Origin of the sequence: Westiellopsis prolifica IICB1, assembly GCF_004323185.1 — a bacterium.
Taxonomy (GTDB): Bacteria; Cyanobacteriota; Cyanobacteriia; order Cyanobacteriales; family Nostocaceae; genus Pelatocladus; species Pelatocladus prolificus_A.
The window spans coordinates 1,419,742-1,477,412 of record NZ_NAPS01000002.1; the positions used below are offsets into that span (position 1 = coordinate 1,419,742).

At 39.9% G+C, this 57,671-nt stretch carries 47 protein-coding genes, 1 tRNA gene and 2 pseudogenes; 34 read left to right on the forward strand and 16 right to left on the reverse strand.

From position 1 onward, the window contains the following. Positions 1 to 136 precede the first annotated feature (136 nt). The 6 genes and pseudogenes from B4U84_RS20445 to B4U84_RS20475 all read right to left on the reverse strand — a co-directional run bounded on the left by B4U84_RS20445 (position 137) and on the right by B4U84_RS20475 (position 6,116). Positions 137 to 1,639 (reverse strand): sensor histidine kinase, encoded by a 1,503-nt coding sequence (locus B4U84_RS20445; protein WP_131120369.1) that lies wholly within the window; start codon positions 1,637 to 1,639, stop codon positions 137 to 139. A gap of 107 nt (positions 1,640 to 1,746) precedes the next feature. Further along, a complete protein-coding gene (locus B4U84_RS20450) occupies positions 1,747 to 2,202 on the reverse strand; it encodes a response regulator (protein WP_017311001.1) in 456 nt (151 codons plus the stop codon). Between the two features lie 252 nt (positions 2,203 to 2,454). Further along, positions 2,455 to 3,153 carry a Crp/Fnr family transcriptional regulator gene (locus B4U84_RS20460; RefSeq protein WP_017311002.1) on the reverse strand — a complete coding sequence of 233 codons (699 nt, stop codon included), beginning with the start codon at positions 3,151 to 3,153 and terminating at the stop codon, positions 2,455 to 2,457. 192 nt (positions 3,154 to 3,345) lie between these two features. Then, on the reverse strand, positions 3,346 to 4,059 hold the full coding sequence (locus B4U84_RS20465; RefSeq protein ID WP_017311003.1) for a Crp/Fnr family transcriptional regulator: 714 nt from the start codon (positions 4,057 to 4,059) through the stop codon (positions 3,346 to 3,348). A 255-nt stretch (positions 4,060 to 4,314) separates the two neighbouring features. After that, a pseudogene (locus B4U84_RS20470) lies at positions 4,315 to 4,764 on the reverse strand (ATP-binding protein); the annotation flags it as partial. Continuing rightward, entirely contained in the window at positions 4,758 to 6,116 is a 1,359-nt protein-coding gene (locus B4U84_RS20475; RefSeq protein WP_242677672.1) for a DUF4118 domain-containing protein, read from the reverse strand. The pseudogene B4U84_RS20470 and the gene B4U84_RS20475, both read right to left, overlap by 7 nt. Before the next feature lie 251 nt (positions 6,117 to 6,367). Here B4U84_RS20475 and B4U84_RS20480 point away from each other — a divergent pair, with 251 nt between their 5' ends. Next, positions 6,368 to 6,973 (forward strand): Uma2 family endonuclease, encoded by a 606-nt coding sequence (locus tag B4U84_RS20480; protein WP_131120373.1) that lies wholly within the window; start codon positions 6,368 to 6,370, stop codon positions 6,971 to 6,973. A 74-nt stretch (positions 6,974 to 7,047) separates the two neighbouring features. Here B4U84_RS20480 and B4U84_RS20485 read toward each other — a convergent pair. After that, a tRNA-Val gene (locus tag B4U84_RS20485) sits at positions 7,048 to 7,120 on the reverse strand. A gap of 93 nt (positions 7,121 to 7,213) precedes the next feature. Between B4U84_RS20485 and B4U84_RS20490 the strand changes: the two genes are divergently transcribed. From B4U84_RS20490 to B4U84_RS20510, 5 genes are all read left to right on the forward strand, one after another. Further along, entirely contained in the window at positions 7,214 to 7,843 is a 630-nt protein-coding gene (locus B4U84_RS20490; protein WP_131120375.1) for a metal-binding protein, read from the forward strand. Then, positions 7,840 to 8,664, forward strand: coding sequence for a nucleoside triphosphate pyrophosphohydrolase (gene mazG, locus B4U84_RS20495; RefSeq protein ID WP_017311007.1), 825 nt, complete (start codon positions 7,840 to 7,842; stop codon positions 8,662 to 8,664). The genes B4U84_RS20490 and mazG overlap by 4 nt, the downstream gene beginning before the upstream one ends. Before the next feature lie 133 nt (positions 8,665 to 8,797). Next, positions 8,798 to 9,235: a QcrA and Rieske domain-containing protein gene (locus tag B4U84_RS20500; protein ID WP_131120377.1), complete on the forward strand. Its 438-nt coding sequence runs from the start codon at positions 8,798 to 8,800 to the stop codon at positions 9,233 to 9,235. A 418-nt stretch (positions 9,236 to 9,653) separates the two neighbouring features. Further along, a complete protein-coding gene (locus B4U84_RS20505; RefSeq protein ID WP_131120379.1) occupies positions 9,654 to 10,964 on the forward strand; it encodes a glutamate-5-semialdehyde dehydrogenase in 1,311 nt (436 codons plus the stop codon). 1,015 nt (positions 10,965 to 11,979) lie between these two features. Next, a complete protein-coding gene (locus tag B4U84_RS20510; protein ID WP_017311010.1) occupies positions 11,980 to 12,138 on the forward strand; it encodes a ribbon-helix-helix domain-containing protein in 159 nt (52 codons plus the stop codon). Positions 12,139 to 12,446: 308 nt separating this feature from the next. Here the strand turns inward: B4U84_RS20510 and B4U84_RS20515 are convergent, their stop codons facing one another. Next, positions 12,447 to 12,632: a hypothetical protein gene (locus tag B4U84_RS20515; protein ID WP_017311011.1), complete on the reverse strand. Its 186-nt coding sequence runs from the start codon at positions 12,630 to 12,632 to the stop codon at positions 12,447 to 12,449. Positions 12,633 to 13,310: 678 nt separating this feature from the next. Between B4U84_RS20515 and B4U84_RS20520 the strand changes: the two genes are divergently transcribed. The 4 genes from B4U84_RS20520 (at position 13,311) to B4U84_RS20535 (ending at position 18,110) form a co-directional block, all read left to right on the forward strand. Then, a complete protein-coding gene (locus B4U84_RS20520; protein WP_131120381.1) occupies positions 13,311 to 15,047 on the forward strand; it encodes a ScyA-related TPP-binding enzyme in 1,737 nt (578 codons plus the stop codon). Positions 15,048 to 15,085: 38 nt separating this feature from the next. Further along, the gene (locus B4U84_RS20525; protein ID WP_131120383.1) at positions 15,086 to 16,225 is read left to right on the forward strand and encodes a 3-oxoacyl-ACP synthase III family protein; all 1,140 of its coding nucleotides are present in this window, start codon (positions 15,086 to 15,088) and stop codon (positions 16,223 to 16,225) included. A 107-nt stretch (positions 16,226 to 16,332) separates the two neighbouring features. Further along, positions 16,333 to 17,334 carry an SGNH/GDSL hydrolase family protein gene (locus B4U84_RS20530; RefSeq protein WP_026081929.1) on the forward strand — a complete coding sequence of 334 codons (1,002 nt, stop codon included), beginning with the start codon at positions 16,333 to 16,335 and terminating at the stop codon, positions 17,332 to 17,334. Positions 17,335 to 17,360: 26 nt separating this feature from the next. Then, positions 17,361 to 18,110: an SDR family oxidoreductase gene (locus B4U84_RS20535; RefSeq protein ID WP_131120385.1), complete on the forward strand. Its 750-nt coding sequence runs from the start codon at positions 17,361 to 17,363 to the stop codon at positions 18,108 to 18,110. Positions 18,111 to 18,176: 66 nt separating this feature from the next. Here B4U84_RS20535 and B4U84_RS20540 read toward each other — a convergent pair whose 3' ends face one another. Further along, entirely contained in the window at positions 18,177 to 21,704 is a 3,528-nt protein-coding gene (locus B4U84_RS20540) for a WD40 domain-containing protein (RefSeq protein ID WP_131120387.1), read from the reverse strand. 434 nt (positions 21,705 to 22,138) lie between these two features. Between B4U84_RS20540 and B4U84_RS20545 the strand changes: the two genes are divergently transcribed. Next, entirely contained in the window at positions 22,139 to 22,900 is a 762-nt protein-coding gene (locus tag B4U84_RS20545) for a thioesterase II family protein (protein ID WP_165490325.1), read from the forward strand. 330 nt (positions 22,901 to 23,230) lie between these two features. On the opposite strand, the gene B4U84_RS20550 is transcribed toward B4U84_RS20545, so the two are convergent. Both B4U84_RS20550 and B4U84_RS20555 read right to left on the reverse strand, forming a co-directional pair. Beyond that, positions 23,231 to 25,147 carry a right-handed parallel beta-helix repeat-containing protein gene (locus tag B4U84_RS20550; RefSeq protein ID WP_131120391.1) on the reverse strand — a complete coding sequence of 639 codons (1,917 nt, stop codon included), beginning with the start codon at positions 25,145 to 25,147 and terminating at the stop codon, positions 23,231 to 23,233. A gap of 479 nt (positions 25,148 to 25,626) precedes the next feature. Then, positions 25,627 to 27,060: a pentapeptide repeat-containing protein gene (locus B4U84_RS20555; protein ID WP_131120394.1), complete on the reverse strand. Its 1,434-nt coding sequence runs from the start codon at positions 27,058 to 27,060 to the stop codon at positions 25,627 to 25,629. 292 nt (positions 27,061 to 27,352) lie between these two features. Between B4U84_RS20555 and B4U84_RS20560 the strand changes: the two are divergent. The 5 genes and pseudogenes from B4U84_RS20560 to B4U84_RS20580 all read left to right on the forward strand — a co-directional run bounded on the left by B4U84_RS20560 (position 27,353) and on the right by B4U84_RS20580 (position 34,271). Further along, positions 27,353 to 28,605, forward strand: a pseudogene (locus B4U84_RS20560) (ISAzo13 family transposase). A gap of 618 nt (positions 28,606 to 29,223) precedes the next feature. After that, on the forward strand, positions 29,224 to 30,429 hold the full coding sequence (locus B4U84_RS20565; RefSeq protein WP_131120398.1) for a slr1591 family oxidoreductase: 1,206 nt from the start codon (positions 29,224 to 29,226) through the stop codon (positions 30,427 to 30,429). 103 nt (positions 30,430 to 30,532) lie between these two features. Further along, entirely contained in the window at positions 30,533 to 31,327 is a 795-nt protein-coding gene (locus B4U84_RS20570; RefSeq protein ID WP_131120400.1) for an alpha/beta fold hydrolase, read from the forward strand. Between the two features lie 526 nt (positions 31,328 to 31,853). After that, positions 31,854 to 33,098 (forward strand): ABC transporter substrate-binding protein, encoded by a 1,245-nt coding sequence (locus B4U84_RS20575; RefSeq protein ID WP_131120402.1) that lies wholly within the window; start codon positions 31,854 to 31,856, stop codon positions 33,096 to 33,098. Between the two features lie 396 nt (positions 33,099 to 33,494). After that, positions 33,495 to 34,271: a DUF5131 family protein gene (locus B4U84_RS20580; RefSeq protein ID WP_131120404.1), complete on the forward strand. Its 777-nt coding sequence runs from the start codon at positions 33,495 to 33,497 to the stop codon at positions 34,269 to 34,271. Here the strand turns inward: B4U84_RS20580 and B4U84_RS20585 are convergent. After that, the gene (locus B4U84_RS20585; protein WP_242677673.1) at positions 34,261 to 34,602 is read right to left on the reverse strand and encodes a hypothetical protein; all 342 of its coding nucleotides are present in this window, start codon (positions 34,600 to 34,602) and stop codon (positions 34,261 to 34,263) included. The two genes, B4U84_RS20580 and B4U84_RS20585, sit on opposite strands and share 11 nt — an antisense overlap. 264 nt (positions 34,603 to 34,866) lie before the next feature. On the opposite strand from B4U84_RS20585, the gene B4U84_RS20590 reads away from it, so the two are divergent. From B4U84_RS20590 to B4U84_RS20615, 5 genes are all read left to right on the forward strand, one after another. Beyond that, positions 34,867 to 35,817, forward strand: coding sequence for a branched-chain amino acid ABC transporter permease (locus B4U84_RS20590; protein WP_131120406.1), 951 nt, complete (start codon positions 34,867 to 34,869; stop codon positions 35,815 to 35,817). A 178-nt stretch (positions 35,818 to 35,995) separates the two neighbouring features. Then, complete coding sequence (locus B4U84_RS20595) at positions 35,996 to 36,457, forward strand: cupin domain-containing protein (RefSeq protein ID WP_131120408.1); 462 nt, start codon at positions 35,996 to 35,998, stop codon at positions 36,455 to 36,457. Between the two features lie 281 nt (positions 36,458 to 36,738). Then, positions 36,739 to 37,692, forward strand: coding sequence for a branched-chain amino acid ABC transporter permease (locus tag B4U84_RS20605; RefSeq protein WP_131120412.1), 954 nt, complete (start codon positions 36,739 to 36,741; stop codon positions 37,690 to 37,692). Between the two features lie 24 nt (positions 37,693 to 37,716). After that, positions 37,717 to 38,487 carry an ABC transporter ATP-binding protein gene (locus tag B4U84_RS20610; RefSeq protein ID WP_131120413.1) on the forward strand — a complete coding sequence of 257 codons (771 nt, stop codon included), beginning with the start codon at positions 37,717 to 37,719 and terminating at the stop codon, positions 38,485 to 38,487. Between the two features lie 234 nt (positions 38,488 to 38,721). Beyond that, positions 38,722 to 39,453, forward strand: a complete 732-nt coding sequence (locus B4U84_RS20615; RefSeq protein ID WP_131120414.1) for an ABC transporter ATP-binding protein — start codon at positions 38,722 to 38,724, stop codon at positions 39,451 to 39,453. A gap of 138 nt (positions 39,454 to 39,591) precedes the next feature. Here the strand turns inward: B4U84_RS20615 and B4U84_RS30730 are convergent, their stop codons facing one another. Then, complete coding sequence (locus B4U84_RS30730) at positions 39,592 to 39,750, reverse strand: hypothetical protein (RefSeq protein ID WP_155950659.1); 159 nt, start codon at positions 39,748 to 39,750, stop codon at positions 39,592 to 39,594. A gap of 403 nt (positions 39,751 to 40,153) precedes the next feature. Here B4U84_RS30730 and B4U84_RS20620 point away from each other — a divergent pair, with 403 nt between their 5' ends. The 6 genes from B4U84_RS20620 to hpsJ-A all read left to right on the forward strand — a co-directional run bounded on the left by B4U84_RS20620 (position 40,154) and on the right by hpsJ-A (position 45,205). Then, positions 40,154 to 40,591 (forward strand): hypothetical protein, encoded by a 438-nt coding sequence (locus B4U84_RS20620; protein ID WP_131120415.1) that lies wholly within the window; start codon positions 40,154 to 40,156, stop codon positions 40,589 to 40,591. A 70-nt stretch (positions 40,592 to 40,661) separates the two neighbouring features. Next, positions 40,662 to 41,189 (forward strand): hypothetical protein, encoded by a 528-nt coding sequence (locus tag B4U84_RS20625; protein WP_131120416.1) that lies wholly within the window; start codon positions 40,662 to 40,664, stop codon positions 41,187 to 41,189. A gap of 914 nt (positions 41,190 to 42,103) precedes the next feature. Then, on the forward strand, positions 42,104 to 42,826 hold the full coding sequence (locus B4U84_RS20630) for a PEP-CTERM sorting domain-containing protein (RefSeq protein WP_131120417.1): 723 nt from the start codon (positions 42,104 to 42,106) through the stop codon (positions 42,824 to 42,826). Positions 42,827 to 42,932: 106 nt separating this feature from the next. Beyond that, a complete protein-coding gene (crtA, locus tag B4U84_RS20635) occupies positions 42,933 to 43,793 on the forward strand; it encodes a cyanoexosortase A (RefSeq protein ID WP_131120418.1) in 861 nt (286 codons plus the stop codon). Further along, the gene (locus tag B4U84_RS20640) at positions 43,759 to 44,457 is read left to right on the forward strand and encodes a cyanoexosortase A system-associated protein (protein ID WP_131120419.1); all 699 of its coding nucleotides are present in this window, start codon (positions 43,759 to 43,761) and stop codon (positions 44,455 to 44,457) included. The genes crtA and B4U84_RS20640 overlap by 35 nt, the downstream gene beginning before the upstream one ends. Positions 44,458 to 44,503: 46 nt before the next feature. Further along, positions 44,504 to 45,205 (forward strand): HpsJ-like protein, cyanoexosortase A-associated, encoded by a 702-nt coding sequence (gene hpsJ-A / locus B4U84_RS20645; protein ID WP_017311035.1) that lies wholly within the window; start codon positions 44,504 to 44,506, stop codon positions 45,203 to 45,205. Positions 45,206 to 45,301: 96 nt separating this feature from the next. On the opposite strand, the gene rpe is transcribed toward hpsJ-A, so the two are convergent. Next, a complete protein-coding gene (rpe, locus tag B4U84_RS20650; protein WP_017311036.1) occupies positions 45,302 to 46,009 on the reverse strand; it encodes a ribulose-phosphate 3-epimerase in 708 nt (235 codons plus the stop codon). Between the two features lie 221 nt (positions 46,010 to 46,230). Between rpe and B4U84_RS20655 the strand changes: the two genes are divergently transcribed. Together B4U84_RS20655 and B4U84_RS20665 are read left to right on the forward strand one after the other, a co-directional pair. Continuing rightward, positions 46,231 to 47,820, forward strand: coding sequence for a S8 family serine peptidase (locus B4U84_RS20655; protein WP_131120420.1), 1,590 nt, complete (start codon positions 46,231 to 46,233; stop codon positions 47,818 to 47,820). A gap of 300 nt (positions 47,821 to 48,120) precedes the next feature. Next, positions 48,121 to 49,437, forward strand: a complete 1,317-nt coding sequence (locus B4U84_RS20665) for a serpin family protein (protein WP_131120421.1) — start codon at positions 48,121 to 48,123, stop codon at positions 49,435 to 49,437. 148 nt (positions 49,438 to 49,585) lie between these two features. Here B4U84_RS20665 and B4U84_RS20670 read toward each other — a convergent pair whose 3' ends face one another. Next, positions 49,586 to 50,797, reverse strand: coding sequence for an AI-2E family transporter (locus B4U84_RS20670; protein ID WP_131120422.1), 1,212 nt, complete (start codon positions 50,795 to 50,797; stop codon positions 49,586 to 49,588). A gap of 706 nt (positions 50,798 to 51,503) precedes the next feature. Here B4U84_RS20670 and B4U84_RS20675 point away from each other — a divergent pair. After that, positions 51,504 to 52,916 (forward strand): LCP family protein, encoded by a 1,413-nt coding sequence (locus B4U84_RS20675; RefSeq protein ID WP_026081932.1) that lies wholly within the window; start codon positions 51,504 to 51,506, stop codon positions 52,914 to 52,916. Between the two features lie 154 nt (positions 52,917 to 53,070). Here the strand turns inward: B4U84_RS20675 and B4U84_RS20680 are convergent, their stop codons facing one another. Continuing rightward, positions 53,071 to 53,991, reverse strand: coding sequence for an alpha/beta fold hydrolase (locus tag B4U84_RS20680; protein ID WP_017311042.1), 921 nt, complete (start codon positions 53,989 to 53,991; stop codon positions 53,071 to 53,073). A 243-nt stretch (positions 53,992 to 54,234) separates the two neighbouring features. Between B4U84_RS20680 and B4U84_RS20685 the strand changes: the two genes are divergently transcribed. The 4 genes from B4U84_RS20685 (at position 54,235) to B4U84_RS20700 (ending at position 57,579) form a co-directional block, all read left to right on the forward strand. Next, the gene (locus B4U84_RS20685) at positions 54,235 to 54,789 is read left to right on the forward strand and encodes a thioredoxin family protein (protein ID WP_044450918.1); all 555 of its coding nucleotides are present in this window, start codon (positions 54,235 to 54,237) and stop codon (positions 54,787 to 54,789) included. A gap of 250 nt (positions 54,790 to 55,039) precedes the next feature. Next, positions 55,040 to 55,768, forward strand: coding sequence for a UMP kinase (pyrH, locus tag B4U84_RS20690; RefSeq protein WP_017311044.1), 729 nt, complete (start codon positions 55,040 to 55,042; stop codon positions 55,766 to 55,768). Beyond that, on the forward strand, positions 55,755 to 56,303 hold the full coding sequence (frr, locus tag B4U84_RS20695; protein ID WP_016861321.1) for a ribosome recycling factor: 549 nt from the start codon (positions 55,755 to 55,757) through the stop codon (positions 56,301 to 56,303). Before pyrH ends, frr begins: the two co-directional genes overlap by 14 nt. Positions 56,304 to 56,460: 157 nt before the next feature. After that, complete coding sequence (locus B4U84_RS20700) at positions 56,461 to 57,579, forward strand: geranylgeranyl reductase family protein (protein WP_131120423.1); 1,119 nt, start codon at positions 56,461 to 56,463, stop codon at positions 57,577 to 57,579. Positions 57,580 to 57,671: the final 92 nt, after the last annotated feature.

Genomic DNA, 57,671 nt, shown 5'->3' on the forward strand with positions numbered 1-57,671 from the left:
AATGGGAATGAGATATGAAAAAATTAATAAAGCCATTGGCGGAATGTGGATAGGAATAGTTAAAGGGGAAATTATTTAACAAGTTTCTTACCACAATCCCCAATCCCCTTTCCCCTTTCCCCGATCCCCCTTATGATTAAATATTTGCTTTCGGTAGAGTAAAGTAAATTTTTGCTCCTTGATTGATGACTCCTTCTGCCCAGACTTTGCCATGATGTCTGTGAATAATCCGCTGGATGTTAGCAAGTCCTATTCCTGTTCCTTCAAATTGTGTTTCGTTGTGAAGACGTTGAAATATACCGAATAAGCGATTCACATATCGCATATCAAATCCCACACCATTATCTTGGATGAAAAAAATAGTTTCTTGCTCATTCTCAATACAGCCAATTGTGATGACTGGTTGGTGACACGGTTGAGTGAACTTAACAGCATTTTCAATCAAGTTTTGCCATACTAGGCGTAACAGAGAGCGATCGCCCCACACATGAGGTAGTTGTTGTAAATACCAAATTATCTGTCTATCAGGAAAAAGCATTTCTGTCTGTTGTTTTGCTTCCCAAACCAGACGGTTCATATCAACGATAGAGTAGTGCATTTCTGCACGTCCGGTGCGGGAGTAAGTCAGCAAATCATCTACTAGTTCCCCTGCTCGGTGAGTTAATTCTAAAATTGCTTGCAGATAGTGCAGGCTTGTTTCATCACTGGTTGTGGTTTCTAAGTGTTCTTTCAATAAATGGACAAATCCATCGATTTGGCGAATAGGCGATCGCAAATCATGGGATACTGAATAAGCAAAAGCTTCCAGTTCACTGTTAATGGCTTCTAGTTCGGCTGTGCGTTCTTGAACTCGACGTTCTAAAGTTTGGTTAAACTGAAGAATTTCTGCTTCTGATTGCTTACGCTGTGTGATATCTTCCACTAAGCCATCTATAAAGGTTTCGCCATCTAACTGATTTAGGGTTTCGTTGAAAAGCACCCAGATTTTTTTCCCGTCGCGACGCTGTAAATGTATCTCCCGTTCCCACTCTTTCCCAAATTGACGCTCGTTAGTCATAAAAGAGTAGAGTTGTTGTTCACAAATAAATGATTGCACCTCCTCTAAGGATGGCAAACCTAAAATATTTAAAAAAGCCGTATTTACATCTAAAATTTTCGCTTTAGGTGTAGCACGAAATACACCTATTCTTAATTGATTCAATAATGACTGTAAGCGTAGTTCGAGCTGGGCTGCTTTACGACTAGTTTGAGATTGTTGCCATACTGAACGTATAGCTTGGGTAAGGCGAGTAAAATGTTTTGTGGATTTGATTACGTAGTCATCTAATCCCGCTTTCATGGCCTCAACTGCAATTTCCTGGGAACCTGTGTTGGTAAACATAATTACAGGACAATTGCGATCGCGAGATTTGACAGCACGCAAAACTTCTAAGCCCGTCGTCCAATTGAGTTGATAATCAGTAATGACTAAATCAAATTTATCTGCTGCTAATGCTTGATTTAATGCACTGATATCAATTATTTCTATGACTCGGACTTGAGAAAACTCTCGACTTAATTCTCTGATCACCAGCAGGCGATCGTCTGGGTTATCATCTACCAGCAAAATGCTTTGAATTGAATTATTCTGAGTACTCATCGCTGGTTTTTGCCCGTTACTGGGATAGGGAGATGGAGAGATGGGGAGATGAGAAATATTAAGAATATTTCTTCTGCCTTCTATCTTCTGCCTTTTGCCTTCTAGTATTACGTCAAGTAAACAGAAGGATACTGATTAAATTTTAGCCAGTAGGAGTTTAATGCTTGCATCATCTCTTGTAAAGCATTAAATGCAACAGGTTTAATCAGATAGGAGTTTACCCCCATATCATAAGCACGGTCAACATCAATATTTTCCCGCGAAGATGTGAGAACTACAACCGGAATTCGTTTTAATAATGGCTGTTGCTTGAGCCATTCTAGAACTTCCAAACCAGAACGACGTGGTAGTTTTAAATCTAGTAATATTAACGCTGGTAATGGATATTTTTCTCTTTCTTCGTAGCAGTCTTGACCTCCAAGGTACATTACTGCTTCATCTCCATCTTTGACAACATAAATGGGATGGTGCAAATTTGCCCGACGAAATGCCCTCTCTATTAGGAAAATATCATTAGGGTCGTCTTCTACCAGCAAGATGCTACATTCATTGTGACTGATCATTACAAGCTGGCTCCTTGACATTTTTCATTTCTAGACGCCAGTAGAGAAATAGTTAGTAGAAGAATCGCTTGTGCTAAACAGGGGTTTCATTATAAATATTTATTAATAAAAGTGTTTTCAGCTCAAAAAGTAGTCACAAAAATAATTTTATAGCATGACATAATTCTATCTGAAGCTCTGTACGGTAGCGTACATAAGCCCCATATTTTCTCAAAAAAGACATGTAGATGTTTGTAAAAAAGCGGGTATAGTTTACTTTTGTTCTTCGTTAAGCAACCGCTCGAATTCTTTTTTAATAAAACCGTAACACTCACAAGCAGTTGCCTCCAAAGCTAGGCGATTGAGAATTGTAATCCGACCTCGACTGTAACGGATAATACCTGCTTGTTGTAGCAAACCAGCTGCTACAGTTACACCAGAGCGTCGCGTACCAAGTAACTCAGCAATAAACTCTTGAGTAATTTGTATAGTATCAGAAGCCGTATGATCTTGGGCAGTAAGCAGCCAACGAGCAAGTCGTGCTTCTAGTGAATGATGACGATTGCAGGCAGCAGTTTGACTAATTTGAGTAAGTAAGGCTTGGGTATAAAGTAGCAATCGCCTTTGCAGAACTCCACCACGAATAAATTCCCGTTTGAGGATTTTGGTATCTATTCTCATTGCAGTACCAGCAACTTGCACAATCGTGCGAGTTGTTGTTAAATCGCCTCCTAAAAATGCAGGATAGCCTACAACTCCATTGCTACCGACCATACCAACTTCTGTTGTCGAACCATCCTCAAGAACAGCAATTAAAGACACCATTGCTCGATTCGGGAAATAGACATACTTAATCTTTTCCCCCGCTTCATAGAGAACTTGACCGAGGGAAAGTCGCACCTCTTCTAGATGGGGAGCAAGGCGCTGGAACTCCAAATCTGGTAAAGCCAGCAGTAGCTGATTAACTAGCACGGCATCGCTTCCATCACTTCTAAATCAAGCATCTTAAATTGACATGGCTGGAGTAACCCTGTCTGTACGGTAGCGTACATAAGCAATAGACTTCTTGAATAAGTGAAGTAAAGCCTAAAAAGCAGGATTTTTCTTTTCCTTTCTAACCCATTATTTTTTTTCGTCTATTGCAAAGGCTAATTGGCAAAAGTATTAAGTATTAAGCAAACGGGCAAACTCATTTGTGACTATGCCATAACATTCGCAAGCAGTTGCTTCTAGTGCAGCTCGGTTCAGAATTATAATTTTTCCACGACTGTAGCGGATCATGCCTTCTTGTTGCAAATTACCTGCTGCAACTGTTACTGTAGCACGACGAGTTCCCAACAAATCAGCAATATACTGCTGAGTTAAAAATATCTCATCACGACCAAGACAGTCCTGAACGCACAACAGCCAGCGAGCAAGTTGCTGTTCTGTGGAATGGTGAAATTTGCAAACCGCATTTTGTCCAATCTGGGTTAAGAGTGCTTGGGTATATAGCAGTAGTTTTTTTTGTAATACTCCCCCCTGCTCAAATTGATGCAGAAGGATTTCAGCATTCATTTTCAAAGCACCATCTGCTATTTGGACAAGCGCACGGCTATTAGTAAATTTGCCGCCTAAAAATGCCGGAATGCCAATCATACCCTCATTTCCCACCATGGCAAATTCGGTGGTTGAGTTATCCTTGAGAACGGAAACTAAAGACACCATCGAGCGGATGGGAAAGTAGACTTGTCGAATCACTTCCCCACGGTCATAGAGAATTTGCCCTTGAGAGAGCCTTGTATATTCTAGATGGGGAGCCAGGTGCCGATACTCCTCATCCGGTAAAGATGCCAAGAGTTGATTAATCGACCTGGGATCACTATCGGATGGAGACATGCTGTTGTCTGTTGGCAGAACAGTCAGGACGTTACATAACTGCTAGAGAATGAGAAAAACATACTCTGAGAGCTAGTGACGACGTGAGAAGTTGTCATAGATTAATAAAAATTTGCAAACGACTTCTTCTCCCTACTGGAAGATTCGTACGTTAGCGTACAGATTATAAAGGAAGAAGATAGAAGATGGGCGGATTGAGAGATGGAGACAAACGAATTAAAAAATTAAAAATTGAAAATCACAACGATTAACTAGCTAGCAATTATCTGCTAATAGCAACTCAATCCAAAATTGGCTCCCCTGTCCTAATTGCGATTCAACTCCTACACTACCTCCCATACGCTCAATCCCCCGTTTGATAATCGCCAAACCGATACCAGTACCCGGATAAGATTCGATACCATGCAAGCGCTCAAAGGTTCTAAAGATTCGTTGTTGATGTTCTCTAGCAATGCCAATTCCGTTATCTTCTACCCATAGACGCACCCATTTTTTTGAGGCAGAGGTTTCCAAAGATACAGAAGTCTCAAGAATGTGAGAAATATTTACTCCCCCTTGTCCCCCTTGTCCCCCCTGTCCCCGTGCGAGTAAATTATTCAAAACCATCAGTGTACCCAAAACCGGGTTGCGTAAATCGTGGGAGACTGCATGGACAAATACTCGTAATGCTTCTTCTGTACGTTTGCGATCGCTAATATCTAAAATACAGAAGTCTCAAGAATGTGAGAAATATTTACTCCCCCTTGTCCCCCTTGTCCCCCCTGTCCCCCCACTCCCCCCACTCTCTCCTCCGCCCATATCCGTACTTGGGGTTTAACATCAGTAGTCACAAACTTAAGAGCATTACCAATCAAATTAATCAACACCTGTACTAAGATGCTGCGATGTGCTTTCACAATCGGTAAAGGTGACTCGATGGTTATGTGTGCTTGGGTAATTTGTATATCTGAGTGTAATTCATTGATGGCGTCAGCGATCGCACTGTCCAAACTGAGTCGTTGTAGCCAAATTTCGCCGCGTCCTAGACGACTGTAAGCAAGCAAATCTAAAATCAAAGTGTCCATCCGTGCAGCTGCGGTAATAATGCGCTGGGTATATTCTTGTCCTGTTGCATCTAAATCACAGTTGTAGTCTTCTTGTAAAGCTTGGGCTAGTCCTTGCATGGCACGCAATGGGGCGCGTAAATCATGGGAAACGGTGTAGGTAAAGGCTTCCAATTCCTGATTGACTTCTTGTAGTTGTATGGTGCGTTCTTTGACTTTTTGTTCTAAGTTTTCGTTAAGTTGCTTTATTTGTGCTTCAGCTCGCTTGCGATCGCTAATATCAATAACTAGCCCACAATATCCTCTGACTTGGCCATTTTTGGCAATATCGGGAACTAGAATAGCTTGGATATAACGCCTTCCTCCTTCTCGATAGGGAAGTTCCGCTTCATACTCAACTAAATTACCTGCTAGTGCTTGTTCTAGTTTGTCTTTGATGATTTCGTACGCTGCTTCTCCCAAAACTTCTGCTATGTGTTTGTCGTAGATTTCCTCTGGAGATAAGCCAAACCAATCTTTGTAGGTTTTGTTAATAAACTGATAGTGTTGCTGGGTATCAATATAAGAGATGCAGACGGGCAAAGAGTTGGCAATTAAGTGTAACAATTCTTGATGTTGACGACCTTTGTCTTCACTTAAGAGCAATTTTTGGGCAATCTCTTGAGTATTTCGCCGAGCAGTCTTTAGGGAGTTGATTAGTACAACAATAAATAATCCCTCCACCAAAAATATAAGTAGTTGAAGATTTGTCCAAAAGTTAGTGCTGAAGAAGGATTTAGCTGGAGCTAAGAAAAAATAACTAGTCACCACACCAGACAAAAAAACTGCCAATATACCAGGGCCAATTCCTCCATAGCGACTAGTCGCCATTATGGCACCAAAAAATAGTAAAAATGGCGTTTCGTATCTTTGATCAGACCAATAATTTAGCAGTAGTTTACCCAGTAACGCGATCGCTACAGTTAAAATTGCGATACTGTAACGCCAAATAATCCGGCGTCTTTCTCTGAACATATCTTTTTTTGCCCAGGCTTACAAACCATTTCGGGAAACAGGATAGAAAAATGCGCTCTGTGGGTTAAGATGTGACTTTACCCATAAATTTGCCGTCAACAACACTATAACCCTCACGCGGTCGGGCAGTCCGTGTATGCTTGCTGAGGGAGTGTCAATCCAAAAACTGTTTGTGTAGATTGTTAAAATCAAACCAACAACCCAGATCCACACCTATCCCAAACAACTACAAACTTAGGAGGTAACGAGCAATGATTGTGGCAAAAAATAATACCCCACACTTTACCCCTGAAGAATACTTTGCTTGGGAAGAACAGCAACTAGAAAAACATGAATATATCAACGGCGAAGTCTATGGGATGGGCGGCGGTAGTGTAAATCATAGTCGCATAGCAGTACGCTTTACTACCCTGATTGATCAGCATTTAGAAGGTAGCAACTGTATTACTGGTAACTCTGACCTGCGAATTAACATTGTTGGCACAAATAACTACACATATCCAGATGTCAGCGTCACCTGCGATGATCGCGATCAAACCACCACCCAGTATATTACCTACCCCTGCTTAATCGTCGAAGTCCTCTCCGCCAGTACCGAAGCCTACGACAGAGGCGGCAAATTCCGAATGTATCGCAACAATCCAGCCTTAATAGATTATCTGCTAGTCAGTTCCACCAGCATCGAAATCGACCTGTATCACAAAAACGACGCAGGCGACTGGTTGATTATTAACTACAAAGCAGGCGACACAATCGAACTCAAAAGCATTAACCTTAATTTCCCCCTTGAACAAGTCTATCGCAGTTTAATCCTTGAACCAGAGAATGGGGAGCAAAACAAAAGCATTACCCATTAACCATTACCTTTGCCGTCGCGGCAAAGTTATGGGTCAAGTCACAATATGTGGTACTTTACTATGTATGTTTTTAATGGGTAGTACTGGACTCGAACCAGTGACATCCTGCTTGTAAGGCAGGCGCTCTACCAACTGAGCTAACCACCCGTTTTTGCTCACAAGAATTAATGTTAGCACACTAATTTGAAAAACGCGATAGTATTTTTGAGAAAATTTTTGCTTGCTTAATCCAAAATTCCTATGCCCTCTGGTCAAACGCACGATCGCATTACTTTGTGGGCTTTGCCGTTCGTTGCTGGAGCCACTTTTGTCCAAACCAAGAGTGGTAACCTGACTTTATTGGTGGCAGGTGGATTTATGTTTGGGGGGCTGATGTTTGGTCCTGACTTGGATATATATTCACGCCAATATCAACGTTGGGGTTGGTTACGTTGGATTTGGATTCCTTATCAAAAAAGCCTGCGCCATCGGTCATTTTTATCACACGGGCCAATTATCGGTACAACGCTGCGAGTAATTTATTTGAGTGGCGTCGTGGGAATATTAGTAATTTTGGGTACAGTATTTGCCCAAATGGTTGGTAATGGGGACTGGAGTAGGCAAATTTTGAGTGAAATTGTGGGGCGATCGCTCTCGAATTACAGTTTGGAATTGCTCGCACTATTCTTAGGGCTGGAATTGGGTGCGATGAGTCATTCGCTTAGTGATTGGGGCGGATCTGCATACAAGCGTGTGCAGAAGCAAGGTCTTCAAGGTTTACTGCCCCGTGCGAAAATGAAGAAACGTAAAGCGACAACTCGTGGTAGTCGTCGCACAAAAAGTATGGGAAGTAAGGGAAGTAAGGGAACTAGGGGAAAAAGTAGTAAATGAAAAACTCTGAAACTTTGGCAGCGTTACAAGAATTAATAGATGTAGTGGCAAAGTTGCGATCGCCTGATGGTGGTTGTCCCTGGGATTTAGCACAAACTCCCGAAACGTTGACACCGTATGTCATTGAAGAAGCTTATGAAGTGGTAGATGCGATCAACAGTGGAGACCAACAAGCGATCGCAGAAGAATTAGGTGATTTACTTTTACAAGTTGTGTTGCAATCACAAATAGCCAAAGAATATGAACAATTTTCTTTACGAGAAGTCGCCCAAGGTATTTCCCAAAAACTAATTCGGCGTCATCCTCATGTTTTTGGAGATGTGTCGGTGCAAAATGTGGATGAAGTGCGGCAAAATTGGGAACAAATTAAAGCAGCAGAAAAAGGTGAACCATCTCCAGAAAATCAAAAACTGAGTACAAAACTCAGTAGTTACGCCCGTAAACTTCCCCCATTAATGGCGACAATGAAAATTTCTCAAAAAGCTGCCGCCCTTGGGTTTGAGTGGGAAAATATTGATGGAGTTTGGGATAAGTTTCATGAAGAATTGCAAGAGTTTCACGAAGCTTTAGCCCACGAAACACAACAACGACAACAAGCTGAATTAGGAGATTTATTATTTTCTATTCTCCAGCTAGCCCGTTGGTATAACCTTGATCCAACCGAAGCTTTACAAGGAACTAATCAGCGTTTTATTCAGCGCTTTCAAAAAATAGAAGTCTTTGCTGATCGCCCTCTTTCTGATTATTCTTTAGAAGAGTTAGAAGCTCTTTGGCAAAAAGCAAAAGCCCAACTTCAAGGGGAAGGAGGACATATCAATTAAAAATTCAAAATACCTTCGGAAGCCGCTCCGCGTCTACAAAATTCAAAGTTCAAGAACTTCTTGACCAGTGACAATTGTACAGACGCGATTCATCGCGTCTCTAGACCAATGACCAATGCACTAAAAACAGTTTATGAATCGTCGTGAATTTCTTGCTTGGGTAAGTGTGGGGAGTTTAGCTAGTTCTCTACCTGTAGTTATTGCAGCTTGTTCTTCTCAAACAAACTCTCCATCGACTACCACTCCTCCCCGTACTGATGGTTTTCAAGTAGCTGGCACCATAACAGATTTGGACAAAAACGGTCAACTTTTTAACGAGGAAACAGCTGCTGGCAAGGTGTTAGTAGTTAAAGATACTGGTAATCCTAGCAAGTTAGTTGCCGTCAATCCTACTTGTACACATAAAGGTTGTATTGTGGGATGGAATAAAGACCAAAACGCTTTTGTCTGTCCCTGTCATGGTTCTAAATATGCCAGTGATGGTAAAGTGATCAATGGTCCAGCGAACCAACCTCTTTCTACGTATACAGCTAAGGTGGAAGGTAATGAAGTTTTGGTGAAAGGAAGTTAGTAGTTAAGGCTAAAGGGTAAGTGCTGAAGGGTTTTTCTTTTCCATTTTTCTTACCCTTTTTTTCCTTAACCCACAAATATTAAAATGCACCCAATGATCAATAGATAACGCTCTTTGATACAACCGATGATTTTAGACACTCTTTGGTTAAAACATCTGAGTTCAGCCAAGAGTAATTTTTGACTTACTTGATGTAGATGCTGTGTAACTGTTCTTAGGATTTTGTTTTTTAAGATACAATACATTGATTATCAAGCAATTAGCCGGTTTTGGTTGAGCAAAAAATCACAGAATCTTAGTGATATTATTCATTGATTTTTTGATAAGTTTAAGGTATTAGTAATTAGAATTTGCGCCTTTTCCCCTTTCCTCAGTTGATAGGATTGGAAAACGGCATAGATTTAGGTTGTTGTGTAGCATGAATATTTATGATGATTGTTCATCAAACCTAGTTGCAATAGCTAAAAGAACACGTATAGCGGCACTCAAGTTGTCAGTTTTATCAACTGAAGCAAAAAATCAAGCGATCGCAGCGATCGCTCAAGCTTTAGAATTAGCAAAAGATGAAATTTTGCAAGCGAATGTTGCTGATTGTCAAGCAGCAGCAGCGGAAGGTATTGCTAAACCACTTTATAAACGCTTGCAATTAGATGAGTATAAATTAAAAGATGCGATCGCAGGAGTCATAGATGTTGGCAAACTTGCTGATCCTGTGGGTGCAGTACAGATAAATCGTGAACTTGATACAGGTTTAATTCTCAAGCGAATCACTTGTCCTTTGGGTGTTTTGGGTGTGATTTTTGAAGCCCGTCCAGAAGCGGCTATTCAAATTGTGGCTTTGGCGATCAAGTCGGGTAATGGTGTAATTCTTAAAGGTGGTAAAGAAGCTATTCGTTCTTGTGAAGCCATAGTCAAAGCAATTAAGCAGGGATTATCAGCAACTGCTGTTAATCCTGATGTGGTGCAGTTGTTGACAACCAGAGAAGAAACTTTAGAACTTTTAAAATTAGATAAATATGTAGACTTAATTATTCCTAGAGGTTCAAATGCTTTTGTGCGCTTTGTCCAGGAAAATACCCGTATACCCGTACTAGGACACGCTGACGGTATCTGTCATCTCTATATAGATCAAGCTGCTGATTTTGAAAAAGCAATCACCATCACTGTGGATGCAAAAACACATTATCCGGCTGCATGTAATGCGATTGAAACCTTGCTAATTCATGCTGAAATTGCTCAGGATATTCTTCCAAAGATTGCTGAGGCTTTGCAAACACAAAATGTCGAATTAAGAGGCGATGAACGCAGTCGCGAAATTTTACCAAGCTTGACATCAGTCACACAAACAGACTGGGAAACTGAATACAGCGATTTAATTTTGGCAATTAAAATTATAGATTCTTTAGAAGAAGCGATCGCTCATATTAATGATTATGGTTCCAAGCATACCGATGCGATCGTTACTGAAGATCTAGAAGCGGCTAACACTTTTTTGGCGCTGGTAAATGCAGCAGGAGTTTATCACAATTGTTCTACTCGCTTTGCAGATGGTTTCCGCTACGGTTTTGGTGCAGAAGTGGGAATCAGTACCCAACAAATGCAACCGCGCGGTCCTGTTGGTTTAGAGGGATTAGTTACATACAAGTACCAACTAACAGGTGATGGTCATATTGCCGCTACTTATACAGGTGCTAATGCCAAATCCTTTACTCACAAGGACATAACATAATTAAAAAGCCTATGTAAGTTGGGTAACCATTCCCTGACCTAAAGGTGCAGGGCTTTGTCCCCCTCCTCACACTTGTTATTGTATTTGTTGCTATTTATACAATAAAATTATGTGAATACTGTACAAATAAATAATAATATACCTTAGGTCAACTGAAAAATTAATGGCTTTTTTCCAAAAAATTGAAGCAAACTTCATTATTTCCGTACTTTTTATACATATTATTAAAATAATGGTTCTAATAGAATAAATTCATCCATCCTGACAAAACTAAGAGTAGCAGGTTGGGCTGAACCCACATAGTCAACTATTTGACAATGCGTGAATTCTACAATATCTGTCAAGTTTAAGGAGTAAAAAGCAAAGCGCCCAATATTATCTGTTGTTTAACAACTAATAAAACACTATCCAAGTCTTGACCTGACTAGCCAATAAACTTCAAAATAGTACTGAGCCTAAATATTTGTAAGTACGAGTCTTTCTGAAATAAACCTGTTTGTGGGGAGATTCTAGGCTCAGGCTAATTAACCCGTTAGGGAAAAAACGCTGTAAAATTCACCAAATTCTACTAACCAATGATTGTTTACACAGTTATTCCAGACTTTACTGAACCTCATGCCCGTAAATGTAGTCTTTACCCTTTTGCAAGTAATTTTGCTAGTAATAAAGCTATTTAGGGAAAAAATGCGCTGACAAATTGCAGTTATTTTGAGCAACTAGCGCATGTGCTTGATAAAATATCATCTTGTTAGCAAGCAAAATCACCGGTTCATTCAAATATTGGTCAGTTTAAGGATGGTATTTGACTATATTCAAAATCACATGATGAGCTTTCAAATAAGAATGAGATCTGAACACCATTCGCGAGGGAAAAACTCAGGAAGTGACAAAAAGGCATTTTAGACTTTCAGTCCACTTCGTTGACCAAACACCTGAATTTTCCTCATAACCAGATTTAATGAATACAACTTTTTGTACTTTCCATAAGTTTGTGGTACACAACTAAATTTCAACTATGAACAAAAAATGGGCTGTTAAGCGGATTACTGTAAATCTGGCATCTAACGAAGCCAGTAAGCTTGAAAAATACTGTGATCAGACAGGTAGAGCAGCAACGGATGTGATTAGGGAACTCATTCGAGCTTTACCAATGACTAGACCTGAGCAGAATTAAAACCAGGTTTATTCTTGCTCTTGATAGAGATGATGATTTTTGCAAACTAGTTTTCGCCTTAGGCTGGATATTCAGTCTATTGCAAGCGTACTAGCTAGTAATTAATAGGTTAGAGATTCCTTAGTCAGTTAATAGACTAAGGATACTCTACAATTTTACTCCACACTTATTAGTTGTATGTTTCCCAGATAACATTTCAGGAAATATTTTGCTATTTTACTAAAATTTTCTGAACTTAGATTACCGAAGTCGTATACAGTAGCGAGAATTCTTGCAAAGACTGGAGTTTTACTTATCGGTCTGGAAAGCTAGGTTGCAGGCAACTCTTTAATGAGTTCCAGAATTATATCGGTTGCTGCTTTTCCCGTCCAGTCACAATGCTGTTCAAGTTTTCTAACTTCATCTGGTGTCAGTTCAAGAGTTATTTGTTTCACTGATGGTTTGTTAATGGGTGTTGCAAACATTGGCAATACGTTTGTAGAGCTTTCTTTCATTGTTTTTATACATCATTATCCAAGATGACTTAGTATTGCCAATCTCTAACTATGTTTACCAGTGAAAATCTAGTTTTTGACATTTAACTTAAGATTTTTAATATTCTTTAATATTCTATATTAAGAGTTTTGACATACTCATCAGGAGCAAATGCCAAAGCAATTGTTGACGCTTCATCGAGTCGTGCTACTGAGGAAGTCGTTTTGGAAACCTTGTGTTAGGTATATTAAGACACAGTGTGCAGTATGTTTACCAGTAATTTTTACATTAGATTTTCTAATTTTGTCAAGTAGTTAAAGTTATATAAGATCCCACAGGCGTACTTATTTTGAATAAACGCGATTTACGTAAGTTGGCTGAATGAAGCAAGAATCCCACGTGCTAAAGCAAGCGTGGGAGTGTTAATAAAACACTATTGCTCAATTTATGTGGCGGTTTAAATTCAAAGGGCGACCAAATGGCTAAAGTGGTTGCTGTATAAGAACCATAGCCGTTGAATAGCGACAGCTAACTAGTCTAAAATATCCAGTCTGGTCTTTTCATAGAAATATTTGGATTATAAGCTGCTTAGATGAAGTTATTATTATGATAATATTTCTGCACTGTAAAAATTTTAGCGTGACTAGATTATGTGCATTTAGGATCTCTAGTATGGACGCTAAATCAATAGTAAGGATATGAACATTAATACGGCTAGACAGTTCAGTTCTTCGGAAAATATATCTCAAAGTCAGTCATCTGCACCTTTATCAGTAGCAGAGGCTGTAGTTAAGATCTTGGAAAAGCTAGGAGTAATCTATGCATTTGGTGTCTCTGGAGGTGCGATCGCACCTGTGTGGGGTGCATTGCATAATAGTTCCTTACAAGTACTCCATTTTCGGCATGAAGCAGGAGCAGCGTTTGCAGCGACAGAAGCGTATTTTGCTAGCGATCGCCCAGTAGTGATATTCACTACCACAGGCCCAGGAATCACCAATGCTTTGACAGGACTATTAGCTGCCCGTTGGGAAGGTGCTAAGGTCATTCTGGTGTCAGCTGCAACTCCATCACCCAGACGCGGACGCTGGGCTTTACAGGAAACCAGTAACTATACCATGCCTGTTACAGGTCTTTTTACTTCAGGGACAATATTTCATTATGCAACGACTCTTGAATCTAGTGATGAACTTCCAGAAGTTACACGAAGACTTGCCCTTGGCTGTGGAAGACCTGGAGGATTCGTAGCCCATCTGAGTATACCTACAAACATTCAGACAAGATCTGTGAGAGCATCGTTACCAAAAGCAGGTTTGTCTTACGGTTTGCCAACTGTAAGCAAGGAAACAATAGCAGAATGTGCGCGATTGCTGTCTGAAGGATCTTTTGCAATCTGGGTTGGCTTTGGTGCGCGAGATGCAGCAGCGGAGATTCGCCAACTGGCTGAAAGGACAGGAGCTGCTGTCATGTGTTCACCCCGTGGTAAGGGTATTTTTCCAGAAAATCATCCTCAGTTTGTAGGCGTTACAGGCTTTGGTGGACATGCATCAGTTCTAGCTTACATGCAAGAGCAACGTCCTTTGCGGACGCTCGTACTCGGAACACGCCTTGGTGAACTTACCTCTTTCTGGAATCCGGCGATGATCCCTACACGAGGATTTGTGCATGTTGACCTGAACGCAGAGGTTCCAGGAACAGCCTATCCATCAGCTGAGACGTTCACTATCCAGTCTGATGCTGGCATATTTCTCAGAGGACTGCTGAAATACTTTCCAGAAAATATAGGTTCTTCATTTGCGATCGCTTTACCCCATCCTAAACGTGATTTAATCGAACCACAGGCAAACGGTTTGGTGCGACCCCAGTTACTGATGGATGTGATTCAACGAGTAATTATCGACAGAACAGATGTACTGGTGATGGCAGAGTCTGCTAACTCGCTGGCTTGGGTAAATCCAATCCTACAATTTGCCAAACCAGCCCGCTTCCGTGTCAGTACTAGCTTTGCCTCTATGGGACATTTTGTTACAGGTGTTGTTGGTGCTGCTTTAGCACGTAAAGGCAAGGCAGTAGCCATTGTTGGTGATGGTGCGATGCTCATGAACAACGAAGTGAGTACGGCTGTAAAATATCAAATTCCTGCCATCTGGATTGTACTCAATGATGGGCGCTACAACATATGCGAACAAGGAATGACGTATTTAGGTTTTAAGGGCGTAGATGCAACAATTCCACAGGCAGATTTTGTCAAAATAGCCCAAGGAATGGGAGCTGATGGTATCAGGGTTGAAAGCGAATCTAAAGTTCAGGCAGCATTAGAGAGAGCAATGGCAGCTACTTGTCCATTTGTAGTTGATGTACTCATCGATCCCACCCAAGAACCACCATCTGAAGGTCGTTATCAAAGTCTGATTTCACAAGGCGCTACAAATTATTAAATTAATTATTTCACTTTGTTTAATAGGGCAGTTCAACTATGGTGTATTCTCCAGTAGGTATTAGTTCACTCGCTATCAGTTTGCCAAGCATTAAACGCACAAGAGATTATTATATAGAAAAATACCCAGACTTAGTTGCTCAATCTGAGGAAAAAAGTTTAGCAAAGTTGTTTTCTCTGACTGACTCTACTCCTAGTAATGAGTTTGATCTAGAGATGATGCCTTATTTGTCTGATCCCTTTCGTGGAACAGTTGAGCAGAGACTGCTGGGACCAGGGGAGTCTTCTCTGACACTCGAATATGATGCAGCAATAAAAGCTCTTGAAGCAGCCAAGCTTTCTGTTGACGACATAGATCTCATACTTGTTGCTTCAGTCTGGCCTGAACAAATTGGATTTGGCAACGCTGCCTTTCTTGCCCAGCAACTTGACTTTCAGGGTGCTGCTTGGAATCTAGATGCAGCCTGTGGAGTAACACCAGTTGCACTTCAAACTGCCTGTGCCTTGGTGCGAGGCGGAGAGTACAAAAAAGTGCTTGTGGTTGTCTCATGTACATACTCTCGCTTTTTCGATGAACGCGATACTATCTTCTGGTGTATTAGTGATGGCGCTGGGGCTTTTGTTGTCGATAGGCTCGAACAAAATCAGGGAGTTCTAGGTACAAAAACCATTAATACACAACTATTGTGTAACACTTTATTCTCTAAAATTTCAGAGGACGAACAGGGTCATCCACTAGTTCGTATGCAGATTGGAAAAGAAGCAAACAAGCTCTTCCGAGAAACGGCTGCGAATTTTCTTCGTACTTGTTGTGAGGGTGCCGCCAGTGCAGCTGGTGTATCTTTAGAGCAAATCGACTTTTTTCTTTTCAATACACCTACAGCTTGGTTTGCACGTTTTTGCACACGTGTACTTGGCATTGAACTAGAGCGGACAATTAATATTCATCCGCAATATGCAAATATTGGCTCGGTACTCTCGTTAGCCAATATGTACCATGCTGCACACTTGAGCAAAATTCGTGAAAACGATTTGGTTCTGCTCTATGGATTCGGTGCAGCAGGTGCTGCTTCTGCAAGTGTGATGCGTTGGGGAAATGTAGCTCTAGGTCCTGATCCTCTTAAGGTAACAGACTCAACAGTGAAAATTTCTGAAGGCAGTAAGTATGTATCTTGTTGATTAAATACTCTTGGTTTGTAGTAAGCACTTAAGTGCTTACTATGAATGAATAGGTATTTTTTATTTAGATAATCGGTATAATACCGAAAACATATCTAAGGTTCACTGTGCAAAGAAAATTTTTGGCAACCGGACTTTTACTCTTGTCTGTTGCTTTTCCACTCAAAGTTTTAGCAAAGAGTTATGACGAGATTTATGTGTTTGGCGATAGCTTTTCTGATACAGGCAATGTATTTAACGCCACAGGTGGAGCTATCCCGCCCAGTCCATATGTTGATGGGCGTTTTTCCAACGGTTCAGTTTGGGTGGAATATCTCGCCTCTGATTTAGGAATCAATTTTAATCCACAGACCAATTTTGCTTTTGGCGGTGCAACCACAGGCTTTGATAATATTGGCTTGGCAGGTTTACCAGGATTACAGCAACAAATTAATAGCTTTACAACAGCAAATGCGTCTGTTGATCCGAATGCTCTTTACATTGTCTGGGCTAGTACGAATGATTACATAAAGTATTTTTTTGGTGATGTTCCCGATCCTAACCAAACAGTCACAAATATATCAACTGCGGTAGAATCACTAATTGCTGTCGGCGCTAAAGATATTATGGTGGTTAACCAGCCCGATTTAGGAAAATTCCCGATTACAGGCGGGAATAATCAAACTTCTGATGCACTTAGCAATTTGATCAGTACACATAACTCCAACTTGACTGCAAGTATCTACTTATGGGATCAGCAACTAAATCCAGATATCAATATTATTGGTCTTGATGTTAATTCTTTATTTAATCGGATAATTGCAGATCCCCAGGAATTTGGTTTTACCAATGCAACTGACTCTTGCCTTCCGGGAGACTTATCAGTTGTACCGATAAATCCTCCGACACAGCCAGTTAACTGTACTCCAGATACCTTTGTGTTTTGGGATCAACTTCATCCAACGACGGCTACTCATAAGACAATTGGAGAATTAGCATTTTCAACACTTAAGAAAGAAAAAGTGCCTGTTCCTGAACCTTCTCCTGTGTTGGGGGTGTTAACGTTTGGTGCTTTAGCTGTAGTTGGGAAAAGGAAACGTAAAGAACAATCTGATGTAGTGCAAAAATAAGGAATCAAAAAGAAAGGATAAAACCTATGACAGGTCAATTTGATGGAAAAGTCGCGTTAGTTACTGGGGCTTCATCAGGAATTGGTCAAGCAACAGCGATCGCATTTGCACACGCTGGAGCGAAAGTCGTAGTTGCTAGTCGTCGAATTGTTGAAGGCGAGGAGACAGCGCGTAGCATACAAGAGGCAGGAGGAGAGGCGATTTTTGTCAAGACTGATGTGTCAAAGGCGTCCGAAGTTGAGACATTAGTTGACAAAACTTTGGAAGTCTATGGTCGTCTGGATTACGCTTGCAACAGCGCTGGTATTCCGGCAGCTGGTCCACTTACGGATGTGTCTGAAGAAGACTGGGATCAGGTGTTCAATGTCAATCTTAAAGGAACCTGGCTTTGCCTGAAGTATGAGATCAAGGCAATGCTTAAACAAGGTGGTGGTGCGATCGTCAACATAGGTTCTGTTGGAGGTGTTGTCGGTGTTGCTGGCTATGCAAGCTACTCTGCCACAAAGGGGGGAATCATAGCCTTAACCCGTTCCGCTGCAATGGAGTATGCCAAGTCCAGTATCCGAATCAATGTAGTTAGCCCTGGTGCCATCAAAACCAATATGCTAGCGACTATTCCCTCAGATATACTTGCTCATCTTCCAGAAGTGCATCCCATCGGGCGTATTGGCAAGCCAGAGGAGATCGCACAAGCAGTGGTGTGGTTATGTTCGGACGCAGCTTCCTTCGTCATTGGACACAACATGATGATCGATGGGGGATATACTGCTCAATAATGAGGTAGGTGATTTGAGAGACTGAGCCTCATCTTGTTTTCAAGTGTCAGTTATTAGCTTATGAGGTTAATCTTCTGCATAAGCAACTGCTCCCAAAGCTTTCAAAGAAATTTTTTGAGCTTGTGTTATGCCTTGAATGCCATTGATATTTGTACCCTCATATGGTCTCTCATTTCTTAAAGTTTTGATACACTCACCACTGTTAACATCCCAGATTTTAATAGTGTCATCTTGACTACCACTAGCTAGAGTTTGACCATTAGGACTGAAAGCAACAGACCAAATTAATTGTGTATGTCCCTCTAAAGTTTGAATGCATTGATTTGTAAGGAGATCCCAAAGTTTCACTGTTTGATCTTGACTACCACTCGCTAGCATGGAACCATCTGGACTAAAGGCTACCGAGTATACAGAACTGGTATGACCCTTCAAAGTTTGAATACATTCTCCAGTTTTGACATTCCACAGCTTTATTGTTTGGTCGCTGTTAGCACTGGCTAGTATTAGACTATCAGGACTGTAGGTAACACACCAAATCCAATTATTGTGTCCTTGAAGCGTCTGAATACACTGCCCTGTAATAATATTCCAAATCTTTATTGTTGCATCGTGGGAGCCAGTTGCGATCATTTGATCATCTGGACTGAAGGCAATAGCCCACATTCTATCAGCATGACCTTCCAAGACATGAATACAGTTGTCAGTTTTGACATCCCATAATCTAGCTGTTTGATCATCACTGCTACTTGCAAGGAATTGACTATTAGCACTTATGGCAACCGATGTCACCCAATTATTATGGCCTCGCAAAGTTTTCAAACATTCACCACTACTAAGATCCCACAGCTTCACGCTTTGGTCTTCACTGCCACTTGCAAGGATATGACTATTAGCATTTAAGGCAACAGATGTAACTCGATTGCTATGCCCTCTCAAAGTTTTGAGACACTGACCAGTATTAGCGTCCCACAGTTTCACCATTTTATTGCCACTCCCACTTACAAGCATGTGACCATTGGCACTGAAGGCTACCGCCCATATTCCACTACTATAACCTTGCAAGGTCTTAAGGCATTTACCAGTAGCAATATCCCATAGCTTGAGTGTTTGATCATCACCCGCACTTGCCAGGATATGATTATCTGGATTCCAGGCGACTGACCATAGTCTGCTAGCATGACCCAGTAAAGTTCTAAGACATTCACCAGTGTTGACATCCCATAGTTTGACCGTTTGATCATCACCCGCACTTGCGAGTGTATGACCATCTAAACTGAAGACTACTGAATTTATACAATCAGTATGTCCGTGTAAAATATTGACATGTTGACCGATTTCAAGATTCCACAATCTCACTGTTCGATCATGGCTGCCACTGGCTAAAGTTTGACCATCTGGACTAAAGCTAACTGACCAAACTCCGCCATAATGTCCTTGTAAAGTTTTGAGACATTTGCCAGTGCTTACATCCCATAATTTCACTGTTTGGTCCTGATAGCCACTGGCTAGAGTTTGACCATTTGGGCTAAAAGCAATTGATAAAACTCTACTATTATTGCCCAGTAAACTTTTGAGGCATTTACCAGTATGAGCATCCCACAGCTTCACTGTTTGATCTTCACTAGCACTGGCTATTGTATTACCTTTAGGAGCAAAGGCAACTGACGAAATCCCGCTACTATGTCCCTGTAAAGTCGCCAGACAATCTCCGGTATTCACATCCCATAGTTTGATTGTTTGATCCTTACCACCACTTGCGAGGACTTTTCCATCAGGACTGAAGCTAACTGACCACACCCAATCTGTATGCCCAGTACAAACAAGCTGTTGTTTACCATCTGCAACTTGATAGATGTGAACCTGATTATCAGTATCCCCCATAGCTAAGAGTTTACCATCAGGGCTAAATGCTACTGAATGAATACCACCAAGGGTTTCAGCAAAAACACACTTGGCAAGATCCGCATGAGCAAAATTTACATTGTGCAAAATAACACTGCGTAGATCAGCTTGCCAAACAGCTAGATTAGAAAAATCATAGCCGCTTAAATCTGTCTGTAATTGACTAAACAAATTGAGAATATTTCCCGCACTATAGCCTGGTTCTTGTGATAATTCTTCTCGGAGTCTTGCTAAAATCTGAGTTAATTGTTTTTCAATACCTTTTTTACTTCTAAAGACAGTGAGTAGTTCATTAATTAATGGTTGGATGATGAGGCGAATTTGAGTTTCTTTGATGTAGTCTTTGGTAGTTGCCTTCATTAAGGCGTGACATCTAAAAAGATCGAAATTTTCAGTTGTGATTTCTTCGCATAGCTGCTCTATCAATACCTGAGTGACATATTCCATAACTACAGGTTGAAGAGTGAAAGTTGCAGCACTTTGGTCGATTAGTGATCGCCTAACCAGAGATTCTAGAGCCTCTAGTAATTTTTTTGGTGGTGTTGGCGATACGATATCTTCTCGTAAATCTGATAACGAAACTGGCTCACGATTAATTGCTAGCCAATACATGATTTCTTTTTCTAGGTTTGATAAACGAGCAAACTGCTGGTCTAAAACATCACGAATATCTCCAAAAACTGCTGCATCTTGTTCCAGGAATTGAGTTACATTACCACCAAAAATATCTTGAATAGTCGTAGCAATGATCTTTAAAGCTAATGGATTGCCTGCATACAGATCAATCATTCTTTTACATTCTTTGTCTGTTGCAGATAGTCCCTTGACTTTCAGAATTTCCTGTCCCTCTTCCACATTTAAACCAGTTAGGAGTAACGAGTGAACAGGTAGCGATCTACCTTCCATTAATGCTACTTCTTTGGGTTTTTCCCGACTAGTTAGCACTAAGCAGCTAGTGTGAGCTGCTTCTCCTAGCTGTTGAAATAGCTGACCATATCCCTCATATCCTTCAGCGTAATGTCCAGAGCGATTACCACTGCTGAGAATTGACTCTATATTGTCAAGAATCACTAGACAACGATTATTTCGTAAGTAATCAATTAGCCTGGATATGATCTCAGCTAAGTTTTCTGGAAGGTTGGTTTCTGTTTCTTGCTCGTCAGAGAGAAATTGGATAAGATTTACGAGGACAGATTTAACAGGTGGTGCTTCTCTTAGCGATCGCCAGATGACATATTCAAATTCTTCCTGAATCTGTTGAGCAAGCTTGATAGACAAAGACGTTTTACCAATCCCGCCCATTCCTAATACTGCTACAAATCGACATCGCTCATTCAGAATCCATTGCTCTAAAGTGGCAATTTCTTGCGTACGTCCATAAAAAACTGTTGAAAAAGTAGCATGTCCCCAATCTATTCGACTATTTGAGCTAATATAGTCACTTTTTTCTAATTTTACTTTAAAAACGGTAAATAGCTTCTCAAGGGTTTTTTTATCAACCCCGGACTCGCGGTTGAGTACTTTTGAGATTGTACTGGGATATAACCCAGTCAGTGCGCTCATTTCTTCAAGTGTATAGCTGTTGCCAAAGTTTTCTTGTGCTTCTGACCCACGCTTTGCTTCTTGAAGTTTTTGCAAACCTTTGGTGGTGAGTGCAACTCCGCGCTTGCGTCTCCAATTCTGTAAAGCCATATATTAAAAATTTAATGATAATGAATTTACTTTTAAGAAATTAAATTTTTGCTGAATCAACAATTTGTGGAACCATACATCAACTAGCTTACTTTTTTGATAAAATACTTGTTGACAATTCAATTTTGAGAATAGCCGAAACTCTTGCTATGTATATTACAGACAATTTTTATTTAGTGTATCTAAAAGACTTGCTGAACTTAATTTCATGCTTTTTAAATTTTAATTTATAGTTATTATATTTACTATACCAAGATTGCTATGTTTATGGGCAGCAACGCGATCGCGACCATATTTGATACAGTCTTTACTATGATTTAAATACTACAGAAATTACTGTAAAACTTTAAATTTAATCAAAAGACAATAAAACAGACTTTAAAACCAATTTTTCGTAAGCTAGATGTATCCGCACGAACAAAGATAGTAGCAAGATGCTCAAAAACTCAAATTTAGACTCTTGGTTTGTTTGCCCTAAACCTAATCCAGAAGCCAAAATTCGGTTATTTTGTTTCCCCTACGCTGGTGGTAGCGCAAATATCTTTCGTAGCTGGTCAAATCATCTTCCAGTAGATGTAGAAATCTGTGCGATTGAGCTTCCTGGTAGAGGAATGCGGATCAAGTTACCTTCATTCACTCAATTAGAACCTCTAGTCACAGAGTTAGCGAGTGTTTTTAAACCAAACTTAGACAAACCATTTGCTTTCTTTGGTCACAGCATGGGCGGACTTGTGAGTTTTGAGCTTGCTCGTCTACTCCGCAAACAGTATGGTGTAAAACCGAGTCATCTGTTTATATCAGCTCGCCGCGCACCCCAACTTGTTGATCCCAAATCACCTATTCATGACTTACCGGAGGCAGAATTTATTGAAGAATTGCGGCGTTTAAATGGAACTCCAGAAGCTTTACTGAACAATGATCAACTTATGCAATTATTCATGCCGATTCTACGGGCAGATTTTGCAGTACTAGAAACTTATATTTACAGTCAAGAAACACCACTGGATTGTCCGATTACTGCTTTTGGTGGGTTGCAAGATCAAGAAGCTCGTCATGATCAAATTAAAGCATGGCAGGAGCAAACAAGCGCTTCTTTTTCATTACATATGCTCCCTGGAAACCACTTTTTTTTACACTCATTTCAGTCATTATTACTAGAGATTATTTATCGGAAAATAAATGATATCAATCCCTAATAGGGATTAAGTCTAGTAAAGAATATTAGCTCGTAGTAAGCGCTACTTTGTCTGTTTGGCTTGAAGTCGCTGTTGCGGTTGGGATATTTCACGTTAATCACGATCCATATAAATTTGTACCAGACGCGTTCGCTTTTAGCGTTCCCGCAGGGTAATTTCGCGTCTCTACACCGCCTGTATTTGTACCAAGGTTTTAGTGAAATGGTATTACGCAAGATGTGACCGAAAACCTTATTCTTGCGTAGCGGTAATTCATGAATTACCGCAAATGCGCGTTATGTTTTGCGTAAGTCCTGTTCCGTAACTCGCGTTAGGTTTATTTCTGCTGACTTACTTGTTCACCGTAACATCATTAGGAATTAAAATATTCTGAGACTGATTAGAGTCTAAAATCTCAGTGGGATTAACATTAATAGATTTCCCTAACCCTGGTTGGTTTGATCTGATGTATTCACTAAAAATATTCTGACCAGAAGGCTTAGATTTGTCCCTATTTTGGCTGTTATCTATCACAGCATTTGTTGAATTAGAAGCTGGAATTACGTTATCCTCCGCTGGTCTATTTGGGTAGATAAATCCATCACTACTCGTTGGATTTGGCGATTGATTGTAAGTATAATCACCAATCAAAACGTCGTTACTGTTATAACCAACCAACTGAGGATTGTTGTTGCTTCCGGTCAATACATCGTTAGTAATGTTATTTTCGGGATTGCTATTTTGCTGATTTTGTGGGGTAGTTGTGCTACTTAGTAAAGGATCTTCTTGAGTGGATTCGGTAGATGTGGTGTTGACCATCTCAAATGCTCCAACATCGGGTTGATTATCTCTGTTGCTCCCTAGTTGGTCAGTAGTGGGTACACCACTTACTGTGACACCGGTATTAATGGCAGGACTACCTGGTAAAAGGGGATGTACTAAAACTCCTCCAATCTCTTGTATTGGACCAAGCAGAGGATCAACAATTTGACTACCGGCGACAACTTGACCACCCATCTTTGGCGCGGGAAATTCGATATTACCACCGCCATCCTGTAGTTGATATCCAACCTGTTGTTGTGTGGGATCGCTGGCAGTATTATAGGCAACAATCGAATTGGTGAGGGTAACGGGCTGTGTTGGACTGTAGATCCAAAATGCTCCATTTGCCCGTCCGGCTTCGTTATAGACGATGGTTGAATTAGTAATGTTGACGGGGACAGATTCTTCAGTGTTAACAAACATCCCTCCGCCAGCATCTTCAATAGCTTTATTTCCAGAAAAAGTGCTATTGGTGATGTTGACTGGCGAAGGGCCATCTAGCCATATAGCTCCACCTTGTTTTGCAGCTGTATTGTTGGCAAAGGTGACATTGTTCATTGTGAGTTCGCCGTGAACTCGCAATCCACCTCCTCGACCTATCCCTTTATCATCAAAGTCTGCTGTATTACCAACAATGGTGCTGTCTTGGATCACAATCTTGTCTGGACCGTAACCCCAGGCAAAGATTGCACCACCCTCTCCTTTGGTACGATTGTTTTCAAACTGACAGTCACGGATCGCTATTGTACCTCCAACAGTAGAACCGGGACCTGTCGAGTTTCCTCCATCGGAGAAGAATGCACCACCACCAATGTCACCTTCTGCACTATTGTTAAGAAAAACTGAGTTTTCTACGGTGACTTCACCTAACAGGTTGTAGATTGCTCCACCATTGACACCTTTGTTATTGGTAAATTTGCTATCTTTAACAACAAGTACACCGGAACCATAAGTACCGATCGCTCCACCGCTAAATCCAGAATCCCCTAGAGTACCATTGTTATTGTCAAAGCTGCTACCAAGTACTGTCGCTTTACTGCCGTAACCAACGTATATAGCTCCGTTTTGCCAAGCGCTATTGTTGTTAAAGTTACAATTTTCTACCTGAAGGGTGCTGTAGTCCCAGGCTGCGATCGCACCACCTCTTCCGTCTGGCCCTGTCACCATACCGTTGGTGAAGGTTAGATTTTTTACTGTTGCATTGACATAACTGTTTACAGAAAATGCCCGTGTAGTATTATTACCGCTAATCGTTAAATTTTCTGCCCCTGCACCATCAATTGTTACGTCTTTTGTAATGGAAAGTTCACCACTAGTAAGTGTGATGGTCTGATTGGCAAGGCTGGGATCAAACTGGATGATGTCTCCTGCTTGAGCAGATTCGAGTGCTGCTCGTAAAGAACCTTCTCCACTATCTGCATTGTTGGTAACGTTAATGATAGCCATGCTTTGAATTCCCTTAAAAATGAGTGTTTTGAGATCGACGTGTAGAAAAAATCACAATTTTGTGACTCAAAAGCGATCGCGTCATCGTTTCAAACGATGGGAATCATAGACAGCACCCTATTACCATTACGTGGAAGTCAAACTATTTTGGATTTTAAATTTGAGATTGCGGATTGAGTCCCAGGATTTATCCGCTTTCTTGTACACTGCTCGGAAGTCTTGCTCAAAAGTCCTGATGATCTAATATCTTTGACTATTTTTCCAATTTTTTGTTTATTTTCCACGTAATCTACTAGTTTTCTTTTTCATAAAATTTTTTACTAAACAGGAATTCTTTGTGTGAACTAGTAATTAAAGTTCTGATTCTGGGAATAAGATTTTGATTTTGGGAAGCACCCTGAAAAAACATAAATTCTCGAATCATCGAGTTTTTGATATTAACAACGCTTCAAAGCATTAGCACAATTGCGCTATCTAAATCAAGTTTCAGCTTCTGCGGCAGATTTTTGTGCATGTTCTGAACGCATCCAATGTGTAGGAAGCTCCAAGTAATCTGGTAAAACGGTTGTGCGATCGCCTACAGCAAATCTAATTTGGTGTGATTGCAAGTTTTTAGCTCCTGTCAGAGTGGCTCCAAGCAGTTTCACATCACACAAATTTGTGCCAAAAAAGTCTACTCCCATCAGATTTGCATCACAGAGATTGGCTTCATGGAAGATTGCTTTTTGCAAGTTGGTTCCCATCAAATTAGCTCCATAAAGATTGGCTTCTCTCAGGCTAGCTTCCGAGAAATTAGCAAAAAGTATCTCTGTGTGTTCTAGTTTGGCTGCATTCAAATTTGCCTGTTGCAAATTGGTTCCATTCAGGTTTGCACCTTTGAGATTTGCACCAATTAATCCTGCTGAGTGCAAGTTGGCTTTACCAAGCTTTGCTCCCTGTAAATTAGCAAGAAATAGTTTGGCGTGACAAAGATTTGCGACTTTCAGGTTACAAGATTGCAAGTTAGCTTTATACAGATTTGCTTCACAGAAATTGGCTGCACGCAGACTTGCTCCAGACAAGTTTGCTGACCGTAAGTTGGCTCCAGTCAAGTTGGCGCGATTTAAGTTTGCTCCACAGAGGTTAGCTTCTTGGAGGTTGCATGATTGTAAATCGGCTTCATATAAAACTGTGCCACAAAGTTTTGCACCTTCGAGTTTTGCCTCAAACAAGTTAGCTTTCTGGAGATTGGCTTTTGTCAAGTTTGCTCCCCGTAGATCTAAACGTTGCAAGTTGGCATTTGATAAGTCTACTCGTCTAATATCTGTATTCCTTAAATCGAGTTTTTGATTTTCTTGATCTTGTTCCCAGTTGCGTCTGCCAATTACGGTTAAGGCTACTTGTAAATCTGTGGATACTTGAGCAACTTTTGCTAGTTCTTCCACAGAATTTTCCTGTTCTGATTTGATGCTGCTATTTTCTCGGACAAATGCAGTCAGAATTTCCATAATTGTCCAGTATTGTTTTGGTGATTCCTGGGCAATTTTTTCGAGCGCATAAATTGCTCCGATTCTGGTGGCTACATGCTCATGTCCTAACTGGGTAATTGCTGCTGTCAAACGCTCTGCGATCAAGCGTTCTTGGGCTAGTTCTAAATTCTGAATGCCAATTTCGTTATTTTTTTCGGCTGCGATCGCACTCTTTTTTAATGCTTCAGTGCGCTTGGCTGCATAATAAGCATTAATTATCACTGCTAACCCTACAAATAAGCTAGCTGTTGTATTTAATGCTTGATTCCTGCTGATTATTTTTTGTTCATTTGATAATCCCTCATTTTGTGAAACTGCAAATAATATTACAGTTGGTGATAGGCTAAACAAAATTGCGATCGCTACCAACCAGCTTTTAAATCCATCTGTCTTCCTGCCAGACATATGGCTAGTAATCCTCACTACACAGAATTATTACGGACAATATTGAAAAAAAAGAGTATATCATTTGTCAACAAATTTCAATATCTATCATAAGGTGCAATCAAAATATTAATCATAGGGTTTGTAATTGTCTATTGATTATTAATTGTTATGTCAATGTGTCACGAGCTAAGGGACTTCCAAGGAATAAAATCACCAAATACAATAATGATAATCATTCTGAGGGGGTGGAAGGAGAAGCAGCCTACGGCTGCTTCTCCTTCCACCCCTATTCGTAGTAAATTCAATTTGGATGGAAATTTTTGTGTGGAGAGGAGTGTTGCTCGAATTAACTGATTCAGTCAAAAAAGTATTCAAGCAAACAGCTAGCCAACTCAAAGGAGCAGCACGACGGCGGTTTCAAGCACAAGTTGTGTTGGAGTTCGGTTATGGAGGACAATTACTGGCTCAAAAAGAATTGGGGTGGGATAGAAATACTATTCGTAAAGGAATTAAAGAATTAACTAACAGGATTACTTGTGTAGATAATTATTCGGCAAGAGGACGTTGGAAGGCAGAAGAACATTTACCAAATCTTTTAGAAGATATCAAAAAATTAGTCGATTCTCAAAGTCAAACTGACCCAAGTTTTAAAAGTCAAAGGCTGTATACACGCCTGACTGCAAGTCAAGTAAGAAAGCTATTAATTGAAAAGTTAGGTTACAGTAATGAACAGTTACCGACAGAAGAAACAATTCGCGTCAAATTGAATTATTTAGGTTATCGCCTCAAACGAGTGGCAAAAGTTCTTCCCCAAAAAAAATTCCAGAAACAGATGCAATCTTTGAGCAATTAGCAATAGTTAATCAATCGGCTTTAGATGATAAGAGCGTTTTACGTCTAAGCCTTGATGCAAAAACTCGTGTAAATATAGGCTCATTTGACCGAGGAGGTAAAAACAGAGTTTCAACTGAAACTGAAGACCATGATTATCATCCAAAAACAACCGTAACTCCTTACGGTATATTTCTTCCAGAGTTAGATGAACTATTTTTATACTTTACAGAATCCAAGGTGACGAGTGATTTTATTGTTGATACTTTAGCAGATTTTTGGAAATCAGAAAGCTGGCGATTCCCAGAAATAAAAACTTTGGTTATTAATCAAGATAATGGAGGAGAAAATAATTCTCGGCGAACTCAGTTTCTGAAACGTATAGTTGAGTTTTCTCAGTCATATAAACTAAATATACGTTTAGCTTATTATCCTCCATATCATAGTAAATACAATCCAATTGAACGAACCTGGGCAGTTTTGGAAAACTACTGGAATGGCAGCATTTTAGATGAGATAGAGACAGCTTTAAACTTTGCTCAAAATATGAAGTGGAAAGGTAAACATCCAATTGTGAAGTTGGTAACTCAAACTTATGAAAATGGAATTAAGCTGACTAAAAAAGCTATGTCCAAAATCGAAAAACAAATTAAACGTCTGACCAATTCTACAAATGAAGATTTCCCAAATTTAGGTAAATGGTTTATTGATATCTATTGTGAAGCAACATAGTCTTTAATTTTTTTAACAGCTTTTATAAAGCTATAAATTAAATAAACTCGCAACTACCCCAAGGACAAACGAAAGAGAAAGGGGTGTAAATCCTTCACGAATATTTGAGGGGGAGAAAGTGCTTGCCGTCGGCAAGCACTTTCTCCCCCTCCTAATGATTATCATTATTGATTAAGAACTGTCTCTTGAATTTTTTTGATTAATTTATTATTTGGAAGTCCCTAACTATACATATCAGTCAATTTCTGGTACTCAGGTCGGCATAAATGTAGAGACGCAAAATTTTGCGTCTGTACTAGTTAGGGTCGTCATTTATCATTTATCATTGGTCATCAGTTATTGATAAGGGTTTAAGACGTATTGACTTTTGGTAACTGACTTCAAGAATGGGTGTAAGGGTACACACCTCAGTCAGGGCTACTTTTCTGAAGGATTTCTATAGGCGTAACTTCAAGTGTTGTAATTACCAAGCAAAAGGATTTTATTATTGCTCCATGATGCTAAGAAGTTGATTTTTGCTTTGTAATAATAATTGGCAGAAGAAAAATTTCTTTAACCAAAATATTGAACCAAATTATACCCACTAATTCGGAAAAACACCTCTAAAAACCTCAATATATGCAGCAATCTATACAGCCAATTACTAAAGATTTAGTACTGATTGGTGGGGGTCATAGCCATGCAATAGCTGTGTTAATGTTTGGAATGAAACCTCTGAGTGGAATTCGATTAACTTTAATAACTGATAGAGTTGATACACCTTACTCTGGAATGCTACCAGGGCATATTGCTGGTTTCTACAGCTATGAAGAATGTCACATTGATTTGCGACAACTTACAAATTTTGCCAAAGCGCAATTATATATTGACCGAGTCATTGGTCTTGACCTGGAAAATAAAAAAGTGATTTGTGCCAACCGTCCTGAAGTAGCATTTGATCTACTATCAATAGATATCGGCAGCACTCCAGCCACAATTTTTGTTCCAGGGGCAGCAGAATATACAATTGGGGCAAAACCAGTGTCAAATCTATTGCACTACTGGTATCAACTACTAGAAAAAGTAGCTAAAAACCAGCAAGAGGCTTTGAGTATTGGGATTGTAGGGGGAGGGGCTGGTGGTGTTGAATTAGCGTTATCGATGCAAGCTCATTTGTATCAGGCGTCCAAAGTGTATCCCCTCGAATTATCCTCAAAAAGAGAATTTATGGATAATAATACACTAAAACGGGGAGATTTGGATATTCATTTATTCCAGCGTGATGCTCAACTTCTGCCCAATCATCATTGGTCTGTACAGCGTACAGTCAAGCAACTTATGATCAAACGCGGGATTAAACTGCATTTAGGTGAAAGTGTATGTAAAGTTGAACCAGGTAAAGTTATATGTAAATCTGGGTTGACGGTAGAGTGCGATCGCATTTTTTGGGTGACACAAGCTTCAGCACCACAGTGGTTAAAAGCAGCTGGACTAACGACTGATGAGCAAGGCTTTATTTTGGTAAATGACACATTGCAATCTTTGTCTCATCAGTACGTGTTTGCCACAGGGGATATTGCCACAATGGTAAATCATCTACGTCCGAAAGCAGGAGTATTTGCTGTTCGCCAAGGTAAACCTTTATTTGAGAACTTACAGCGATTTTTATTAGACAAACCTCTCAAACCTTACATACCACAGAAACAATATTTAAGCTTAATCGGTACAGGTGACGGTAGAGCGATCGCCACACGGGGATGTTTGACTTTACCACCTCATCAATTACTGTGGCAATGGAAAGACTGGATTGATCGTCGTTTTATGGAACAGTTTCGTAGGGGGTAGGGGGTAGGGGATCGGGGATCGGGGATCGGGGATCGGGGATAAGGGAAGAGGATAAGGGAAGAGGATAAGGGAAGGGGGAATGTGAAAAACATTTGGAGGTATTTTGCCAAAAGCTCAAGTTAATGGAATTGAATTGTTTTATCACATTCATGGGACTGGCGAACCGTTAATATTAATTGCCGGATTTGACTCTGATAGTTCCAGTTGGTCGGTGTTAATGCCATTTTTGGTCAAACACTATCAGGTGATCCGGTTTGATAATCGGGGACTGGGACAAAGTTCCGCACTCAACATTCCCTACACCATTCAGCAAATGGCTGTTGATACTTTTGCCTTACTTGAGTACCTGGGAATTTCTCAAGTGCATGTAGCAGGTCATTCGATGGGGGGTCAGATTGCTCAAGAACTCACACTAGCACATCCTGAAAAAGTTCAAAGTCTCATCCTGCTATCATCTTGGGCAAAAGGAGACAGCAAATTTCAGGCAATAATTGAGTTGTGGGGTGATTTGACCTCAAAGTTAAATCCGGTACTTTATCAAACAACCTTATTGCCCTGGTTATTTACTGATAGATTTTATGCAATTCCAGGAGCGATCGAACAAATTATTAACCAAATTCAGAAGTACCCATATTTACCAGAGCCTGACGCACTTTATCATCAAAGTCAAGCTATTCTCAACAGCGATACTTCTGAACGTCTTGCCAGTATTCATGTTCCTACCTTAGTGATGGTGGGTGAACAAGATATGATCACACCTGTAAAGTTTTCTGAACATCTTGCTCAAGGTATTCCAAATACTGAACTTGTGATTCTTGAAAAATTAGGACATGCCTGTTTTATAGAGTCTCCAGAGGTCGTAGCCCAAGAAATGCTCAATTTTTTAACAACTGCATAAGAAAGCTATACCCCAGTGCTTTGGCAAGTCTAAAATGGTGCATTAATAAACCGCAGAGGCGCAGAGAACACAGAGATAGAATCAGAGATTTATTGCAAGTGCATTGAGAGTATCCCGCCTCAGAATTAATTCTGAGGCTAGTAGCATAAGTCCGTTAAAACGGACTCAAACATCGTCCTAGTCAGATAAATCTGACTTTAGCTATTAGCCAATAAATTTATTTCTTGGCGGGATGAAAAGCTGATGCAAGATATGAGTTAAGCAAGTGCTTTTAACTGAAGCTGAGAAAGATCCTGTTTTTAAACAGCTTTTGCTTTTGCAAGAGGTCTAATTTAGTGATGGAGTTGCATCAGAAATCGCCATTGCGATTTAAAGAAGCGATTTAAAGAAGCGATCCGCCCAAATTAGTTAATCTAGACAATACGACGGAATCTACCACTAGCTAGATGCAAGCAACTACTTGGAAGCTTTACCTGGGGTGTGGTCAAATAAATAGATTATATAGATTTAGGGCATATTGGCACTGATGAAACAAACTATTGCTCGGACTACAGCATTGTTGGCTTCTTGTACTTTCCTAATCACAGCCTGTGGTGGTAACACTGGTACAAACACTAGTACGAATAACAATGGCACAAATACCGCTACCACTACTTCAACAACAACGGGTATATCTGGCCCCATACCCATTGGTATTGCTTTTGCTCAGACTAGCAACGTCGCATTACTTGGTCAAGAAGGAGTTGCAGGTGCAAAAATTGCTGAGAAATATTTTAATGACAAAGGCGGCATTAACGGTACTCCGATTAAATTAGTATTTCAAGATGCTGGTGGTGATGAAGCGGGAGCAATTAACGCTTTTCAAACTTTAATTAATAAAGATAAAGTTGTCGGTATTGTCGGCCCGACTTTATCACAACAAGCTTTTAGTGCGGCTCCGGTTGCGGAACGGGCAAAAGTACCAGTAATTGGTGCATCCACTACAGCTAAAGGTGTTCCCGAAATTGGTGATTATATTGCTCGTGTATCTGCACCAGTTTTTGTTGTCGCACCTAATTCTGTGAAAGCTGCATTAAAGCAAAATCCTAAGATTAAAAAAGTAGCAGTTTTTTATGCTCAAAATGATGCTTTTAACAAATCAGAAACTGAAATTTTCCAAAAAACAGTTAAAGAGCAAGGACTAGAAGTAGTCACAGTTCAAAAATTTCAAACTACTGATACCGATTTTCAAGCTCAAGCTACTAATGCTCTGAATTTAAAACCAGATTTAATTATTATTTCTGGTTTGGCTGCTGATGGTGGTAATTTAGTTAGACAACTACGAGAATTAGGTTACAAAGGCAATATTATTGGTGGTAATGGTTTGAATACATCAAATGTATTGTCTGTTTGTAAAGCTCTGTGTGATGGCGTGATGATTGCTCAAGCTTACAGTCCCGAACATCCAGGAGAGATTAATGCTACATTTCGCAAAGCTTACGTAGAGCAATACAAAAAAGAACCACCCCAATTTAGCGCTCAAGCTTTTACAGCAGTGCAGGTGTATGTAGATGCATTGAAAGCTTTAGATCAAAAAACCAAAGTCAACACCCTTCCTGTAGATAAACTACGGACAGAATTAAATAAACAAATACTCGCAGGTAAGTACAATACACCGCTTGGTGAAATTTCATTTAGCCCAGAAGGTGAGATTGTACAAAAAGACTTTTATGTTGCCCAAATTAAGATGGAAAAAGATGGCAGCACTGGTAAATTTGCATTTATTAAATAGCAAATTTACCACTTATATTTGATTTGTGAATTTATTCTGATCTCAATTTTTTTGTACAGTTAAAACACTAGTGGTATCAATATTTAGATTTTTTGATATCACTGATATTTTTACTGTCACAACTTTGCTGTGTTATTACTAATTCTTTCATTGATGAAAATGCCTTCATTCCTTTAGAGGCTAGAACTTAACCTCTATAAGGCATAATTTTCCCTTACAAGGGCAAAATGAGCGAAGTGACAGGAGTTTGACAAAAAAGTTTTTAATAAGATGACGAGTTTTGTACAAATCCCGGATGTATTGATCTAAAAGTCTGCTATAGTACAGATAAACTACAAATCTCAAATATTAAAAAAGTATAATTTGCAAACTTCATAATTTATAAGGTTAAATAATATGTCTAGTACGCACACAGGTATTGAATGGACTGATAAAACCTGGAACCCAACAACTGGTTGCAACAAGGTTAGTCCTGGTTGTCTGCATTGCTATGCAGAAGCTCTCACTAAACGTTTTCCTAATAATTTTAAGAATGGATTTGATTTAACTTTACATCCAGAAAGATTAGAAAATCCTCTGAAGTGGCGTACTCCTAGTCGAATATTTGTTAATTCAATGAGCGACCTTTTTCACGAAGATATACCTCTTGACTTCATTCAAAAAGTCTTTAAAGTAATTCAGGCAACACCGTGGCACATATATCAAATATTAACAAAACGACCTGAACGATTAGTAGAGTTGGCTCCTAATCTAGAATTTCATGAAAATATTTGGTTGGGTGTGTCAGTTGAAAATCAAAACTATGTCCATCGTATTGACTTTCTTCGTCAAGTTCCCGTGGCTGTCCGTTTTCTCTCATGTGAACCGCTTTTAGATGCATTAAATTTGGACTTAACAAATATTCATTGGGTTATTGTCGGTGGTGAGTCTGGACAAAAACATCGCCCCATGAAAACTAAGTGGGTAGAGGATATTCGTGATCAGTGTCAAGCTACAGGAGTAGCATTTTTCTTCAAGCAGATTGGCGGAAGAACTTCTAAGGCTGGAGGTAGGTTACTGGATGGTAGGATATGGGATGAAATGCCTGATGCTTGGAAGCAACATCAAGAAACATGGGGAAATGCTCCGCTAAAATTAGCAATAAAAAAAGAGAATTTTGTACTTACTGCTTAGACGGAAATGTTACTTTTACATGATCTGCAAACGTAATTTCACCTCTAATTTTTCTTCGTTTATTTGCAGGTGGATCTGCTGTAATTTTACCCTGTGCTTCAAGATTATTAAGAGCAGCCTTATAGTTTTTGGTGATATAGCGTTTTCCAACATGATGTTGAGTATAAATTTCAGACATGGTGATCGTTTGACCTGCAAATGTGTCTAATATCATTGCTTCCAATTCATCAAGAGGACGATATAGTTCAAAAAGCAATGGTTGTCTAAAGGTGGCTGGATTATACTCAAAAGAAGGTACGCCTTGATTTTGTTCAGAACTTTCTTTCGCCATTATGTCCTTCATAATTTCATATATCTTTTTGTTACTGCGTCGGCATTAATTCTTTGAGAGTGTAAACTAAGTCTTGGGTGTAGGTAAGCATTAGTTAATGTATTATGTAGCAATCAAAAGTCAGATGGTAGGCTGGGGGAAACTTGAAGGTAAAGCAACAGTAAATTAAATCAACTTGTTGCAAAATACTAATAATTACCCCTCTCCCGCTACAGATGAATCTTAGCGGGATGATTTTATATTAGTTTAGATAAATATAAAAATATGGATATATCTCTATTTTTGCAGCAGTTTTTAAATGGGTTATCTATTGGTAGCATCTACGCTATTTTTGCTTTAGGATATACCCTGGTTTACTCTATTTTGGGCATCATTAATTTAGCTCATGGTGCTATTTTTACTCTCGGTGCATATTTCACCTATGCACTTATTGGTGGGAGATTTGGATTTAATGGTTTGTTAGCCAATGTAGCTTTACCTGTGCAATTCCCTTTTGCTTTAGCTTTAATTGTAGGGAGTATTTTGGCAGGATTAGTCGGAGTAGTGGTAGAACGAATTGCTTTTTTACCCTTGCGTCAACGAAGTTCCGATCCTTTGCTGACGGTGGTTTCTAGTTTGGGTGTAGCAGTGGTAATTGTCAATTTAATTCAGTATTTAGTGGGTGCAGAAAGTTATACTTATCCAGGAAATACTTATGGCAATTTACCACCAGCAATTAACTTCGGTTCCCAAGCAAATCCAATTCCAATCCGCACTGTGCAGGTAGTGATTTTTGTCGTTTCTATGGTATTTGTTGCCATCTTGACTTATTTTATTACTCGCACAAAATACGGTAAAGCGATGCAAGCGATCGCAGAAGATGAAACAACAGCCAGTTTATTAGGAATTAACTGCGATCGCTTTATTATCCTGACATTTTTTATCAGCAGTTTTTTAGCAGGAGTGGCGGGAACTTTAGTCGCCTCTAGCGTTAGTATAGCTGGCCCTTATTTTGGCATTGGTTTTGGATTGCGGGGATTAGCAGTAATTGTTTTAGGCGGTTTAGGTAGTATTCCCGGTGCGGTGTTAGGAGGTTTGGTAATTGGCTTAGTGGAAGCATTTGTTCCAGGGGAATTTTCTGGCTACAAAGATGCTGTTGCTTTTGGCATTTTGTTTATTATGCTCTTAGTTCGACCACAAGGTTTGTTAGGAAAAAGATTTATTCAAAAGGTTTAAATCTATGACAACAAGCACAAAACAACCACAGAGCTTGAATTATCTCATTTCATTCTTGGCGTCTTGGTGTCTTAGTGGTTAAAAAATCAACTTTTGAAACACTATAGACGCGCTAGCGCCTTCCCGGAGGGTAGACACTAAGACACGAAGGCAAAAAGCTCAATATTAGGTAATTTTTATGATTATTGATCCAGAAAAAGTACCTACTGAAGCACGCTCCAATTATCCCGATGAATTTAAACCGAAAGTAGCAGGAAGAACTCGTCAACGCTTAGGCAATTTTGCCGGGTTGAAAAACTTCGGGGTAAATTTAGTAAAATTGGAACCTGGAAGTTCTTCTGCTTTAAGACATTGGCATTCATGTCAAGATGAATTTATCTATGTTTTGGAAGGCGAGTTGACATTAATTACAGATGCGGGTGCAGAAGTTCTCAAACCAGGAATGGCGGCTGGATTTCCCGCAGGTGAAGCCAACGGACATCATTTAGTCAATAGTACCTCAACAGTTGCAGTTTATTTGGAAGTAGGCGATCGCACTCCCAATGATGAAGCTAGCTTTCCCGATGATGATTTAATTACAAAGGCTAGTCCTGATGGCAAATCTAGAATTTTTGCTCATAAAGATGGAACACTGTATTAGGGGAGCGGGGATCGGGGATCGGGGACAAGGGAGAAGAAATCGCTTTGAAATTTGAACGTTAAGCCTTAAAGTTGGAACGTTAAGTCTTAAAGTTGGAACGTTAAGTCTTACAGTTGGAACATTAAGTCTTACAGTTGGAACGTTAAGTCTTACAGTTGGAACGTTAAGTCTTAAAGTTAGAACGTTGAGGTTTAACTCTTGACTATTGTACAGACGCCATGTTCCTCGCGTCTCTACTAATGACAAATGACAAATTACCAATGACCAATGACTATTGACAAATGGCTGATTTTATTGCTATCTATGGCGCTTTAATTGTCTCTATGGTATTAGGGGCTTTGCTAGGATTATCGTTGTATTTGCCATTAATGGCTGGACAATTATCTTTAGCTAGCCCTGGATTTTATGCTTTGGGTGGATATATTGCGGCGATTCTGTCAACAACTGTTTTTAATTCTAGTGGTGATCCTTTTCCGATTCCATTACTGTTGTTGGAAATGTTAATCGCTGGTGTAGTTTCGGGATTGTTGGGTGTAGCAGTCGGAATTCCAGCTTTGCGGTTACGGGGAATTTATTTAGCGATCGCCACAATTGCTTTTGTCGAAGTTTTGCGGGTTCTCTCCCTGAATTTAGATATCACAGGTGGTGCTGTGGGAATTTTTGGTATTCCTCAACCTTTCCCAACACAAATTGAATATTTATGGATTGCCCTACCATTATTAATCATTAGTATGATATTAATTTATCGTCTAGAACGTATTCGTGTAGGTAGGGCTTTAACCGCAATTCGTGAGGATGAATTAGCAGCAGGCGCTATGGGAATTAACCCAACTTACTACAAAGTTTTAGCTTTTACACTAGGAGCAATTTTAGCTGGAGTAGTTGGTGCAATTAGCGCTCATTTTCTCAATACTTGGAATGCCAGACAAGGTACATTTGATGCCAGTATTATTTATCTAACTTTTGTTTTAATTGGTGGTTCGAGAACTTTTTTAGGCGCTGTAGTCGGAGGTATGTTATTTACAGCCTTACCAGAAGTCTTAAGAAGCATCGCTGACACAGGTGGTTTACCAACTTGGCTAGCACAATTTTTAAGAGATGGGAGATTAATTATTTTTGGTTTACTAATAGTTTTAGGAACCATCTTTTTCCCTCAAGGACTCGTTACCCCAGATATTTTTAAAAGACGACCATTGTACAAACGCGTAGACGCTCGTAAGAGCGGCTTCTCGTAAGAGTATCATCACGTCTCTAAACAAATGACCAATGACATACTTTTAGAAGCAAAATCCTTAACTCGCCGCTTTGGTGGTTTAGTAGCTGTCAATAATGTATCTTTTATTGTTAAAAAACATGAAATATTTGGATTAATCGGCCCCAATGGTGCTGGTAAAACAACATTATTTAACTTAATTACAGGCTTAATTCCACCTTCTAGCGGACAATTAACTTATCAAAATCAAGAAATATCCCAACTACGTCCCCACCAAATCGCTGCTTTAGGTATTGCTCGCACTTTCCAAAATATTCGCTTATTTGGTGAACTTTCAGCACTAGAAAATGCAATTATTGCCCGACATTTGCATATTCATAGCAATATACTTACAGGTGTGATGGGAATTCCACCAGCACCAGCAGAAGAACGTAAAAGTAAGCAAAAAGCTTTGGAATTATTAGAACTAGTTGGTTTACAAAAACGCGCTGACGAAAAAGCTAAGAATTTTGCCTATGGTGATCAACGACGGCTAGAAATTGCTCGTGCTTTAGCCCTAGAACCACAAATTTTACTTCTGGATGAACCCGCAGCTGGAATGAATCCCAGCGAGAAACAGCAACTCAGTCAATTTATCCGCAATTTACGCGATCGCTTTAATTTAACGATTATCCTGATTGAACATCATGTACCCTTAGTCATGGGTTTGTGCGATCGCATCGCGGTTTTAGATTTTGGTCAATTAATCGCCTTGGGAGAACCAGCAGTGGTTAAAAATAATCCCGCTGTCATAGAGGCGTATTTGGGTCATGAATAATTAATAATTATCTTTGTGTCTTGGTGTCTATGTGTTTTATAAAAATTTTATCTTAACCACCCTACTCTAAGAGAAGCCGCTTTGCGTCTACGGGTTCGCCACCTTGCCTACTCTTACGAGAAGCCGCTGGCGCGTCTACGTGACGGGAACCGCCAAGACGGCAAGTGGACTCACCAAGGCACTAAGACACTAAGAAAACATACTGAATGTTTGATCAACTAAAGATGCACACCGATGAACACAGAGAACCAGAAAAGCTACCCAATTTTGGAGATTAAAAATTTATATGTTAATTATGGGGGTATTAAGGCCCTCGAAAATATTAATTTAGTTGTCAACAACAGTGAAGTAGTCACTCTCATCGGTGCCAACGGTGCAGGTAAAACTACTACTCTGCGGGCTATATCTAAAATTCTTAATCCCAAAAGTGGCGAAATCATCTACAGTGGACGCAATATTACCCGTCGTCAACCCCACGAAATTGTGCAATTGGGTATCGCCCATTGTCCAGAAGGACGCAGAGTATTAACGCGACAAACTGTTTATGACAATTTGCTTTTAGGTGCATATATTCGTTCTCAGCAAGCAGAGATAAAGAATGATATTCAACAGCAATTTCAGCTATTTCCGCGTTTAGCACAAAGACGTAATCAGCTAGCGGGAACTCTTAGCGGTGGTGAACAACAAATGTTAGCGATCGCTCGTGCTTTAATGAGTAGACCAAGACTTCTATTATTAGATGAACCAAGTTTAGGTTTAGCACCAGCTATAGTTAGAGAAATATTCGGTATTATTGAAAATTTACGAGCGACGGGCGTGACTATTTTATTAGTTGAACAAAACGCCAATTTAGCATTACAGATTGCAGATCGAGGATATGTTTTAGAAGCTGGTTGTATTACTCTTACAGACGTAGCATCTGAATTAATGATAGATGAGCGAGTGAAAAAAGCCTATTTAGGATAATTTTACGATTAAGAAGCTGGAGATTTTTTAAATTATTTTGGGGAGCATCCCAATTTTTTCAAAATACCTCAAAGCAAAGGGTTTAAACCAATTTAATGTGAAGCCACACTAAATGAATAAACCTCCACTCTTGGCGCTCTACCTTACGGAAGCCGCTTGCGCGTCTAAGGCTTCTACCGTTCCGGTAGGCGCGTAGCGACTTCTGCAAGTAGCCGCTTGCGCGTCTATGGCGGTTAATTTTATAATATTCTGTGCATCTTCATAAATAATTGGTATTAAACCCTTTGCTAATAGCACAAGTCGTCTTCAGACAACTTCATAAAATCAAACAGTCTGCTTAAAGCAGACTTTCACTATAAGACTGCGATTGAAATCGCAGGCATTTTTGAACATTTAGGATGCTCCCTTATTTTGTTTGCTGATGATTAATTTTTTATTGATTAACAACATTTATTATTTGATCTCTAATTAGTAACTAATATATTCATCCTCTCTCTTTTTATAGAGTAACTAATATGTCTATGGAAAGAAGCCTCAAACAAAAATCATACGTTAGTTTAGATAAAACAAAGCTAAACGAAACAAATTAAATTTAATTATCTGTTTTTCAACGTTTATTAAATAGTAAGTCCGCGCAAATAATAAACATAAATCTAAATTTTGTTTGTTTCCAATAGCAATTTTTGAGGAGAGAGCAAAAATGAATCTGCTACAGCAGAGTCGTAAAATGATTACGGCTGTTGTTTTGATTTTGGTTTTAACTATTACTACTGCTTGTGGTGGTAATGTTGCCCAAGTTGACCGTAACACAAATCCGCCAGCAGTTGGTCGAGATGTAGCTTATGCACAATTGGAGCGAGGAAATACTGCATCTGGACAAACTTTTGGTAACTGGGTTGTACAAACATCGCGAGGATTAGTCCAAGATGCTTATGTGCGCGATAACAATAAGTTAGGCGTAGTTATTTCCCCACAAGTGCGTCCTAACGAAGTGCGTCCTTTAGCAAAATCCTTGGTCGAAGGTTTTCGGAAAAACTTTCCCAATCAAGATTTAACTGTTTTGGTATACGCACCTGACAAGCAGCTGATTCTGACAGCTAGGTACGATACTCAAACCAATCAAGTTCAATACAGTTAGAAATTGTTGTTTGTTGGTTGTTGTTTAGTGTTTTAACTATCAACAAGAATAAGAAAAGGAGATTAGTACAGTGAGTAGCAGTGAAGAGTATAAACGCCAAATTATGAAAGATTTGGCTCAGGGTGATGTTGAGTATCTTGGTGATGCTCCTAGTGGTGATCCATCACAAGATTATCAAAGCTTTGATGATTTTGCTCAACGTACAACTGCGTCTGAACGTCGCCAAATGTTTGAACGCTCTTTTAATTCAAGCAGCATTCCTCCAAGTCAAATGGAGCCAGAATTGCAAAAGGCGATCGCTAATATTAAACCTAATGAACGAGATGATGTCGCACGCGCCTTTTTCAAACACTTCAAGCAAAGAGGATTGGATGAGCGCCATCTTGAGCAACAATTAAGTCTTTCTACTCACAACCCCAACCGCATGAGTGCGGATGATGTTACCAGACTCGCCTCATTTGCATATCATAACCATCCTGACATTTTCAAAGAAGTATTAGCAGAACAGCCAGCTATTATCAAGTTTCTCAGCAATCCTGTCGTGGGAGCTATTGTAGGACTTGCTGCTGCTAAATGGTTAGGCGGTCGTAACAAATAAATCTAAGTCTATTAGTGAAGATTTTAGTCCTGTTTACTTTTCGTAACATGCTTAGGTTTATTCCCACCGACTTACTTATGCAAAAAACAGACTAAATCAATAACCCCTTTAACCCACTTCAAGTGGGTTTTTGCTATGAGCCAGCTATTATTTGAGAGCGGAAATTTGGGTTAATCAAATCCATAGTCATACCATTTCTTCGTGAAGCTGCTCCCGAATTTTACCCCTCCCCAACCCTCCCCTTGCGAAGGATACAGCTGGCGAATCAGGGGTGACACCCCTCACCGACGATTTTTCGTCATTCCACCAGATGTAGAGACGCGCCATGGCGCGTCTCTACAACCAATTTGTGGGCGAACGAGGGGTTTGACCCCCTATTCGCCAGCTGCATCCTTCGCAAGGGGAGGGTGCGCTTTAGCGCGGGTGGGGTCTTTGTATGCGTCTTCATATTAAATTGGTATCAGTCGGTTAAAAACCGACTTTAGCTTTAAGCCCAAATTTTAATTTAGGGCTAGGTGCAAAATATAACTATCTTAACTTTATGAAACTTTTATCCAGCCCCCTGACGAGGTTATTTCTCACAAGCCTTACCAGAAGCTGCTTACAACAAAAAACATCTATTTTGTAATTATAAACTTTTTGTAAAACTAAATATTAAGCCTTCATTTATACTATACAATTAGTATCGCTTATTACTTAAAAATAGTAAATATAGATAACACACACCTTTAGCGCTATAGAGCTAAAAGAACCTGTGTAGTTTCTAGCACATAGAATTAGTCCTTCTGTCTAAGGAGCGACAAGGTAACAAACCTCTGTCGCTGTAATTGTTGAATTACAACAGTTGGAGAGTAAACAATCTCACTCCAGGGAAGTCTACCATCGATTTTGATCATGTCGTAGGAGTGAGTTGAATGACGGGGTTGCAATTCGCAAAAATTCGAGACAAGCTTGGCCATACCACAATACCAAGCAAATCTCAGATAAAAAAGAAGTTGCTGGGAACTGCAACCACAGCTACATTTTTTGCTGTTGTGGTCGGGGTAATTCAGACAAAACAGGCTCAGGCTGTTACTGTTACCTTCGATGATCTACCTGGATCTCAAAATACAATTTCTAATGGCTATGCAGGATTGAATTGGGAAAACTTTTATGATCTCAATACAACTTCTTTTACTCCCTCAGGCTATGTAAATGGAACAGTATCACCAAAAAACGTAGCTTACAATGGTTTTGCCAATCCTGCTGTGATAAGTACAGTTGATGATGTTTTCGATTTTAATAATACGTATTTAACAGCAGCCTGGAATAATGATTTGACTGTTCTGGTAGAAGGTTATACGGGAGGAGTATCGGGAGAAAAGAAATACTCACAGACAGTAGTTGTGAGTACAGAAACTCCTACACTATTTACATTTGATTTCGTGGGAATTGATTATTTAAAATTCACATCTTCTGGAGGTAATAACGCTGGCTATAGTGGAAGAGGGACGCATTTTGTGATAGATAACTTTACTTTTAACAAAAAAAATAAAGCTGTTCCTGAACCTCTAACGATCTTTGGTTCATTAACAGCAAGTGGTATTGGTTTGGCTTTATATCGAAAGCAGAAGCAGCAACAGCAAAGATGTAAATAAATAATTTTCCAAATTTATTTATTGTAATCTGAAATATTTTCTGACATCGGAAAACCGAAATTTATGTCTTGAAAAAATGATAGAAAAGCTGCCATTGAATTAGACAATGAAAACTAGTAAACTGGCTAAAGTCATACGAGTTGATTATCCTCAGTTCTGGCTCTTAATTATAGGATCAGGCTTAATTTCAATTCAACTAACGCTAAGTTGGAGATCAGGAAACTCAAACCTTTTCAGTACTAGTTTTTTGTTTTGGGCAGCTATATCTTTTATTATCTGGGAAAAACGAGATAATTTAAGTTTAGAAAGTGGAATTTTACCCAGTTTTTTGGGCTTGTCACTCATCTGGATAGCACTGTTAAAAAGTGCATCTATGACTAGCTTCGGAGGTTTTTTGTATGCTTTACCCTTTGTTTCTGGCTTAGGACTTGCTTTAATAGCTTCTGGCTTTCGAGGTCTAAATCAATATACAGGTGAGCTAATAACCCTTTTTTCCGTTAATATATCTAAGTTACCACCAGAATGGATGATTTATAAGCTGACACTACTCACTGCCAAATTATCAGCTTTTATACTTTGGTATACTGGCTTTGAAGTAACTGTTTCTGGAATTAACGTTTATCTACCAAATGGCAGTGTAGAAGTACTTAGTGGTTGCTCTGGTCTAGAATTAATTTCTCAAATGTTGGGTTTCGCAATACTTTTTCTGTTAATTTTTCCTCAAAATGGGCAGCAAAAAATATTGGTACCAGTTGTAGCTACTACGGTAGGATTTATTGTTAATGCTGTACGAGTTGCACTTCTAGCCATCATCGTAGAACAAGATAACATGAATGCTTTTGATTACTGGCATGGTGGCAATGGTTCTTTTTTATTCTCAATAATTTCTGTTCTGATTTTTGGTTCTTTCTGTTGGTTTTTAATAGGAAAGAATGAATCTGAAAATCATAATTCTAGGTTATCATAATCAAATTATGATTACTTGGAAAAATTTTCGGTTCTTATTATTAATTCTAGGCTGTAGCAACGTTTTATTGGTATTGGGACAAGTACTTTTTCTGCCAATACCGTCTAAAAATCCTACTGATGTTTTTATTTTTCCAGAAGCCCCACCTTTAAGTCAATGGCAACTCAAATCTACCAAATCTTTCCCTCATGATATACAAGATGATTCTGAATTATTAGCCCAAAAAAATTATCAATATATGCGTCAAGGTTTGCCTTTAGATATCGAAATGCGTTACGTCAAAACAGGAGATGTTAATCAACTGATTAGAAAATATACCAAAATTTCATCGTCGGCGCTTGTACGTAAAAAAGAAGATATAGGTTATTACGGTTTAGGAGTTGAACAACAGAAAGCCTACCTCAGTGCTTGCATTAATCTGCACGGTAACAGCACTTTTAGTAATACACAGTTTAAACAAAATCAGCAACAAAGAGAGCAACCTTGGCAACGTTTATTACCTTGGTTACTAGGACGAAAACAATTAAGAGAAAACAACCACTGTCTTTGGGCGCATTTATCGGTTCCATTGAACAATTCTTCCCCACAAGCTACTTATCAAATTTTAGAAACTGCCTGGTTTTATTGGTATAAATACTGGCATTATAATTTGCATAAATATTAAATTTTTGTCTATAAAAATTTTTCTTTTGATACTTTGATAAGGAATTATGACGAAATCTAAAATTGAAAAACTGACTTCTCCTCAATTTGTCTTAACACAAGAAAGTTCGCTCGCTATTCTGCGATCGCTCGGTTACGGTCTATTAATATTATCTTTGTTTGATTGGGTAGCAATGTTTATTCCATCAAACTTTTTTAACCCTGCTTGGGAATTTCAAACCATCGGAGCAATAGTTGAACGTGTACCTGTACCTTTAATTGGGTTAGCACTCGTGTTTTATGGAGAATTGCATTCGCGCAACAGATGGGAATTTCCGATTTTAAAATTATTATCTTGGTTAACTTTATTGTTGGCAGCGTTATTTTTACTCATGATACCTTTGGGAGTTTCCAACACCATCCGGCTAACAAAGGAAAATGTCGCGCAAATCAATAATATATCAACACAACAAATTTCTCGTGCTGAACAATTACACCAGAAACTCAGCCAAGCAACTCCTGAACAATTAGATAATCTTTTAAAAAGTCGGGGTGGTTCCCTATATGGCAAAAAACCAGAAGAAGTAAAGAATGAACTTTTGTCTCAAGTTTCTAAAGCAAAAGCACAAATCAAAGATCAAGCAGAAACTACCCAGTCTTTACGAGGTCTAAATTTAATTAAGACTTCTACAAAATGGATTCTTGGCGCTTTAGTGTCTGCGTTTCTGTTCTTTGGTTTGTGGAAAGGAACAGATTGGGCGAGATTTTAAATTTTCAATCAATAAAAAAGGCGATCGCTATTTGATCGCCCTTTTATTAGTTTGTAGTTAGCACGCTTAGTGCTTCAATTGATCTTTAGCTTAAGCTTATACTTGTGCTAGTTCTGGTGTGGGACGCTTGCTATTACGAACAGCTGCGATCGCCTCGCCATAGTCCTTAGCATTAAACACAGCCGAACCAGCGACAATTGCATTGGCTCCAGCTTCCAAAACTTGCCAAGTATTATTTGCTTTGAGTCCACCATCTACCTCAATCCAAGGATCAAGACCACGTTCATCACACATTTGACGCAGCTTGCGGATCTTGGGAACTACTCCTGGAATAAAGCTTTGACCACCAAAACCAGGGTTGACACTCATAATCAACACCAAATCGCAAACTTCCAACACATACTCAATCAAATCTAAAGGTGTAGATGGGTTGAGTACAACACCAGCTTGTTTACCAAGTTCCTTAATTTGACACAAAGTACGGTGTAGGTGTGGCGATGCATTGTGTTCACAATGTACAGAGATAATATCTGCACCAGCTTTAGCAAAATCTGCAACATATTTTTCTGGCTCCACAATCATTAAGTGGACATCCAGTGGTTTTTTTGTAACCGGACGAATCGCCTCCACTACCAGAGGACCTATCGTAATATTAGGTACAAAGCGACCATCCATTACATCAACATGAATCCAATCTGCTCCCGCCTCATCTACGGCGCGTACTTCCTCTCCCAGACGACTAAAATCTGCTGATAGGATAGATGGAGCAATTACAATCGGCTTGTTAGATAGCGTTTTGGTCATGGCTAGTGGATATTTAAGCGTCCTTATTCTGTAAATATTGTAACAAAACTTGAGCAAATGCTCATCAGTTTTGTATGAGCTTTTTTAGGGATAAGGGATCGGGGATCAGGGATCGGGGATCAGGGAGACGTGGGGACAAATGACTATTGTACAGACGCGATTCATCGCGTCTCTAGACCAATGACCAATGACCAATGACCAATGACAAATGACAAACAACTATGGTAAAAAAAATTAGCTGGATCGCTTGGGGATTAAGTGCTTCTTGTTTGAGTCTGCCGGTATTAGCTTTGGAAATTTCCATGAGCGCTAACGGTATTGACGCTCTTAAGTTACATAAAGCCCCGTATAATCTCATAGGTCGCAAAATTGCCATTGGTCAAGTGGAAATTGGTCGTCCTGGGAAGTTTGGTGTAGATAAATCGGTTTCCAAAAATCGCTCCGTCAATATAGCAGGTGTATTTTTACGCAATAATCCTGCTAAATCAAATAGTGGTGTTGACCCCCACGCCTACAATGTTGCTGGTGTCATGGTTAGTACAGATAAAGGCTTCCCAGGAGTAGCTCCAGGAGCGCGGTTATTTTCGTCTGCTGTAGGTTCCACGAAAATGGGACAGCCAGAAGAATGTTTGTCTGCACAACATGTAGCACTGCAAAATAGTGGCGACGTTCGTGTCATCAACTTTAGCTTTGGCGAACCTTTAAACCGCGATCCGCGACCGGAGGCTGTTTTGGATGGTAACGCCTTACTAACCCAATGTATTGATTGGTCTACTCGCGCTCACAATGTTTTATATGTGATCGCTGGCAACCAAGGTAAAGGAGGAATTCCTATCCCTACCGATAATTTTAATGGAGTAAACGTGGCTTTTTCCTCTCGTCGGGGAGGAATTTTTAATAAAGTAGACGTTTCCAATTTGGTAGCGACAACTGAAGCGATGACCCTCCGTTTATCTGGCAAGGAAATTAATGTTGGTCCCCGTGGCACAATTGGTATAGTGGCTCCTGGTAGTAATATTCCCTTGCTTACTCCTGATGGCAAAATTAATAAAGTCACAGGGACAAGTTTTGCAGCACCCCACGTTACAGCTACAGTTGCTCTGTTGCAAGAGTTTGGTGACAAACAATTACAAACAAAACAACCAAATTGGAGTACTGCTAGTCGCCAACATGAAGTCATGAAAGCTGTTGTGTTAAATTCAGCTGACAAAATTCAAGATACTGGTGATGGTTTGCGACTAGGAATGACCAGAACACTCATTAATAAACAAAATCAAGAGTGGCTGGCTTCTGATGTTTATAAAAATCCCAAAAGACCCCTGGATAATCAGATGGGGGCTGGTCATTTAAATGCTTTTCGTGCCTACCAGCAATTTAGTGCAGGTCAATGGAAACCATCACAATCTGTACCTGCGATTGGTTGGAATTACGATACTGTCAATGCGGGTTCATCAGTAGAATATGTCTTATCCAAACCGTTACAGCAGAATAGTTTTGTGGCTATTACCTTAGCTTGGGACAGGCTAGTAGAACTGAACGATAAAAATCAAAATAATCAATTTGATGCAGGAGAAAATTTTCGCGATCGCGGTCTAAATAACCTTGATGTCTATCTAGTCAAAGCCGATGGAAGCCAAAATAAAGACACAGAGACTATTTGCGCCTCAATCAGTGATGTTGATAGCGTAGAACATATTTTTTGTCCTGTTCCCAGCACCGATAAATATAAAATTCGCGTCCAGTTTCGCAACCAAGCAAACGAAGCCACTCAGCCATACGCTCTCGCTTGGTGGACTGTACCCAAAAGATAGGGATCGGGGAAAGGGGATTGGGGATCGGGGATCGGGGACAAGGGGGACAAGGGGGACAAGGGGGACAAGGGGGACAAGGGGGACAAGGAAGACAAGAAAGAATTATTTAACAAGTCTCTTCGCGATCCCCTGTCCCCTGTCCCCTGTCCCCTGTCCCCTGTCCCCTGTCCCCTGTCCCCAATCCCCAATCCCCGATCCCCGATCCCCTACAAAATTGTTGCCAAAACTGTAACCACCAAATAGCTGTGTCGCTTGAAGTGTCATAGTCAATAAATAGACTCTGCCTTTTGGTATGGTGAAATGAAGCATAAATTTGGTAATGCTTGGGAAAATTTTCTACAAAGACGCTACGCTGTCCGTTTAGGGAGACGCTACGCTTTGGCAGCAGCTAGTGTGGTTTTAGTGGGTGTAATTGGATGTACTCAAGTTGATAGTAATACAAAAGTTTTTGCCCAATCCGGTGTACCTCGTTCAGAATCTCCTCTTCCTCAAAAGTCTGTTTTGCCTGATACTAAACTTATTAATGCGAACACTAAATTTGGTTTCAAACTTTTTGAAGAAGTTCTCAAACAAGATAACAATAAAAATGTATTTATTTCACCTGCCAGTATCGCGATCGCTTTAGATATGACCTACAACGGTGCTAGCGGTAGTACTCAGCAAGCAATGGCAAAGGCGCTGGAATTACAAGGATTAAATATACAGGAAATCAATTCTTCAAACGCAGCATTAAAACAGCTTTTAGAAAATCCAGACCCACAAATTCAATTAAGTATTGCTAACTCACTTTGGGCAAATCAAGAAGTTAGCTTTAAACCTGAATTTCTGAAAACTATTCAAAATTATTATCAAGCAAAAATCACAAATTTAAACTTTCAAGATTCAGGCTCAGTTGAGACTATAAATAACTGGGTAAACGAAAGTACTCGCGGCAAAATTGACAAGATTGTTGAGAGAATAGAACAAAATCAAGTATTATTTCTACTTAATGCCATTTATTTTAAAGGCAGATGGACAAACGAATTTGACAAACAACAAACTGTCCAACAACCTTTTTATCTGACATCTGGTAATCGTAAACAACATCCAATGATGTCACAAAAAGGTAGATATAAATACTATGAAAATGAACAATTTCAAGCAGTGAGCTTACCTTATGGTAAAGATGGTAAAGTCAGCTTCTATATTTTTCTACCGAAAAAAAAATTAGGTCTGAAATCTTTTTATCAAAATCTCAACACTGATAACTGGGAAAAATGGATGTCCCAGTTTAACCAGAAAGAAGGCTTTATTCGCTTACCCCGCTTCAAGATGGATTATGAGGTGAGGCTTAACAATGCTTTACAAGCATTAGGTATGGGTGAGGCTTTCACCAATAAAGCTGATTTTTCTCAAATGGGAAAAGACTTTACAATTAGCGAAGTTAAGCATAAAACTTTTGTCGAAGTAAATGAAGAAGGAACAGAAGCGGCTGCAACTACTTCTGTAGGTATAGTTGCAACGTCTTCTTCTGTGAGTGAACCATTCCAAATGATCGTTGACCGTCCGTTTTTCTGTGCCATGCGCGACAATCAGACTGGAAGCATTTTGTTTATGGGTTCAATTTTAAACCCTTAGTCAAAAGTCCATTGTCAAGAGTCCAAACTTTTTGACAAATGACAAATGACGAATGTCCAATAATTCCTTTATGGTACAAGCCCCTAGATTTATCTGTGGAATTGATCCAAAATCCAAAATCCAAAATCCAAAATCGGTTGACCAATAACTAAGCAGTTGGAGGAGAAGTTTCGGGTGTCACAGGTGTACCTACCTCTACTGATCGCACATTTGCGGTTTCATTTATTTGTTGGCGACAAGATTCTTCCCCCTGTTCAGGACTGTTACTGGTGACATCTCCGGTTTCGCTGTGATTAGTAGACACAACATCAGGACGCAACGCGCTTAAAGCAGTCTTAATCACAACGGCAGTGGGTACTGCTAAAATAACACCCAAAAGACCACCGATTCTTGCCCCTGTTAAAACCGAAATTAATGCCCAAACTGGATTTAAACCAGTGAAGCTACCTAAAATTCTGGGTCCAATCAAGTTTTCGAGAATTTGCTGAACAATTACTGCTGCAATTAAAACTCTTGCACCCATCCAAACGTCTTGTAAAGCTACTAATAGAGTAGTTAAGGCAATACCTACAGATCCACCATAGGGAACAAGAGCCATAATGCCAATACTCAAGCCAAATAGCAAACCAAATGGGACTTTCAGCCATAAAAAAGTCGGAATTAAGGCTGATGCCATGCAGGTAGATAATATGAGTTGAGTGATAAAGAAATTTTGAAAGCTGAGGCGTACAGTTTGAGAAAAAGCCTGACGAAATTTGCTTGGTAGCCAACTAACTAGACTTTGCCAGAGTTCATCCCCATGCTGCAACAGGTAAAAAGTTAAAACCATTGTCAGCAAAAAATCCAGTAGACTCGTGAAAGTGACTACCGCCAGATTCAGAACCTGTCCTGCGATCGCCTGCAATTGTCCCTTCACGCGATCATTGATTTGCACTAACAAAGCATCAAGATTAATGGGTAGACCCATACTTTCAACTTTTTCGTTCAAAATCATTAATTGGGAGCGTCCAGAGTCAATTAACTCTGGTAAACGTGCTACCAGTTGCTGCGCTTGGGTCAAAGCTAGTGGGACAAGAGTCAGACCTAATGCTAATAAAATCGACAAAGCCAGTAAAAACACTAAAATAGCTACTTGCTCTCGCCTAGCACCATGACGTTCCATCCAACTTACAGGATAATTGAGCAGAAACGCTAGTACCGAAGCTGCTACTAAAATGACAATCAGCGAGTGAAAATAATGAAAAATGACTGAAAGGGCCCAGCCATTCAACACTAGAAGTGGAGCGAATAAAGCGATCGCACCTAATCGTGCTAATGGTGTAAGTGTTTGCCACCAGTTTAAGAGCTTGCGTGTCTGCATCTGCCGATTGCCGGATAACACAAATATAATCCTTATTTAAAGCTTATTATCTCTAACTACATCAATATCATTCATCCCTCTAATTTAGGATTGCACTCAACCAAATGAATAATTTTGAACCAAGATCTGGAGATACTCGAACATGGAAGGGAGTGTGGGGTGTGCTTGGAGTGTGGGAAACAGAGATATTACTAACAATTTCTCCCTTCTCAGCGCGTCTGTCACTTCCCCTATCTTTATAAGCTCCGCATTATCGCATCTTCTTCTACTCAGGACTTACGCAAAAATCGTCAAAAAGCTTAATTTATTGAACCGCCAAGACGCCAAGAACGCCAAGGATTTGTTGAGTGTGCGTAAGTCCTACTACTGTCTTAAAATATTAAGGTAAATAGTAGTTTTCACTGACAACTGATGACTGATAACTGATAACTGTTAAATATTGGTAGTTGTTTTCTAAAAATTTACAGATTTTTCTCAAGTTATCTAGTCAAATGCCGCCTAATATTGCCATACTTCATAAAGAAAACATCTAAAGCGTTTTTAAATGAACGAAAAAATAAAGAAGAATACAGTTAGAAGTGTTACAGAAGACACTTAATCCATTAATTTACCACTAATAATTGAGAGTTAGGTATTATAGTCTGATTCGCCTGTTTTTCCCAAAGTGGATTCACCAAGTATTATTCAATAAAGTGTGAGGAAGTCTGTGACCATTCAAAGAGGTTCGGCGTCAAAAAGCCATTCTAAGTCTCGCTCCAAATCTGGTGGTAGAAAGGTCAATCGTTCCAAATCTAGACGGTGGCTATGGTTTTTGCTCGGTATGGGTGGTATCGCGCTCATGTCAGCCACAGCAGGAGCATTACTGTCCTTAAGCAGTACACCTCTGATGCAAGCCAATTTGAGTGCGGATGAGGCCGCTGTTTTTGATGGCGATCGCATTTCTGGAGGAGGACTGCGATTCTCAGAACTAACTCGCCCCGTGAATATCCTAGTTATGGGTATGAGCGTACTACCGCCAGATGTCCAAAATGCGCCAGAAGAAACCAAATCTTTGGGATATTTACCTCAGATTAATTCCTTTGATGGTCTTTCTGACGTCATTCTCTTGATCAGATTTGATCCAGAAACTAAAAAATTAGTCTTGCTTTCCATCCCTAGAGATACCCGCGTGGAAATTGAAGGACATGGAAAGAAAAAAATTAATTCGGCCAATGCTCAGGGTGGACCTGCTTTAACTGCCAAAACCGTTAGTAATCTCTTAAATGGAGTAGGAATTGATCGCTACATTCGGATCAACATTTTGGGAGTTGCCAAGCTGATTGATGCTTTAGGAGGGGTAAATATTGACGTTCCTAGAGATATGAAATATCAAGATGATTCGCAGCATCTTTACATCAATCTCAAAAAAGGAAAACAGCATCTCAATGGTGATCAAACACTGCAATTATTACGTTTTCGCCATGATGAAAACGGCGATATTGGTCGGATTCAACGACAACAGAAGGTGATCCGAGAATTGATTGAGCAAACTCTCAATCCTACAACGCTGACAAAATTACCCAACATTCTCAACGTAGTTAAAGAACACATTGATACTAACTTGACAGTCGAAGAATTAGCAGCATTGGTTGGTTATGGAGTCAGAACAAATCGCTCTAATGTTTCGCAGTTGATGTTGCCCGGTCGGTTTAGCGAAAATGGAGAGTATAAGGCGAGCTATTGGATACCAGATAGCGATCGCATTACGACCACGATGGCACAATATTTTGATATACAATCGTCTGACGAACAACAAGCAGTAGATCCAACATACCTACGAGTAGCAATTCAAGACAGTACTGGCAGCGATAACACTAACCTCCGACCACTGATAAAAAACTTGCAAAAAGCTGGTTATCGCAATGTCTACATAGCTAAAAGCTCTGGTGAACCATTGGAAGTCACTCACATCGTTGCTCAACAAGGAGATGGTAACAGCGCCGAATCAATTCGTAACAGTTTAGGATTTGGAGAAGTAAGAGTAGAAAGTACTGGTAATTTATCTTCTGATATCAGTATTCAAGTAGGTAAAGATTGGTTAGAGCAACAAAGCTTATTTGACCGACCAATTTCATATTAATAAGGCAGTCCTGGTAAAAAATTTTACCACTAACCATGAAAATAGGACTCCTCCTACACCCCTACACCCACTTTCAACTTAGAAATCAGAAGGCTGGAAGAAGTAGGAAGAACAAGCATTTTTAGTTAAAGACTAAATTTTATTTGCTGATCCATTACTCATTTTCCGAAGTTTGAATTCTTGTTCTTTCCCATATCCAGTCCTGCAAAATCGGATTGACTACCTCCGGGGCTTCATCTTGGGGACAATGTCCTACGCCTTCTAAAGGTATAAACTTTTGCACTTGTGGAAAGTTGGCTAAATCTCTACCTAGCTCAATTGGTTCCCAGCGGTCAGCTGTTCCCCATAAAATAATTGCTGGGCAAGGCAATTGAGGTAAAAGGTCTTCTGGTAGGGGGCCTTGGGAATAAGAAGTAAAAGCAAGAAACACTGCTGCTGCACCTGGATCACTAGCAGGAGAGGTGAGAATGTCTACAAGCTCTTCTGTTACCATTGCAGAATTAGCATAAGCTTGTAGTAGAACTTTACGTACAGTTTTAGGTTTGGCAATTTGATAGAAAAAAAATTCACCAATTGGTTTAAAAGATAATACACGTTGTAAAAGCGGCGCTCCTACACGACGTGACCAAGGTAAACTTTGGCGTTTACGATCATGTAATAGCCGCAAAGAGCAGTTGAGTAATGCTACTCCTAGAGCAATATCAGGGTTGCTTACAGCTGCTTGCATCGCTACAATACAACCAATCGAGTTGCCAACCAAAAAAGCAGATTCTCCCACCACTTCACGGCAAAAATCAGCTATTTGTTGTCCCCAAGTTTCAAATGTATAGTTGATACTTTTACCAGGTTCAGGTTTTGCTGAAGCACCAAAGCCAATCAAATCAATTGCATAAACACGACAATTTTGTGCCAGTTCTGGCATGTTTTTTCGCCAGTGCCACCATGAAGCTCCAAAGCCATGCACAAAGATTACCGCTGGACCAATACTTCCTTGAGATTGATAGCAAATAGAAAAGCCTTGCCAAATCCAGGTTTTTGTTGGAGTAAATGCGATCGCAGAAGTGGAGGAAGCCATGGGTATTTAATGAAATAAGATGAAAATTTGGAAAAATGCAGATATATTTATACTGACTATTTTCACAAAAATTTATATTTTATTACAACTCGACAATATTATACTGCTGCTTTGATTCTGAGACTTGAGTAATCTAAATTCAGTAGTTTCACAATTAACAACAGCGAAACTGGCTTATAAAATAGTCAAAACATAAAACATTTCCTTTAAAGGTGTGTTCTTAGTTCCTGCGAGTCAGAAAATATGAATCAAGTAGAAACAAATAATACTCCTGTAGGAAGTTATGCACCCGATTTTGAACTGCCTGGAATTGATGAGCAAGTACATCACCTGAGCCGTTACTTAAATAAATTTCTTGCCGTTGGCGTCATTTCGATGTCCAATAATTGTCCCTATGTAAAATTGTATCTAGATAGGCTGAAAAAAATTCAACTAGAGTTTTACAAACAGGGTTTTACAATCATTGGCTTGAATGGTAACGATGCCACTCAGTTGACAACAGAAGATTTTGAAAGCATGAAAGCTTTTGCAAAAGTCAACGAGTTAAATTTTCCCTATTTGTGGGATTCGACTCAAGATGTAACTCGTAGTTTTGGTATTAGCAAAACACCAATGGCTTTTTTAATCGACACACAAGGTGTAGTTCGCTACAAAGGAATGATAGATGATCATCCGTACCACCAATCAAATCTGACGGGTAACTATCTCACAAAGGCGATCGCATCACTCATTAAAGGTCAAGAAATTTATCCTCAAGAAACTGAACCTACAGGTTCCTATGTGATATGGCGTAACTAAAAGATAAAGGGTTTATACCATTTTAGATTTTGGATTACCCTCTCCTTATAAAGAAGAGGCTATTAGGCTTGTAGACGCGGAGCAGCGGGCGTGTAGGTAACTGCTTTTTGGATTCTAGATTTAGATTTAATCCAAAATCCAAAATCTAAAATCCACGCCTTGTCTCGGTCAAGTACTAGAGACAGATAGTCACACTACTGTTATCTTTAATTGGAGGTAATTAGCATATTTTTTGATAAAGCGTAACTTCATGGGAACAAATTACCGACGGGTTTTACTTAAACTAAGCGGTGAAGCCTTAATGGGCAACATGGGCTATGGAATTGACCCAGAAGTGGTCAAAGAAATCGCCCAAGAAGTAGCAGAGGTAGTAGCCACTGGTGTTCAAATCGCCATCGTCGTTGGCGGGGGTAATATATTTCGTGGTGTCAAAGCGGCATCGGCGGGGATGGACAGGGCAACAGCTGACTACATTGGTATGATTGCCACGGTAATGAATGCCATGACGCTGCAAGACTCACTAGAGCGAATAGGGGTACAGACGCGAGTACAAACCGCGATCGCCATGCAAGAATTAGCTGAACCATATATCCGTCGTCGTGCCATCCGTCACCTAGAAAAAGGGCGGGTGGTTATTTTTGGCGCGGGTTCTGGTAATCCCTTTTTCACAACCGATACCACTGCTGCTTTAAGAGCCGCAGAAATTGAAGCCGAAGTTATTTTTAAAGCTACTAAGGTAGACGGAGTGTACGACGCTGACCCACATATCTATCCTGATGCCAAACGTTACAATAGTCTGACTTTTGGACATGTTTTGGCAAAAGATTTGCGGGTAATGGACAGTACCGCGATAGCCTTATGTAAAGAAAATAATATCCCAATTCTTGTTTTTGACTTGGGCGTACGGGGTAATATCCATCGCGCAGTCATGGGAGAATCTATCGGCACCCTTGTGGGAGGTACTTGTGAAATTAGCTGAAGCTGAAAGTACAATGCAAAAAACCATTGAGGCGACTCAACGAGCTTTTAACACGATTCGTACTGGTCGCGCCAATGCCAGCTTGTTAGACAAAGTGACAGTGGACTATTATGGTGCATCTACACCTCTGAAATCACTTGCTAACATCAGTACACCAGATGCTACAACGATATTGATTCAGCCTTATGATCGCAGTTCTTTAAACCTGATCGAAAAGGCTATTTCTATGTCAGATGTGGGTTTAACCCCCAGTAACGACGGTTCTGTCATTAGACTGAACATTCCCCCACTGACAAGCGATCGCCGCAAAGAATTAGTAAAAATTGCTGCTAAGTATGCTGAAGAAGGTCGTGTTGGCATTCGTAACATTCGCCGCGATGCCCTAGATACCATTCGCAAAATGGAAAAAAATTCTGAGGTATCCGAAGACGAAGCACGTGATCAGCAAGATAAATTACAAAAACTGACGGACAAATACACTGCCAGAATCAATGAACTATTGGCAGAAAAAGAAAAAGACATCACTACCGTCTAATCCAATTACTAAGTAAAAGGTAAAAGGTAAAATCGGGACAATAGTTTTTTACTTTTACCTTTTTTTTTACCTGACTTATAAATTTTGGTAACACCATCTAAACATAGAGTCCACAACTCAAAAACCAACTAATTCAAAAGCAAACATCTAGAACTTTATGTACGACTGCATCATTGTCGGTGCCGGTCCAGCCGGTGGAACAGCAGGGTATCATCTAGCCAAGCAAGGGCGCTCTGTATTAATTCTGGAAAAAGCATCTCTACCAAGATATAAACCTTGTGGTGGTGGCGTGTCACCTGCGATCGCCCAGTGGTTTGACTTTGACTTTAGTCCAGCAATTTCCATCAAAGCAGACACTATCCGCTGTACTTGGAAAACAGGCGACCCAGTAGAAGCGAAACTAGAAACTCCCGAACCAGTATGGATGGTACGACGTGATGTTTTCGACCACTTCCTAGTACAGCAAGCACAAAAACAAGGAGCAGAACTCAAAGACAACACAGAAGTCACTGGTATTGAGTTTAAAAGTGACCATTGGCAAGTGAATACAGCTAATGGTTCGGTGATGGGTAAATATTTAATTGCTGCTGACGGTGCCAAAGGATCAATGGCGAAATGGCTCGGTTTCAAAGAACGTAAACGTCGTCTCGCAGCAGCCTTAGAAGCAGAAGCACTAGCCACAGTAGAAAATGGTAATATTGCCCATTTTGAATTTGGTCTGGTGAAAAATGGCTATCTCTGGAATTTCCCCAAAGCAGATGGTTACTCTGTTGGTGTTGGTACATTTATTGGTGGTGAACCCCAAGACTTTAAGAAAATTTTGGATGAGTATGGCAACTCCTTTGGTTTGGATATAAAAACCTGTCAGCAATATGGCCATGCTATTTGCCTGTGGAATGGTGAACAAAAACTGCATACTGAAAATGCAGTTTTGGCAGGGGAAGCAGCTTGTGTAGTTGATCCTTTTACCGCCGAAGGTATTCGTCCTTCAATATTTAGTGGTTTAAAAGCATCAGAAGCGATCAACAAAGCCCTCTCTGGTGACATCAACGCTTTAGAAACATACTCAGATATCATTAATGCCGAATGGGGTAGTGATATGGCTTGGGCGCAAAAATTAGCTGGTCTATTCTATCGTTTTCCTGGTGTCGGCTACAAAGTAGGCGTCAAGCGTCCCTCTGCACCTCAAATCATGGGTAAAATCCTGTGTGGAGAACTGCGCTACAAAGATGTGGCAGGTCGTGCGATCAAACGCTTGACTCCATTTGGTGGTTAGTCAAGGGTCAAGGGTCAATTGTCAATGAACATTTACTATTAAAGAGGGAACTCTTAACGGGCAACTCTTAACAGGGGGTAACAGAAAGGGGG

Coding starts and splice junctions, on each gene's coding strand:
- B4U84_RS20445 (WP_131120369.1), bottom strand. CDS start 1,639: ATGAGTACTCAGAATAATTCAATTCAAAGCATTTTGCTGGTAGATGAT.
- B4U84_RS20450 (WP_017311001.1), bottom strand. CDS start 2,202: ATGATCAGTCACAATGAATGTAGCATCTTGCTGGTAGAAGACGACCCT.
- B4U84_RS20465 (WP_017311003.1), bottom strand. CDS start 4,059: ATGTCTCCATCCGATAGTGATCCCAGGTCGATTAATCAACTCTTGGCA.
- B4U84_RS20475 (WP_242677672.1), bottom strand. CDS start 6,116: ATGTTCAGAGAAAGACGCCGGATTATTTGGCGTTACAGTATCGCAATT.
- B4U84_RS20480 (WP_131120373.1), top strand. CDS start 6,368: ATGATTGTGGCAAAAAATAATACCCCACACTTTACCCCTGAAGAATAC.
- B4U84_RS20490 (WP_131120375.1), top strand. CDS start 7,214: ATGCCCTCTGGTCAAACGCACGATCGCATTACTTTGTGGGCTTTGCCG.
- mazG (WP_017311007.1), top strand. CDS start 7,840: ATGAAAAACTCTGAAACTTTGGCAGCGTTACAAGAATTAATAGATGTA.
- B4U84_RS20500 (WP_131120377.1), top strand. CDS start 8,798: ATGAATCGTCGTGAATTTCTTGCTTGGGTAAGTGTGGGGAGTTTAGCT.
- B4U84_RS20505 (WP_131120379.1), top strand. CDS start 9,654: ATGAATATTTATGATGATTGTTCATCAAACCTAGTTGCAATAGCTAAA.
- B4U84_RS20510 (WP_017311010.1), top strand. CDS start 11,980: ATGAACAAAAAATGGGCTGTTAAGCGGATTACTGTAAATCTGGCATCT.
- B4U84_RS20515 (WP_017311011.1), bottom strand. CDS start 12,632: ATGAAAGAAAGCTCTACAAACGTATTGCCAATGTTTGCAACACCCATT.
- B4U84_RS20520 (WP_131120381.1), top strand. CDS start 13,311: ATGAACATTAATACGGCTAGACAGTTCAGTTCTTCGGAAAATATATCT.
- B4U84_RS20525 (WP_131120383.1), top strand. CDS start 15,086: ATGGTGTATTCTCCAGTAGGTATTAGTTCACTCGCTATCAGTTTGCCA.
- B4U84_RS20535 (WP_131120385.1), top strand. CDS start 17,361: ATGACAGGTCAATTTGATGGAAAAGTCGCGTTAGTTACTGGGGCTTCA.
- B4U84_RS20540 (WP_131120387.1), bottom strand. CDS start 21,704: ATGGCTTTACAGAATTGGAGACGCAAGCGCGGAGTTGCACTCACCACC.
- B4U84_RS20545 (WP_165490325.1), top strand. CDS start 22,139: ATGCTCAAAAACTCAAATTTAGACTCTTGGTTTGTTTGCCCTAAACCT.
- B4U84_RS20550 (WP_131120391.1), bottom strand. CDS start 25,147: ATGGCTATCATTAACGTTACCAACAATGCAGATAGTGGAGAAGGTTCT.
- B4U84_RS20555 (WP_131120394.1), bottom strand. CDS start 27,060: ATGTCTGGCAGGAAGACAGATGGATTTAAAAGCTGGTTGGTAGCGATC.
- B4U84_RS20565 (WP_131120398.1), top strand. CDS start 29,224: ATGCAGCAATCTATACAGCCAATTACTAAAGATTTAGTACTGATTGGT.
- B4U84_RS20575 (WP_131120402.1), top strand. CDS start 31,854: ATGAAACAAACTATTGCTCGGACTACAGCATTGTTGGCTTCTTGTACT.
- B4U84_RS20580 (WP_131120404.1), top strand. CDS start 33,495: ATGTCTAGTACGCACACAGGTATTGAATGGACTGATAAAACCTGGAAC.
- B4U84_RS20585 (WP_242677673.1), bottom strand. CDS start 34,602: ATGGCGAAAGAAAGTTCTGAACAAAATCAAGGCGTACCTTCTTTTGAG.
- B4U84_RS20590 (WP_131120406.1), top strand. CDS start 34,867: ATGGATATATCTCTATTTTTGCAGCAGTTTTTAAATGGGTTATCTATT.
- B4U84_RS20595 (WP_131120408.1), top strand. CDS start 35,996: ATGATTATTGATCCAGAAAAAGTACCTACTGAAGCACGCTCCAATTAT.
- B4U84_RS20605 (WP_131120412.1), top strand. CDS start 36,739: ATGGCTGATTTTATTGCTATCTATGGCGCTTTAATTGTCTCTATGGTA.
- B4U84_RS20610 (WP_131120413.1), top strand. CDS start 37,717: ATGACCAATGACATACTTTTAGAAGCAAAATCCTTAACTCGCCGCTTT.
- B4U84_RS20615 (WP_131120414.1), top strand. CDS start 38,722: ATGAACACAGAGAACCAGAAAAGCTACCCAATTTTGGAGATTAAAAAT.
- B4U84_RS20620 (WP_131120415.1), top strand. CDS start 40,154: ATGAATCTGCTACAGCAGAGTCGTAAAATGATTACGGCTGTTGTTTTG.
- B4U84_RS20630 (WP_131120417.1), top strand. CDS start 42,104: ATGACGGGGTTGCAATTCGCAAAAATTCGAGACAAGCTTGGCCATACC.
- crtA (WP_131120418.1), top strand. CDS start 42,933: ATGAAAACTAGTAAACTGGCTAAAGTCATACGAGTTGATTATCCTCAG.
- B4U84_RS20640 (WP_131120419.1), top strand. CDS start 43,759: ATGAATCTGAAAATCATAATTCTAGGTTATCATAATCAAATTATGATT.
- hpsJ-A (WP_017311035.1), top strand. CDS start 44,504: ATGACGAAATCTAAAATTGAAAAACTGACTTCTCCTCAATTTGTCTTA.
- rpe (WP_017311036.1), bottom strand. CDS start 46,009: ATGACCAAAACGCTATCTAACAAGCCGATTGTAATTGCTCCATCTATC.
- B4U84_RS20655 (WP_131120420.1), top strand. CDS start 46,231: ATGGTAAAAAAAATTAGCTGGATCGCTTGGGGATTAAGTGCTTCTTGT.
- B4U84_RS20665 (WP_131120421.1), top strand. CDS start 48,121: ATGAAGCATAAATTTGGTAATGCTTGGGAAAATTTTCTACAAAGACGC.
- B4U84_RS20670 (WP_131120422.1), bottom strand. CDS start 50,797: ATGCAGACACGCAAGCTCTTAAACTGGTGGCAAACACTTACACCATTA.
- B4U84_RS20680 (WP_017311042.1), bottom strand. CDS start 53,991: ATGGCTTCCTCCACTTCTGCGATCGCATTTACTCCAACAAAAACCTGG.
- B4U84_RS20685 (WP_044450918.1), top strand. CDS start 54,235: ATGAATCAAGTAGAAACAAATAATACTCCTGTAGGAAGTTATGCACCC.
- pyrH (WP_017311044.1), top strand. CDS start 55,040: ATGGGAACAAATTACCGACGGGTTTTACTTAAACTAAGCGGTGAAGCC.
- B4U84_RS20700 (WP_131120423.1), top strand. CDS start 56,461: ATGTACGACTGCATCATTGTCGGTGCCGGTCCAGCCGGTGGAACAGCA.